Source organism: uncultured Aquimarina sp. (genome assembly GCF_947492965.1).
Taxonomy (GTDB): domain Bacteria; phylum Bacteroidota; class Bacteroidia; order Flavobacteriales; family Flavobacteriaceae; genus Aquimarina.
The window spans coordinates 1-57,671 of sequence record NZ_CANLOZ010000006.1; the positions used below are offsets into that span (position 1 = coordinate 1).

General features: G+C 33.2%; 41 protein-coding genes and 1 tRNA gene. 14 read left to right on the forward strand and 28 right to left on the reverse strand.

Features of this window, described 5'->3' with window-relative positions:
* Positions 1–211: 211 nt before the first annotated feature.
* The 4 genes from Q1B37_RS15945 to Q1B37_RS15960 form a co-directional block, all read right to left on the reverse strand.
* The gene (locus tag Q1B37_RS15945) at positions 212–979 is read right to left on the reverse strand and encodes an enoyl-CoA hydratase/isomerase family protein (protein ID WP_299900073.1); all 768 of its coding nucleotides are present in this window, start codon (positions 977–979) and stop codon (positions 212–214) included.
* Positions 980–1,147: 168 nt separating this feature from the next.
* Positions 1,148–1,567 (reverse strand): hypothetical protein, encoded by a 420-nt coding sequence (locus Q1B37_RS15950; protein WP_299900075.1) that lies wholly within the window; start codon positions 1,565–1,567, stop codon positions 1,148–1,150.
* Between the two features lie 313 nt (positions 1,568–1,880).
* Positions 1,881–3,212 (reverse strand): MATE family efflux transporter, encoded by a 1,332-nt coding sequence (locus Q1B37_RS15955; RefSeq protein ID WP_299900078.1) that lies wholly within the window; start codon positions 3,210–3,212, stop codon positions 1,881–1,883.
* Positions 3,209–3,706, reverse strand: a complete 498-nt coding sequence (locus tag Q1B37_RS15960) for a GNAT family N-acetyltransferase (protein WP_299900080.1) — start codon at positions 3,704–3,706, stop codon at positions 3,209–3,211. The genes Q1B37_RS15955 and Q1B37_RS15960 overlap by 4 nt, the downstream gene beginning before the upstream one ends.
* Positions 3,707–3,893: 187 nt before the next feature.
* Here Q1B37_RS15960 and Q1B37_RS15965 point away from each other — a divergent pair, with 187 nt between their 5' ends.
* Both Q1B37_RS15965 and Q1B37_RS15970 read left to right on the forward strand, forming a co-directional pair.
* A complete protein-coding gene (locus Q1B37_RS15965) occupies positions 3,894–4,694 on the forward strand; it encodes a universal stress protein (protein ID WP_299900083.1) in 801 nt (266 codons plus the stop codon).
* 8 nt (positions 4,695–4,702) lie between these two features.
* Positions 4,703–4,776, forward strand: a tRNA-Ala gene (locus Q1B37_RS15970).
* 92 nt (positions 4,777–4,868) lie between these two features.
* Here the strand turns inward: Q1B37_RS15970 and Q1B37_RS15975 are convergent.
* From Q1B37_RS15975 to Q1B37_RS16000, 6 genes are all read right to left on the reverse strand, one after another.
* Positions 4,869–6,842: a DUF3857 domain-containing protein gene (locus Q1B37_RS15975; RefSeq protein ID WP_299900086.1), complete on the reverse strand. Its 1,974-nt coding sequence runs from the start codon at positions 6,840–6,842 to the stop codon at positions 4,869–4,871.
* Between the two features lie 36 nt (positions 6,843–6,878).
* The gene (locus Q1B37_RS15980; RefSeq protein WP_299900089.1) at positions 6,879–8,807 is read right to left on the reverse strand and encodes a DUF3857 domain-containing protein; all 1,929 of its coding nucleotides are present in this window, start codon (positions 8,805–8,807) and stop codon (positions 6,879–6,881) included.
* A 10-nt stretch (positions 8,808–8,817) separates the two neighbouring features.
* Positions 8,818–12,099: a tetratricopeptide repeat protein gene (locus Q1B37_RS15985; protein WP_299900092.1), complete on the reverse strand. Its 3,282-nt coding sequence runs from the start codon at positions 12,097–12,099 to the stop codon at positions 8,818–8,820.
* A 346-nt stretch (positions 12,100–12,445) separates the two neighbouring features.
* Positions 12,446–14,083, reverse strand: a complete 1,638-nt coding sequence (locus Q1B37_RS15990; RefSeq protein ID WP_299900095.1) for a S8 family serine peptidase — start codon at positions 14,081–14,083, stop codon at positions 12,446–12,448.
* A 137-nt stretch (positions 14,084–14,220) separates the two neighbouring features.
* Entirely contained in the window at positions 14,221–15,852 is a 1,632-nt protein-coding gene (locus Q1B37_RS15995) for a S8 family serine peptidase (protein ID WP_299900101.1), read from the reverse strand.
* A 120-nt stretch (positions 15,853–15,972) separates the two neighbouring features.
* Entirely contained in the window at positions 15,973–17,523 is a 1,551-nt protein-coding gene (locus Q1B37_RS16000) for a helix-turn-helix domain-containing protein (protein ID WP_299900104.1), read from the reverse strand.
* 459 nt (positions 17,524–17,982) lie between these two features.
* On the opposite strand from Q1B37_RS16000, the gene Q1B37_RS16005 reads away from it, so the two are divergent.
* From Q1B37_RS16005 to Q1B37_RS16055, 11 genes are all read left to right on the forward strand, one after another.
* A complete protein-coding gene (locus Q1B37_RS16005) occupies positions 17,983–18,468 on the forward strand; it encodes a hypothetical protein (protein WP_299900107.1) in 486 nt (161 codons plus the stop codon).
* 508 nt (positions 18,469–18,976) lie between these two features.
* Positions 18,977–19,549, forward strand: a complete 573-nt coding sequence (locus Q1B37_RS16010; RefSeq protein WP_299900110.1) for a sigma-70 family RNA polymerase sigma factor — start codon at positions 18,977–18,979, stop codon at positions 19,547–19,549.
* Positions 19,550–19,925: 376 nt separating this feature from the next.
* Positions 19,926–20,108, forward strand: coding sequence for a hypothetical protein (locus Q1B37_RS16015; RefSeq protein WP_299900112.1), 183 nt, complete (start codon positions 19,926–19,928; stop codon positions 20,106–20,108).
* Between the two features lie 26 nt (positions 20,109–20,134).
* Positions 20,135–20,332 carry a hypothetical protein gene (locus tag Q1B37_RS16020; RefSeq protein ID WP_299900115.1) on the forward strand — a complete coding sequence of 66 codons (198 nt, stop codon included), beginning with the start codon at positions 20,135–20,137 and terminating at the stop codon, positions 20,330–20,332.
* Between the two features lie 110 nt (positions 20,333–20,442).
* Positions 20,443–20,931 (forward strand): hypothetical protein, encoded by a 489-nt coding sequence (locus Q1B37_RS16025; RefSeq protein ID WP_299900118.1) that lies wholly within the window; start codon positions 20,443–20,445, stop codon positions 20,929–20,931.
* A 14-nt stretch (positions 20,932–20,945) separates the two neighbouring features.
* Entirely contained in the window at positions 20,946–21,443 is a 498-nt protein-coding gene (locus Q1B37_RS16030) for a hypothetical protein (RefSeq protein WP_299900121.1), read from the forward strand.
* Between the two features lie 15 nt (positions 21,444–21,458).
* Entirely contained in the window at positions 21,459–22,412 is a 954-nt protein-coding gene (locus tag Q1B37_RS16035; protein ID WP_299900124.1) for a hypothetical protein, read from the forward strand.
* Between the two features lie 189 nt (positions 22,413–22,601).
* Entirely contained in the window at positions 22,602–23,687 is a 1,086-nt protein-coding gene (gene gwsS, locus Q1B37_RS16040; protein ID WP_299900127.1) for a grasp-with-spasm system SPASM domain peptide maturase, read from the forward strand.
* 78 nt (positions 23,688–23,765) lie between these two features.
* On the forward strand, positions 23,766–24,923 hold the full coding sequence (locus Q1B37_RS16045; protein WP_299900129.1) for a hypothetical protein: 1,158 nt from the start codon (positions 23,766–23,768) through the stop codon (positions 24,921–24,923).
* Between the two features lie 75 nt (positions 24,924–24,998).
* Positions 24,999–25,547 carry a DUF3575 domain-containing protein gene (locus tag Q1B37_RS16050; protein WP_299900132.1) on the forward strand — a complete coding sequence of 183 codons (549 nt, stop codon included), beginning with the start codon at positions 24,999–25,001 and terminating at the stop codon, positions 25,545–25,547.
* A 7-nt stretch (positions 25,548–25,554) separates the two neighbouring features.
* Positions 25,555–26,034, forward strand: coding sequence for a hypothetical protein (locus tag Q1B37_RS16055; protein WP_299900134.1), 480 nt, complete (start codon positions 25,555–25,557; stop codon positions 26,032–26,034).
* 138 nt (positions 26,035–26,172) lie between these two features.
* Here Q1B37_RS16055 and Q1B37_RS16060 read toward each other — a convergent pair whose 3' ends face one another.
* The 15 genes from Q1B37_RS16060 to Q1B37_RS16130 all read right to left on the reverse strand — a co-directional run bounded on the left by Q1B37_RS16060 (position 26,173) and on the right by Q1B37_RS16130 (position 52,193).
* On the reverse strand, positions 26,173–27,135 hold the full coding sequence (locus Q1B37_RS16060) for a sodium-dependent bicarbonate transport family permease (RefSeq protein ID WP_299900136.1): 963 nt from the start codon (positions 27,133–27,135) through the stop codon (positions 26,173–26,175).
* Positions 27,136–27,156: 21 nt separating this feature from the next.
* A complete protein-coding gene (locus Q1B37_RS16065) occupies positions 27,157–27,447 on the reverse strand; it encodes a hypothetical protein (protein ID WP_299609931.1) in 291 nt (96 codons plus the stop codon).
* 2 nt (positions 27,448–27,449) lie between these two features.
* Positions 27,450–27,722 carry a hypothetical protein gene (locus Q1B37_RS16070; protein ID WP_299900139.1) on the reverse strand — a complete coding sequence of 91 codons (273 nt, stop codon included), beginning with the start codon at positions 27,720–27,722 and terminating at the stop codon, positions 27,450–27,452.
* A 355-nt stretch (positions 27,723–28,077) separates the two neighbouring features.
* Positions 28,078–29,358 (reverse strand): FAD-dependent oxidoreductase, encoded by a 1,281-nt coding sequence (locus Q1B37_RS16075; RefSeq protein WP_299900142.1) that lies wholly within the window; start codon positions 29,356–29,358, stop codon positions 28,078–28,080.
* A gap of 67 nt (positions 29,359–29,425) precedes the next feature.
* Positions 29,426–29,677: a hypothetical protein gene (locus Q1B37_RS16080; RefSeq protein WP_299900145.1), complete on the reverse strand. Its 252-nt coding sequence runs from the start codon at positions 29,675–29,677 to the stop codon at positions 29,426–29,428.
* A 314-nt stretch (positions 29,678–29,991) separates the two neighbouring features.
* A complete protein-coding gene (locus Q1B37_RS16085) occupies positions 29,992–33,060 on the reverse strand; it encodes a glycosyl hydrolase family 8 (protein WP_299900148.1) in 3,069 nt (1,022 codons plus the stop codon).
* Positions 33,061–33,445: 385 nt separating this feature from the next.
* Positions 33,446–34,825 carry an endo-1,4-beta-xylanase gene (locus Q1B37_RS16090; protein WP_299900151.1) on the reverse strand — a complete coding sequence of 460 codons (1,380 nt, stop codon included), beginning with the start codon at positions 34,823–34,825 and terminating at the stop codon, positions 33,446–33,448.
* Positions 34,826–34,927: 102 nt separating this feature from the next.
* Positions 34,928–36,133, reverse strand: a complete 1,206-nt coding sequence (locus Q1B37_RS16095) for a hypothetical protein (protein WP_299900153.1) — start codon at positions 36,131–36,133, stop codon at positions 34,928–34,930.
* Between the two features lie 10 nt (positions 36,134–36,143).
* Positions 36,144–37,694, reverse strand: coding sequence for a RagB/SusD family nutrient uptake outer membrane protein (locus Q1B37_RS16100; protein WP_299900156.1), 1,551 nt, complete (start codon positions 37,692–37,694; stop codon positions 36,144–36,146).
* Between the two features lie 27 nt (positions 37,695–37,721).
* Complete coding sequence (locus tag Q1B37_RS16105; RefSeq protein WP_299609915.1) at positions 37,722–40,874, reverse strand: TonB-dependent receptor; 3,153 nt, start codon at positions 40,872–40,874, stop codon at positions 37,722–37,724.
* A 95-nt stretch (positions 40,875–40,969) separates the two neighbouring features.
* The gene (locus tag Q1B37_RS16110) at positions 40,970–43,645 is read right to left on the reverse strand and encodes a glycoside hydrolase family 3 protein (RefSeq protein ID WP_299900159.1); all 2,676 of its coding nucleotides are present in this window, start codon (positions 43,643–43,645) and stop codon (positions 40,970–40,972) included.
* Positions 43,646–44,088: 443 nt separating this feature from the next.
* Positions 44,089–48,357, reverse strand: coding sequence for a hybrid sensor histidine kinase/response regulator transcription factor (locus Q1B37_RS16115; protein WP_299900162.1), 4,269 nt, complete (start codon positions 48,355–48,357; stop codon positions 44,089–44,091).
* Between the two features lie 139 nt (positions 48,358–48,496).
* Positions 48,497–50,113 (reverse strand): sodium:solute symporter, encoded by a 1,617-nt coding sequence (locus Q1B37_RS16120; protein ID WP_299900164.1) that lies wholly within the window; start codon positions 50,111–50,113, stop codon positions 48,497–48,499.
* A gap of 395 nt (positions 50,114–50,508) precedes the next feature.
* The gene (locus Q1B37_RS16125; RefSeq protein ID WP_299900167.1) at positions 50,509–51,357 is read right to left on the reverse strand and encodes a formylglycine-generating enzyme family protein; all 849 of its coding nucleotides are present in this window, start codon (positions 51,355–51,357) and stop codon (positions 50,509–50,511) included.
* 119 nt (positions 51,358–51,476) lie between these two features.
* The gene (locus tag Q1B37_RS16130) at positions 51,477–52,193 is read right to left on the reverse strand and encodes a glycoside hydrolase family 11 protein (protein ID WP_299900170.1); all 717 of its coding nucleotides are present in this window, start codon (positions 52,191–52,193) and stop codon (positions 51,477–51,479) included.
* Between the two features lie 489 nt (positions 52,194–52,682).
* Here Q1B37_RS16130 and Q1B37_RS16135 point away from each other — a divergent pair, with 489 nt between their 5' ends.
* Positions 52,683–53,711 (forward strand): LacI family DNA-binding transcriptional regulator, encoded by a 1,029-nt coding sequence (locus tag Q1B37_RS16135; RefSeq protein WP_299900173.1) that lies wholly within the window; start codon positions 52,683–52,685, stop codon positions 53,709–53,711.
* Positions 53,712–53,744: 33 nt separating this feature from the next.
* Here Q1B37_RS16135 and Q1B37_RS16140 read toward each other — a convergent pair whose 3' ends face one another.
* From Q1B37_RS16140 to Q1B37_RS16150, 3 genes are read right to left on the reverse strand one after another with little or no spacing between them, the layout of a single operon-like run.
* Positions 53,745–54,773 carry an aldose epimerase family protein gene (locus Q1B37_RS16140; RefSeq protein WP_299900176.1) on the reverse strand — a complete coding sequence of 343 codons (1,029 nt, stop codon included), beginning with the start codon at positions 54,771–54,773 and terminating at the stop codon, positions 53,745–53,747.
* Between the two features lie 32 nt (positions 54,774–54,805).
* Positions 54,806–56,131, reverse strand: coding sequence for a xylose isomerase (xylA, locus tag Q1B37_RS16145; protein WP_299900179.1), 1,326 nt, complete (start codon positions 56,129–56,131; stop codon positions 54,806–54,808).
* Positions 56,128–57,621 (reverse strand): FGGY family carbohydrate kinase, encoded by a 1,494-nt coding sequence (locus Q1B37_RS16150; protein WP_299900182.1) that lies wholly within the window; start codon positions 57,619–57,621, stop codon positions 56,128–56,130. Before Q1B37_RS16150 ends, xylA begins: the two co-directional genes overlap by 4 nt.
* Positions 57,622–57,671 lie beyond the last annotated feature (50 nt).

Genomic DNA, 57,671 nt, shown 5'->3' on the forward strand with positions numbered 1-57,671 from the left:
AATTATTCATAGAATCTTTGCTATAATAAAAAACCAAACTGCTTATAAAAACAATTTGGTTTTGTCATAGAAATCAGATTGAAATTATAAAGTTACTTTTTAGACAGCCTTATCTTCTCTTTCTTTTATTGTAGAAATAAACGATGACTAAAATAATTCCCAGAATTATAAATAGCCCGTTCCCTCCTAAAAAATTCAGTATTTCCATATCTTATTTTTTAAACTTGTGTAAAGCGTTTTTGGTAAACTCGGATAATACCAATTCTCCAGAAACAGCTGCTCTTTCGATCAACAGATCACTCCAATGATCTGTTCCTAGCCATGTTACTTTTTTCATTTGCTGTGTAGCTTGTGGATTATAACTTGCTAATTTTTCGGCAAATAGTTGTATTTCTTTATCTAGTTCTCCAATCGTTTCGAAGACTCTGGTAAACAATCCACGTTCTTTGGCCCAATAGGCATTTTTCCATTGAGATGAGTCCCAAGCCAAAGCTTCAAAAGCTGCCAATCCTATTTTTCTGGATACCGCAGGTTCAATCACAAAAGGACCAATACCTATGGTTAGTTCGCTTAATTTAATAGCAGCTGCTTCTGTAGCCATGCAGTAATCGCAAGCCGCTGCCAATCCTACTCCTCCTCCAACTGTTTTGCCTTGTATTCTACCTATGATCGGTTGCTTGCACCTTCTCATCGCATTAATTACATTGGCAAATCCAGAAAAAAACTGTTTCCCTTCTTCTAGATTGGTAATGGCAATCAACTCATCAAAAGAAGCCCCTGCACAAAAGGCACGCTCTCCTTCTGATTTTAGAATAATCACATGTACAGATGTATCATTGGATAAGATATCAAATGCTTTGGTTAATCGCTCTAATAATTCTGATGGAAACGAATTGCTGGATGGATGTCCAAACTCTATGGTAGCAATATGGTTTTCGGTATGTGTATACAAACTTCCATTAGTTCGTGTAGTAGTCATTTGGTTTTGATTTTTGATAAAAATAGGTAATATTCAGCGGTTATAAAAAGAATGCCATCGATAGATCGAAGTGACTTTTACAATTACTATTTGTTCTTTATTAAAAGAAATGATCACTAAACATACTGCTGCTCATAATCTTTTATACTTGATATAAATGTCTACTTTCTAACTAGAGGTTTTTAGAATAACAAATGTCAATGTCGACCAAATTAACAAAACAATGACACCCAATATCATATTTCTAAAACGTATTGTGTCTGACTTTAGACTACACTGTTCAGGATCACTACTAAATACTCTTAACTGAATTTTTTCACCTAATGCTATTTGACTAGAATCTTTTGTTATTCTATCTATTTTTGAAAAAATTTTGCCCTCTATTTCATATTCCAAAGTAACTTTTATTGCTAATTTTTCACCTTGAAAGCTTTTGGATGTAAAGGTCTGAAACACTTCATACTCTTTAATTTCTTTTACCGTTGCTTCCACCAGTTTAGAACGATATTTAAAAATTAAATATTGATAACTCTTGTGGATTACAAAAACCAATAATGCTATTTCTATTAGTGTTAGGTATGCTGACATTATTTTATAATCAACTAATGTTCTTCTGTTTTAATAAATATACGAACTTACGCGTTAGGGATTGTAATGTAAATCCCACAGCCCGAGGATGACGAGGTGCGAGGAATTGTAGTGAAAAGCCCGACCCGATAGGGTAACGCCCAATCACAACACAAGATTAGTCTAACAAAACCAGTAGTTCTACTTATTTATGTTTTATACATCATGTAGTACTTTTAATCCATGGAAAAAAAGTATTTGGTAAAGTTTAGATGGGTTGCTATACTAATCTGTTTGTATGTGATTATTGTAATGGCTATTTTAAAATTCGCTTTTAGCTAGTGGCCAAAGGGTAGTACTTTCGTCTAAACTTAATCAATAATGCCAATCCTCGTATAAACATCCATACCGTAATGGCAATCCATACACCATGGAGTTTCCAATCCATATATCGGGCAATCATAAGAGTAGGAATAAATCCTAAAAAAGTAGACCCTAATAATACATTTCTTAAGAAACCCGTTTCACCCATTCCTTTAAATATTCCGTCACCGACAAAGGCTACTGCATTAATTGGCAGGGCGATAACTACAAGGTAGAAGAAACCTTTAAAAATAGTGATTACTTCTGGATCTTTGGTAAAAATCAGCCCTAACTGCTCTGGAATGAGTAAGGCTGCGCCTCCTAATATACTAGCAACGATAATCCCATACAGATTGACTTTTTTGGACATAGCGATCAGGTTTTTGTAATCCTTAGCACCTAATAATCTTCCGCCCAATATATTACCTGCACCGCCATATCCATCAATGAAAAAAGCGAAAAATAACCACAATTGTATAGCGATACTATGTGCTGCAATATAATTGGTCCCAATACTGGTTGCTTCTCTTGCTGCCAGAATTATGGTGGTGTTTAGTGCAAAAGAACGAATGAACAAGTTAAAACTCATGATCATAAATCGTTTCATCTCGGGATGCCACAGTTTTTCTAATCGTAAGGAAACGTCAGTTTTCTTAAGCAACAAAATCAGAGATAAAATGGCCATAAGTACCTGAGAACACAAACTGGCCCATGCTGCTCCTTCTAGATACATAGGTTCTAAAAACCCTTCGATTCCATAGACCAAAACGATATCAAATATGATATTGGCAACCACTCCGATTAAGGCAATGATCATAGGCCAAAATGTATTTTGCAATCCTCTGAATATCCCAAAAATTGCAAAAACAAATAAGGTAAGTGGAAATCCCCAAACCCTAATTCTGTAATACGAAATACAATAATCGAGCACAACGCCTTCTGCTTTGAGCAGTATAAAAATCTCCTTGATAAAAGGAACTGTAGCTAATAATATTGCGATACTCAATCCTATATTGAAAAGGATTGCTTGCGCTGGTAACGTTTTAACTTCATCCAATTTTCCTGCTCCCAAATATTGAGAAATGATGGCTGATATCACCGCTCTGGTTTGTGCCAATATCCAAATAAGTGCCGATAAAAATGATCCTACAATTCCCACCGCAGCTAGTGATTCTGTGCCGTGTACTGGAATATTACCCACAATAGCAGTATCCGTAGCGGATAATACAGGCTCTGCGATTCCTGCAATGATTGCTGGAACGGCAAGTTTATTGATATTTTTAAAACTTATGATACTACTCACAATACCAATTCATAACAATAAAAAGGATGCTCGCTTTGCTTAGGAAAAAATATATTCCCTAATCTCTGATATCCTCTGGTTTCATAAAACATATGATTTCTTTTGTTTTGGCTAAATGTATCTAACCGTACCGATGCGTACTTCTTTTCTTTTGCCTGAGTTTCTGCCCAATTCATTAACTGCTGAGCATATCCATTACCCCAATAATCCGGATGTACAGCTAATCTATGTACATATAAGCTATTCCCATTTTCTGTTAACCACTGTATAGGAATATACTCATCGTCCATCAATTCTGTAAGTACAATGACACCTTTGATATGACCTTCTTCAAGAACATACAACTCTTCTAACTCAATATCTTTTTCGAAACGTAATCGGGTAGGATAGTATTGGTTCCATTGATAAATTCCTTTGGCAATCATTGCTTTAGCACAAGCTTGTGTTAACTTGTGAATTGCATTTAGGTCTGAAGGTGTCGCTTTACGAATCATAATTTTAATCAAGTGGCAAAAATACAAACTATTATCTCGAAGAGGAGGTTTTAGAAGAAGGCATAATTATTTTTAAAGAAACTTTAAGAAAAGAAATAGCGATTAGTGGTGCATCTGTGGACAAAAAAGCCTTTTAACTCATCAAAAGTTGTAATTTTGCTCCTTAGAACACAAATCAGGCTTAGTAATGAAAAACATCCTAGTCCCATTAGGGTTATCCAAAAATTCTGTAAGTATCGCACGATTGCAATATGCAATTGATTTTGCTAAAGAGTTAGGCGGAACGGTATATGCAGTGCAAGTATTTAAGGAGTTACCCCGATCTGGTAGTCTTCCTTCGGTAAATGAAACGCTAAAAGATATTTCGGCAACTACAATTGAAGAAAAACTCGCTCAGGTAGACAAAAAAGGTGTTACTGTTACAGCACTTCCGCTAGAAGGAGATTTATTAGAAGCCATTCCAGAATTTAATCTAAAACATTCTATTGATTTGATTGTGTTAGGTGCGGAGAGTGATGATATTAAAATGCCTTATTTTTTGGGCGAGACTTCCGGGAGTTTGGTTAAGAAAACAGAAATTCCGGTATTGATCATTCCTGAAAATTATGAGTTCAAGCCCATTTCTAAAATATTAATGGCTATTAAGTCTGGTGTTATCAAAAAAGAAACAACTTTAAATCCTATTAAAGAGATTCTAAGTACGTTTAATGCTGACATCAAATTGTTACAGGTTAAAACGGCAGAGTATTTACCAGAAGATTCGGAGTTTCAGAAAGATTTAGCAACGCTGATCAGTTCTTACAAATCATCGGAAAATGGTACTTTATTCCAAGGGGTTTTAGAACACCTTAATGAAAACAATCCAGATTTACTTTGTGTTTTACGACGTAATAGAGGATTTTTTGGGAAGCTTTGGGAAGATAACAAAGTCCTGAAAAAAGATTTTGAAAGTAGAATTCCGTTGTTGGTACTTAAAGGGGCCTACTAGAAAGATTTGGGGATGTAGCTCAGCTGGCTAGAGTGCTTGACTGGCAGTCAAGAGGTCGTGGGTTCGAGTCCCATCTTCTCCACTGATGAATAGAAGCCTGCACAATGTGTGCAGGCTTTTTTATTTTCCAATCAAGTGAGGTTATACCTGTAATAGCTTTATCTTGTCTAGTATTTAAATCTTTTCTAATACCAATGTTACTTTATTAAAATTAGCAGCGCTGTTAATGACCTTTCTGTAGTCTTCATATAACGCAACATCGATAATGTTTTGATTATAAAATTCTTTAATCGATACTATCAGTTGATTGTCTTTTATCTCGTAAGAGGATGAAAACATAAACAACTCTTTATCGTCCTTGTTATAAGATTCATTGATATTAATCTTATCCAGATTTTTGAATTGATATCCTGTAGGGATGTCTACGACAATCTTTCGATCGTAACTTCTTTCGAATTCATTTTCTGCGGGAAGCTGTCGAACTTTTTCCTGATACATCTCTTGCTGCGGACCGATGATAGACCCAATCTTAAACAGGTATTTATTGCCTGCTTTGTCTACATAATCTTCAGATTTTAGGTCTGCAATAATTCGTAGTGGTTTGGTTCCAAAGTCTTTAGAAGATGCGTTGATTGCTTTCTTTTCTACAATTTCGACATTAGGATTGATAGATTTAATCACACTTTCGATCATTTCATCTTTGTTTTCCTCTTTGGCGATATCCATAAATGGTTGTATGTACACTGCATAATATCCATCCATAACCCGATCCATTTTTAGGTCTGTTACAGTAAGATCTTCTGGATCAAAACTTACATTCATTACTAAATTATAATTGGTCTTATCATAATTTACTGGTTTGATATATTTGATACTACCCACTCCCGACGTAAAGCCTCCTAAGGTTACAGGTTTAATAAACAGTCCATAATTGTCTGTAAAATAACCTGGTGGAAACCCTAATCTAGACTCTATTTTGGTAGGAGCCATATACAATTTAAGCTTAGGAAAGTAGATCAGTGTTTCTAACAAAAAGTTGTAGGCCTCAAACCCTTTATCAAACTTCATTTCTCTCCTGTCGGTCGTATATACGAGTTGATGTTTAATGTTCAGAACTTTACTTAGAGCAAGGTATAGTTTTACAATACCTCTTTCATTAGCCACTTTATTGTCTAATATACTCGAAACATCTTCCAGGTCTTTTCGATTTACATCGGCTACATATATATTCGCTTTGATATAATTCTCTAGCGCTCTAATTTTTGTAGCAGTATCTTCATGATCTGCATCTTCGATAGATTTTACAAACTTTGTTATTTTTTTATTGAGCTTTTCATCTACTTCTGGAAATAAGTTTTTATAAATATTCTGAGATCCTATTCGATACGAAACGATATCATTAGCTGGATTATTGGTGTTTTTCTCTAGCTTATAGATCAGGTATTTTTTCATGGAACCATAAGGAGCTTGCTCCTCATTATCAATCGCTTCTAAGGTATCAAGCTCTAGTTTCCAATGATTTTTATCTGTATTGGTAGTATCCTGAATCACATCAGGAAGCCCATTATAGCTTTTGGTTTTAAAAATCAGATTGGTAGGTGCTAACAATTCGAAACTTACATTCTCTTTTTCGAAATCTGATTGTAATGTTACTCTTTTTCCTGTATATCCTGGATATCTCTTTACAACAAAAAAGTACTCTATAAATCCTCCTTTTTCTACTCCTTCTAAGGCGTAATATTTTAAGGTACGTTTTGTTTCTTCATCTTCGGAAGTTAGAATCTTAGAATCATCTAATTCTATAATTTTACCTGATTTGGTAATAACACGAGCTTTATTGGTTACCACCTCAGAGTTGGGACTCGAAGGAAGGTATACCTTGTTATATTTCTCGATATTATCATTAGAATTAAGCCAATATAGTTTATGAATCAATGCATATTCTACAAAGCTATCATCGTCCAAAAAATAGAACTCATTAACTACCTTGTCTTTAAAAGCCACGATGTCTTTATCCTCATATTTTTTTAGATCGATAGTAGCCACTGGATCATCATCCCAATCGTAGGTTGTATAGTAAGGTTCTTTTTGACTCCACAAATTGCTGGTCAAAAGAATTATAATTGCTAAGTATTTTAGTTCTTTCATTTATAATTTTTTAGTTGTCAAACGTGCTGGATTTGTTTACTTTTTATCTTTTAGAATTACCACTTCTTTAAAATTTTTCTCAATCTTTTTAATCAAATTATTGAACTCTTTTTGCTGAGAAACATCTAATAAAATAAAATCCTGATTCATTTCTAATTCATATAGAATAGAAGATCCTTGTTTGGTATAAGTAATCGAACACTGAAAAAAATCATTCTCAATAGAAAAACTTTCAGGAATGTAGGATACTTCTTTATCCTTTGGAATTTCTAGTACTGTTACATTTTTGGTATAGGATTTATATCTATATTCTCTTGCGCTTTTTCGGTCTTTCTTAAGTTTAAAACGACTAATCTCTTTATTGAGATTTAGGTTAATATAGGTTTCATTATCCAAGGTAGTCATGTAATCCTTTATGTTGAATGCATAGTTGATGGTAAAATCCTTATCGTAATCGTACTTATTAATTTCTTCAAAGCTTTCGATCAAAAACTTATTGCTTCCTTTTCTAAGTTCTCTGGTATAAATTGACTTTAGATTTTCTTCTTTTTTCTCTCTTTCGAAGGCATTAAAGAAATCTATTTTAGAATATCCAGATAGTTTAAAACTTCCTTTCCCTTTTATTGTTTGGTCTTCAATTTTTAAATAGGTAGAATCGATAAGCGTATTTCTTTTAGCATCTATAACCGGAACTTCTTTGATCTCAAATTCATTTTCGTTTACAGCTACTAATGCTTCTTTTCCCTGTATAAAAGAAGTTGGTAAATCGATAGGAATGTATCTTCCCGTAGCATCTAGATAATAGATGTCATCGCCATCTTTGTAGGTAAGAATCATATGATTATCCACAGAAGGAGTAGGAACTTCTTCATACTTATAAGGTATGCTACGCGTACCTATCCAGGTTAAGTTTCCTTGCAGGCCTGCAATCTCGAGCATTTCTTGTAGTATACTTGAATTATCCTTGCAGTCTCCATATTTTTTATTGAACACATCATTTGCTTGCCTAGGAACAAAACCTCCTAAAGCATATTCGAAAGCGATGTATTTTATATTTTCCTGAACCCAATAGTAAATAGCTTTTACCTTTTCGAGATCCGTTTTTTTATCCTGTGTAAGTTGTGCTACGATCTTTTCTAATTCCTGATCTGGTTCTGATTTATTGATATCTTTTACTAGAGAATAGTACCAATCGTATAGGTCTGATACTTCGCCAAGCACTTTTACTTTCTTTCCTTTGGATTCATATTCGGTGATCATCGGAATTAAATGCGGTAGTGTATTTCTAAAGTTGGGAGCACCAGGTTCTATCTCAAATTTGTCCATTTGGTTTACTTCCCAGGTATACACTTTCTTTCCTCTTTTTTCGGATTCTGAAAAATTTATCGGAAGTTCTCCTATATTAAAATCCTTAAATTTCATGGAGATATTCTTATCCACAGTAATTGTTAGTTTACTCTTTACTGTGGGATTAAAATCTGCAAAAAAGAAAGTTCCCAGAAATCGAGGATTCTTAATCTTTTCTACATACTTAAGTTTGGATTTAGAGCCTGGTTGTAAATTTGGATAAATAAAATTAATCGACTTAGAATCATCGTAGAAACTTTGGTCCATCTCATCTTTGGTCACAAAATCTTCTACTTTGATCGTGTTATACTTTCCATTTTCATATACCATAGAAGCTGCTTCTATCTCTTCTACTTCTAAAAAAGTAGAATAGTTGATGGATTGTTTTGATTGATATGTTGCTGCGGCATCTAGGTATAGATTCTCCTCCATTACCTCTTGCGTAATCAAAATCTCTCCATTCTTCAGGCGAATATCTATGTTTCTCTCTTCTAACAATTTTACCGAATATTCTTCGGGATATTTTGCTTTGTATTCTTTAAATAAAGGTGAGGCACTTTGCGCATGTCCTATAAAAGACAGCAGTAGTACCAACACTACTAATTGATTTCTAAGCATATTTTTTATCTTATTTTGTGGCTACGTCATTGTAATATACTTTTTCTTTGGTTAGTTTTCCAGCTTTATCATAATATAATGCTTTTCCGCTGCGTTCATTTTGGCGATATAGTACCTCTTCTTTGATCTTTCCATTTGGGTGATACTTTTTGTATGGTCCGTTTAATAGTCCATGATCATAGATCATTTCTTCTTTTACTTTTCCATCGGCATAATATTTAGTGTATTTCCCATCAATATTTCCATATTTGTTATCACTAATTCGTTCTAACTGACCAGAGTAATAATAGGCTTTAAACTGATTCACAAGCACTCCATTTTTAAACTCTCCTTCCATAGAAGGCTTTCCGTTATCGAAATATGCTTGCAGCTTTCCGCTATAATTATCAATAGGTATCATCGGTAGTAGCTTACCCTCTTTATCATGATAGCTATAGCCTATAATATTATCCAAATGATAATAGCGAACTACCTGTAATTTTCCTTCTGGACTATAAAACTCTCGCTCTCCATGCATTTTATCATCGATATACGGAATCTTACGAATTAGAATACCTTCTTCATTATACGATTCATACACTCCGTTTAATTTTCCTGATTCGTAAGAAAATTTCTCATTAATTGTACCATTTTCATGATAGGTAGTCCATGTTTGATCATATTCTCCCTGAAAATACTGTCCTTTTCTACTTACTTCTCCGCTATCATAATACCAGATCCATGAACCGTGTAGATTATCATTGAGAAAACTACCTTCAATCACTATTTTACCTTCGGTATTATACTTGGTATACTTTCCATTTTTTACACCATACATATATTCGGTAGTGGATTGAGTTTTTCCGTTGTATCCTTTTATGGTAACGGTATAGGATTCTTTGGTAGGATCATAGAGTACTTCTTGTATTAGACTACCATCCGGATGATACTTTTTTTCTGCAACTATATCGCCATACGCATACATACTGGTGGATAGTAATTTTCCTTCTACTCCATAAAGCTTTTGTGTTCCATGTTGTTTCCCTTTGTGATAGAAACTTTCTCTTTTCAGGGTTCCGTCTGGATAATAGGATTTCCAATCGCCATGAATCAGATTTTTTTGATACCAACCATGTTCTGCCAGCGCACCATTTTCATGATATCTGCGGTAATATCCATGAATAGAATCATTTTTATAAGGTGTAATTGATTCTTCTTTCCCAGATCTATAATAGTTATAGTTATCTCCTTGTACCTTATTATCTTCATAAGGTACTTTGTTTGTCATATACTCTTCAGAATAGTATTTCCATTCTCCTACTTTTCCTCCTTTGATATCGTATAAGCCTTCGGTAATTAAGCTTCCTAAAGGATCATATCCTTTATAATAAAACTCGCCTTTCTTTTTTCTTCCTTCGCCGATGATCTCCTTGTTTTTATTGTAATATTTAAAAGCGATAAACTCATCATTTCTATAGGTAAAATCGTAATGTAGCTTTCCATCTACATCATACTCCAAATAGGCTTCATTAAGTTCTCCTTTTTTATACGTAATAGCATTCATTAAGGCTCCATTTCTATGATATAACTTCCAGTTACCATCATAATATCCTTGTGCGGTAACACCTTCTTCAGATTTCTGCCCATTGCGATAGTAGGAGACATAAGGTCCATTATACAATCCTTCTTTATACTCGTATTCGCCCATTAATTCTCCTGTATGGTAATACAATTTTTCTGTTCCGTTTACTTTTCCATCTAGGAAAGAACGTTTTTTAAATAAAGAACCATCTACATAATATTGTCTAAGCTCTCCTACAGGTTTCCCATCTTTATACATCAGCTCATAATCCTTTGCGCGCTCACCAATTTTGTGATATGATAGGTACTGGCCATCAAGCACTCCGTTTTTAAACTGTTTGTGTTCTACGAGTGCTCCTTTTTTATTATACTTTTTGTAGTCTCCGTTTAATTTTCCGGCTACGTAATTACATTCTATTTCCTTATTTCCATTTTTATAAAAATAGGTATACTGTCCTTCTAGTTTTCCGTCTTTATAATGCTCTTCTTCAGAAATGTTTCCCGAAGCATCATACCATTGCCAATCTCCCGTGCGCACCCCATCTTCATTAAATTTTCCGTTTCCTATGCGTCTTCCTTTATCATCATATACTTCCCAATTTCCTATCTTTTTACCTTCATTCATGATCCCTACAGCTTGTAAAAAGTTATAATTTTCATAAGCATAGGTCACCTTTTGTTTTTTTCCTTCGAATACCTCTTCATTATCAGCCTCCATAATGGCTTGCCATTTATCATACGCCACATCAATAAAGGACTTTATCTCATCTACATTCTTATCTACGATTTTCTTAAAATCTTTATTCTGAATACTATAAGAAATGGTGTAGGTAAAAGCATCGAAATGATTATTCTCTGTAATCCAATTAAAAAATGGTACATATTTGCGATCCCAAAATCCACCATTGCCTTCATAATCCTGTAATTGCTCTAATAGCGCTTGATTCTGGCGCGTTAATCCAATATTGATTTTATTATTTAGTTTAAAATCCTTGTTCATCGCCATTCTACTATCCAATACCAAATCAATATCTTCGAAAGTTTCATCATCCTCAGAAATGGTAATGTCTAAGGCTTCTATGTCACTTTTCTGCGAGACTAGATTATTGATCAGGTTAAGCGCATTAAACGAATTTTCTCCATCAGGATTTATAATCAGATACATATTAAAAGCCATTAATGCTTGTGCCGTCTGACCTTCTTTATAAGATAGTTTCCCGATCTCTAGGTGGCTTTTCTCATAGAAGGGATTGAGCATTACGGATTGTTTATAGTTTTGTAATGCTTTTTCCCACTGTTCCATTTTCTGGTATATATATCCCAGATTGTGATACAGTACATTGTTTTTAGGATAGTGTTTAAGGGCATTGGTATATACTTCTATCGCTTGTGGATACTTTTCTGCCTGTATCAATGCCAATCCTTTGTTTAGGTAAAAGGAATACTCCTCGGTAGTATCCTCGGCTTGTAGTCCCTGATCACAGATGGCCACTACCTCATCATATTTCTCTAACTGTAGTAAGTAATAGGATTTGGTCACCAAATTAGCGGTATAAATAGAATCATTTACACTAATCTTATCGAGCTCGGTAAGAATGCCCTCATAGTCTTCTTTTTCTTCTAATTCATATAAGCTTTCTAATATCTGATTATACTCTACTAATGGAATTTCTTCCTGACCATAAAAAATACTCGTGGTTATGATGGTCATGATCACTATTATTCTCTTCACACGTTTACATTTTAGTTGTTACTTGGCTATATATGGTATCCTATATAAGAATACAGAAAAGAGTTATACGATATACTTGGTATATCCGCATACTTTTGGTAATTATTTCCCCTTTATAATAAGAAAAAGTTTCCCTTTTCTAAAATATAAGGCCCAAAATATTTGCTTATCCCTTTATAATAAGTATCAAAAACTGGGATAATGTTACCTTACTTTTGGTTGATTTTTTTGGTGAGAGTTATCGTATACTTAATATCCTTTTGGATTAAAACTCGAACAATTTATATTTATAAGTATTGGTCATAAAAAGAAAATGAGCAAAAGCATCCTCCTATTTTGTTATGTTTTACTTCTTATTTTTAGACATCTTTTCAGCGAGCACTAATGCATTATAAGCATTAACTACTTTTCCAGATTTAGATAGTTCGGAGAAAGGTACTTGTTTTACAGAACCATCTTCCTGTTTCATTGCCACAGTAACATCATATGAAATTCCCGACTCTAATAAAATTTGTTTTACTTCTTTGGCAGAAAGATTTGGATAATAGGAACGTATTAATCCAGCGATGCCGGATACTACAGGAGAAGCCAAAGAGGTTCCACGCGAACTAGTATATTTATCTGTTCCGTACTCTGTGGTATACATATCTACTCCAGGAGCAAAAACATCTACATGTTTTTTCCCATAATTAGAAAAACTTGCTCTTAGGCTTTGTATATCCCAAGTACTCGCACCCACGACGATAAAGTTATCTACAAATTCCTTTTCATCACTGTTATAATCATTTAGATAATATTTTACCTGATCATTATTTGTATTTTCATTTCCTCCTGCGGTGATCAACAATACATCTTTATCTGCAGCATATTTAATTGCATCGTTTACCCATTTTTCATTTTGTGACAGTGTTTTACCCCAGCTCATATTAATTACTTTGGCACCATTATCAACGGCATATTGTATAGCTAAAGCTACATCTTTATCGCGTTCATCACCACTAGCCACCATAACAACTGGCATTATTTTTATATTATCGGAAAAACCTTTCATACCCACATTATTAGATCGAATAGCACCTAAAGTTCCTGCTACTACCGTTGCATGCTGAAATGGTACGTCTCCATATACGATAGGACTACCGTAGTTATTATCATTGATGTCATCTGCATTATCACCAGGTATTGTACGCTCATCGAAATCTAAATTGAGCATTGTTTGGGTCCTATTTTGGTAACTATTAATATATTTGTTAAGTCTTTCTTCTGTAAGGTTATATTGTATCCCTACTTTAAATTCTGATAAGGCATTTGTGATAATAGAATCGTTTTCATGAACTTTTATTAAACTATCCAATTCAGTGATCTTATATTCCTTTTTGGGGTATACACTGTCTAAAAAAGCCTTCCCTTGGATAATAGCTTCTCTAGTTTGTTTAATCTTTTTTAGTGTTTCCTTGTTTTTAATAACATCGTTTTCCCATTTTTCGAACGCTTTGGTATACAATGCATAGGCTTCTTTATCGTTATCAGCTATATCTGCTAGTTTTTTATCTTTAAAAACGCTGTTATACTTTCTTACGATTCTGGTACTTTCCAGATGCTCATACTTTACAAATTCTCCTTCGGTATTACTAAGAAAATCCCATCCATGGACATCATCGATATATCCGTTTTTATCATCATCAATACCATTATTAGCTATCTCGTCTGTATTGATCCATATCTGATCTTTTAAATCCTCATGATAAATATCCATTTTTGTATCCAACACCGCTACGATGATCTCTTGCCCTTTTTTATTAGCTAGTATTTCTTTATACGCCTTTTCTAAGCTCACTCCAGGAATAGTATCTGTATCAAAATCCTTATGATACCAGGTTTTTAGTTCCTCTTTAGATAATTGTTTAGTATTATTAGTCTGAGCTGATACTTGATATTGATACACGAGTACGATGAGTACAAATAGCTTAGTGATTTTTGTCATGATATTACTTTTATTGGTATTGAAGTCCCTTGATATTATTCTGTTATATAAACTTTGTCTACTAGTAAGTATGCTAAGATAGGATTATGTTACCTTTAGGAGTTAGATTTTTAGTAGTTGAATTCGAATACGCAAAATTAGTCCTTGTTTTTAGACATCTTTTCAGCCAACACTAATGCATTATAAGCATTAACTACTTTTCCAGATTTGGAGAGTTCTGAAAAAGGAATAGTATTTTTCTGATCATCTAACGTAATATTAACTTGATAAACATTTCCAGAATTTAGGATGATCTTCTTCATTTCGCTAGCCTTCAATTTTGGATAATATGACCAAATTAATGCAGCCAAACCCGAAACAATTGGAGCAGCAAAAGATGTTCCTCCGTTTGTTTCATATTTGTTATTCGGACTAGCCACATATATATCATCACCTGGGGCAAAAACATCAACATTTTTTTTACCATAATTAGAAAACGAAGCCAAAATTTTATCATTTATATGATAAGTATTTGCCCCAACATTTATATAACAATCGGAAATTTCTTTGTTATTTTCAATATCGTTTGGAAAATAGTAATTCTTATCAACATTCATGTTATCATTACCACTAGCAGTGACTAATAAAACATTATTCTTCGTAGCATATTGAATAGCTTGAGTTACTACTTTCTTATTCATAGAAAACTCTTTACCAAAACTCATATTTATCACCTTAGCACCATTATCTACCGCATATCTAATTCCATTAGCCACATCATTATCATATTCATCTCCTTGAGGAACAACTCGAATAGGCATTATTTTTACCATATTCGTGATTCCTTTTAACCTAGAATTATTATTCCTGTTTGAAGCTATAATACTTGCTACGTTTGTACCGTGTGACTCTACTTTTAAATCACCACTTACATCGTTATTACCATAAAAATGGTTATTATCGACATTTTCCCTTCCTTCATAATTCAAATTAAGTTTGTAATTTTTTACAACTTTGTTATCTTCTTGATAATAAGCAATCCATTGATCATCCATGTTATAATACAAGGAAGTAATTCTGTTCATCAAATGTTGCTTTAATACTTCATCACCCTTAGGGTCAATTTTATAAATATCATCTATAGTATAGTTTTCGTCAGGAAAATATTTTTTCAAAACTTCTTTTGCTTTTTCTTGATCACTAGCAAATTTTTCTATATATTCTATATCTTCTTCTAGTGTTGATAAACTTAATTTATAACTTTCTTTTGCTCTTTTATATTCCTTAAAATATTGTTGATCTTGTAAATCTAGATTTATAGTATCTTTCTCCTTAAAGTATCTTTTATATTTTTTTAAAATTCTAACAAGTTCCCAATTCTCATAAACGATATTTTCATTCTTACTATTGGTTAAAAAATTCCACCCATTAATATCATCTACATAACCATTTTTATCATCATCTAGACCGTTATTGGGAATTTCATTTTTGTTTACCCAGATAAAATCTTTAATCTCAATATGGTTGATGTCTATTCCTGTATCTATAACAGCTACAATCACAGTATCTCCTTTTTTGTAATTAATTAGCTCATTGTATGCTTTATCCAAACTAATACCTGGTATTGTATCATTAATAATATCCTTATGTTGCCAGTGTATGAGTTCCTGTTTTGTTATTGACTTTTTATTATGAACAATAACAAAAGAATTTGTGTTAGACTCGATATTTACAGATCTACAACTTATGATTAGTAATAAAAAAATGAATTTGATAGCCCTTGAAAGCATAAGGTTTTGGTTTTCTCCAAATCTATTCGATTTCTTCGTGTGACAAGGAGCAAATACTGTTATGACTATCTAAATTCCTTGAATTTAGATTACATTAAATAGAATCAAAATCTTTCGATTCTAATCTAATATCCTCTTGTTTAATTCTTTTATAAAAAATGAAGGATATATGCCTTTATTTTTATAAAAGGCCTGAGAAAACGACTCGGGGTTTTTAAACCCCATTTCAGCACTAATAGCTTTTACGGTATATTTTCTAAATACCTTATCTGTTTTTAGCTTTTCAATTGTATAATCAATCCTTAAAGAGTTTATATAATTAATAAAGGTTTTTTTATGATAATGATTTATAACTTTTGAAAGATATTTAGTATTGGTACTCAACTTTTTTGCTAATGCACTTATAGTAATATCATTCTCAACAAAACCTCTATGGCTTTCGAACATATCTAATTCAGACAATATTTGATCTACAATTCCTTCAGGAACACCTAAGTCAATATCTTCTTTTTTTGGTTTAATAACTGATACTTGCTCTCGGTTTGACTTTATAATCTCTTTAAATTTTTTTCGATACTTCTTCTTTTTTTGAATATTAATAAAAATAACCACTACAAGTATTAATGCAATCAAGATTAATACAAATACTAAATATGTAAGTTTTCGGTTATCCTTATTTACTACTTTCAAAAGTCTTTCCTTCGAAGCTAGAAGTTCTGGAGTATCAAACTTTCTAATCAAATTTTTACTGAGATATTTATAGTCATCAACTAGTATTTTATCAACCCTAATAAGCTTTTCTGTAAAAGTTAGCTGATTATTTTTATCATCATTTTTTTTATAATAACTTATTAAAGACTCATAAGCACCCCTCAAATCAGGATGAACAGCACCAATTTCATCACATAGAGAATCAACTCTTCTATAAAATTCAACAGCCCGTTTTTCTTTTTGTTTTTCTTGATTTATCTTTCCCAGATAAAAATAGGCAAAAGCAAGGTTTGATTTGTCTTCAATACTTTTTAAAAAGGAAATCGATTTCTCGATACTGTCTTGAGATATTTTATAATTACCTCTTTCAAAATGATTAATACCTTCACTAAAAATGAAGTATCCAGAATAATCCTTGTATTCCCAAAGTGTTGATAGGTTTATTCCCTCTTTATTATGAATAGAGGATGAGTCAATTTTATTATTCCTATAATATTCATCCGATAATGCTTGGAGTATAACCAAAAAATTTTCTTTATCTCTGTTATTGTTCAAATTAATTTTTGCGTAGTAATAACAATCTTTAAAAATTTTTAATGCTTCTTCATGTTCACCAACACGACTCTTTAAAGTAGCAATAGAATACTTTGTATCATATAATAAACTTAAGTTTTGATTATTTTTGGAAAATCTATGAGCTTCAATAAAACTATCCAAACTATTCTTAAAATCCTTTCTGTCATATAATGTTAGTCCCTTTATATAATATGCAAAAGAAGGGTAATTCCAAACATTCTTATTTCTTGTAAAATTTATAATACTATCTAAATAAGCTATTTCTAAGAATTCATCATTTTTTAATGACGCTAAATAACTTTGATTACGAAATGCTTCCGCTATTCTTCTTATTTTATTTTCTTCAATTTTTGTCTTATTTTCAATTGCTTTTTTCTGAAACAAATTAACACAGTATTCCTTAATACTAAGATCTACATCATCCGAGTAAATAACCTGAATTAACTCGTCGTAGTTCTTTGTTTTTAAAGAATCTAAACCTTCCTGAAAAATATTCAAAGAATAACAGAGCTGGGTACTAAAAAACCCATAAAAAAGAATTATTAACAGTATTGTTTTTCTCATTTCCCGTTCTCACTAGCAAACTTATAAAAGAAGAATTTGTTTTTCAAAACATTACTTCACTTTCCCTCTTTACTATTCACTAAATTATTTGTAAAAAAACCTTAATACAAAGTCTAAATTCCGTGAATCTAAAGTCGAATTTCAAGGAATCACGACCATCTCCTCTTGCACTAACGTAATTCTCACACATATATTTGTCATGACAAAAACGTAGTTCCAAAAATCTGATCAGTTACAAAACTACAGTAAAAACCAATAGTAACTTTATAGAATTCCGTAATGGCATTAGAAAATTTAATAAGCATTAGCTTTACAGAAGAAGAATTAACACAGTTAGATGGACATTTACTGGGCATTCGCCAGATACTTACTGGTAAAACAGTAAACCTTACTCCTGATCAGCGTAGACAATACGGACGTATTGCCAATCAGAACAAACTAATTGTAGACAAAGCCAAAAATTATATGGAGCAACATCCTAACTGGATTCCTAGTTTTATCGACAAAGAAGAGTTTGACAAAGATTATCTGGCACGTACACAAGTAGAAAACAGAGTACAACTCCTAGAAAATCTAACCCAACAACTGGTAGATACCAAAACCCTCTTAGATCACGATAATTATACCAATGCGCTAAGCTTTTATCGCATGAGTCGTTATCTAGCCGGTGAAAATGAACCGGGTGCCAAATCAGTATATGAAGATATGAAGGTGTTGTTTAATAAGACGACATCCAGTATTGATAACACGGATACAACCTCTTAACACCATACATAGCGCTGGTGAGTTAGCCAATAAATCACTTGCCTTACTACTCATAAGGAAGATATTAATAGTTGTTACCCCTCCTATGAGCACTTCGAAGGATCAACATACTATTTCGAAGGATTAGATTACTAGTACGAACCCCAAGAAATAGGGTTGATAACCCGTACATCGAGACTTATAAGCCATCGAATACCGCTTATAAGTATCAAATCGATCCTTAGAAGTGCTTGCTACAAGGGTGATACTCAGTAAAACGATTCTTATAAATAGTAATTCAATCCTTAAAAACAGTTAGCCATGGGGTACACCCCTTAGGCAGATGGGGTATATAAAAATGTAACAGTATAAATGAAAAAGTGAATAGTACCTAGGAAAGTAACATAGAAATAGGATGCATTCGCATATGGTACAACATACAATTACATAAACACAACAACATAATGTCACTCGGAGTATGAAAAAACACTCTGAAAGAATTGGTGTGACAAACAACGTATAGGAAAACATGAACTCAACAACAAACAAACACATCATAGCAGGGATTATCTCAGGGGATCATCTGGTGCTAAAATCATTTTATAAAAAAGACTTACCAGCGGTAAAAAAGTATATCCTACGGTATCAAGGTACTATCGAAGATGTAGAAGATATTTTTCAGGAAGCCATGGTATTATTATATCACAAAGCCCGCTCTGGTAGCTTAGCATCCTTAGAGTCTTCTATACACACCTATTTTATTGGGATTTGCAAAAACAAATGGAGAAATCAATGGCGTAGACAGCACATATTAGCATTTCAGGAACTTCATGAAAACTATACATTAGATCCTTCGGAATCTGTTATAGAACAAATAACAAGAGCCGATGAACAGGACCTGTTTTATAAACATTTTACACGATTAAGTAGCCAAAGTAAACAACTACTGCAATTATTTTTTGAAGGAAAAAGTATGAAGGAAATCGCTAGTCGCTTCGGACTATCAGAAGGCTACACTCGCAAAAAAAAACATATTCATAAAGAACGATTAACCCAAATGATACAAAATGATCCTGTATATGTAGAGTTGGTGGTGGGTTAGGTACTAGGTATGAGGTTTTAGAAGTTGGATGTCGGGTGTGAGGTGTGAGGTGTGAGGTGAAAGTGGTGAGTATTGAGAAGTGAGTACAGAGTAGTGAGTAGTGAGAAAAATGATACCTGAAAACCCAAATAATAAATGAAAAATGAGTGGTAAGGATGTTAGGGGTTAGGTGCTGGGAGACAGAGGACGGATGGCGGAAGTTAAGGAGTTAAGAATTAGAAATGATGAGTGATTACTATTGAAAAGCTAATAATCTAATCATCCAAAGATCGAACAATCTAAAAATCTAAAATAAACCGTTGCGCAACGGACAAGGCGGAAACCGAAAAGCCTTTAATCATAGAGTAGGTACAAATTATTTTAATTTAAAAACAACATGGAAAAATTTGAAAGTTTAAAAATCGAACAAAACGGATTGAGCAGTATCTATGGCGGTGTCAGATATATTGACACTTCTTTTGGAAGCGGAGATACAGCACAATGCGACTGCTTAGAAGACTCTAATGATAATGGAAAACCAGATCCAGGAGAGTGTATGGAAATAATCCCTTGTGAATAATGTATTAACTATTAAATCAAATATGTATGAAACGAATTAAAGATTTTCAAAATTCTGAAATGAATAGTGTTTCCTTGAACCAAATTAGAGGAGGCAATGAAACTTCACACACTGGTTTAAACTCCAATGGTCAATATACAGACGTATGGGAAGATAGTAATGGAGATGGAAAATTTGGTGTAGGAGATATGTTCTGCTTTGTAGAACCATATAATGCTCGCTAAAAACTGTTGAGATGTGTAATAAAAAAGAGGTAAGTATATTCTAGATATTTGCTTATCTCTTTTTATAAAAAACTACTTTTACAAGAACCTATTTTGTTAAAACCTAAAATATGAAACTAACATATCTTCTACTACTTTTAATGATAACAATCATCTCTTGTAAAAAACCACAACCAAGCAATGAAGAAATTGAAAAAGCGTTTCGGGAAGTCAATAATGAAAAACTTTGGAAAGAGTTAGAAGAAATGGTCGACAATGACCAATACTATAGAAACCAAAAAAATAGTCTCAACAAAGATGCTAAAGACTATAAGATAAAAAGGGATTCATTAGAAAATATAAGATACCTAAATGATCAAGCAAACACTAAGCGAATTCTAGAGATTACCGAGAAATATGGGTTCCCTAATTCAAATCGAACTGGAAAATCTATAGCTCCTTGGATATTATTTCATCATTCGCCTGTTGAATATCATGAAAAAATTAAACCCTTAATTGAGCGTGAATTTAATGCTAAAAGAATGGATAGTAATACTTATAGATTGCTTAAGTGGCATGTATACGGTAGAATAGGACATCCAGATGAAACAGAATTATAAATTATAGATAATACATGAAAACATATATAATATTTAATCTTTGTTTGCTAATCCTAATTTCTTGTAAGCCAAGTATCAAAACAAATAAAGAAATTGAGCAAGCTTTTTTGGCTTTGGATAAAGAGCTACTACAAAAGGAACTGAAACAAATGACCGATAATGACCAATTTTATCGATCCCTTTTAGATTCTCTATATCAGACAGGAAAACAACCGCCTCAAAAAGAATGGGACTCCTTATGGAACTTACAGAAACAAATCGATAACCAAAATACCCAGAGGTTACTAGAGCTTACCGAAAAATATGGTTTTCCCGATCCTCAAAGAAGTGGAAAACCAATTCCCATATGGCTCATATTCCAACATGCGGATGATAAATATTGTGATCAACTGATGCCACTATTAGATCGTGAGTTGGAAGCAAAACGATTGACCGCAGCAGAGCATCATATGATCCAATGGAATCTGGAAGGTCGACAGGGAATGCCTCTCAAAATTATAACTCAAAACTAATATATTTTACATACTATGATCCTCGTAATTGGTGATACTAACGATATCACCACTAATATTGCTATGGAGTGGATTCGCCATTATACTAAAAATGTAAAACGAATTAACTTCTCTGACTATACTCCTTTAGATAGTCTTAAAATCACAAATCAAAATTGCACTACAAAAATTGCAAGTATTGATACAAGCGAAGTTGAAAAAATATGGCATCGTCGTGGAAGTATTCGTTTTTTACCAATTACACTTAGAAATGCTAACTCATCTTTATACACCTATCTAAAAAAGGAGGAAGATAGTTTATTAAAATCGTTAGAAGATATTCTTGGTGATACTAAAGAATATATTGGTAGTTATCATAAGGAGGTTGAAAATTATAAAATTGATTATTTGTTAAAAGCCAAAGATTGTGGCATTCGAATCCCGGATACATTAATAACAACTTCTAAAAAAGAATTACAATCATTTTTTAATACTTATGATCAAATTATTACCAAAGACATTCGTTATGGTATAAAGATAAAAGCTCAGGATTCTGGGATATATTCAGGAGGTACCTTTGTCGTATCCGAAGATATGATTACCTCTATGAAAAAACATTTTGCTCCCACATTGGTACAAGAAAAGATTGAAAAAAAGTATGAAATCCGAGTTTTCTTTTTCAAAACCACCTTGTATCCTATGGCTATCTTATCACAAAACGACTCCAAAACTTCAGTCGATTACCGTAATTACAATAGAGAAAAACCTAATAGAAATGTTCCTGTTCTTTTCCCAAAACACATTGAACAACAAATACTAAATTTTATAAAAAGATCTGGACTTTCTACAGGATCTATAGATCTTATCGTAGACAAGGCGGATGATTATATATTCTTGGAAGTAAATCCACAGGGACAATTAGACTGGGTTTCAAAACATTGCAATTATTATATCGAAAAGAATATCGCAGAATATCTAGTTTTTAAATAATCAGTACTAAAATAATATGGACCAAATAAAGAAAATACAACCCATCTTGCCACTTACGTTTCAAAAAGCAGAAATTAAAAAAAATAGAAGTTTCAAACTACAAAATAATACAATTGCAATTGATTACATAGATACAGATGCAATGACTCCTTATAGTTTTTACAGACCAATTTCAAAAACTTTTACCCTATGAATGTTCAACAAGAAACACCTTTTAAACTTATTGCAAATTGTATTCCTGTAAAAGGAGCTAAAAGAAGTTCTATTTGTGATCTTCATAGAGGATCCATACAACTAATTCCTAATGATTTATATGAATTAATAAAAAATCGTGAAGGTAGTTCTATTATAGAAATTAAAAAGAAATATGACCATAAATATGATACCATTATAGATGAATATTTTGAGTTTTTAATTGATCATGAGTTTATTTTCTTTACTGCTACTCCAGAATTATTCCCAAAAATGTCAATGAATTGGTATCAGCCAAATACAATTACTAATGCAATTATAGATGTGGGAAAACAAAGTGATTATAATATATATCACGCTTTAGAAAATCTAAACGAACTTCGTTGTAAACATGTTGAGTTTCGTTTTTTTAAAAAGATTTCGCTAGAAGAAATTAAAACAATTGTAGAATTTTTAGTTGATATAAAATCATCTATCATCTCGATAGATTTTACAATCCCTTTTGACAATGATTTTGAGATAGAAACAATTCAAAATTTTATGTCTACTAATGGTAGAGTTTCTTCTTTTAGGTATTACGGAGGTCATGAAAACAAATTCATCTCCCCAATTGATAATAGAAGAGGATATATTATAATTACAGATACTATTATAAGTAACGAAAAATGTTGTGGTATCATCGACTCAAGTTTGTTTTCTGTTAATATTAGTACATTTACAGAATCCCAGAAATTTAATTCCTGCCTAAACAGAAAAATTTCCATTGATGCCAATGGTCATATCAAAAACTGTCCTTCTATGATGAAAAGTTATGGGAACATAACAGCTATAAATCTAAATGAAGTAGTTGAACAGAAAGAGTTTAAAAAGTACTGGAATATCTCTAAAGATAAAATAAATGTATGTAAAGATTGTGAGTTTAGACATGTCTGCACAGATTGCAGAGCATATATCGAAAATCCAGCAAATATTTATAGTAAACCTCTTAAATGTGGTTATGACCCTTACACCAATACATGGGAAGATTGGTCAAAAAACCCTTTAAAATCAAAAGCTATTGAATATTATGGTTTACAAGAGTAATGAATAAAAAACTAAACTTATATAGTAACACTTTCTACATTTTTGACACTAAAAGGATAACTAACTGAATCAACTACGATGAATAAATATAACTTTCTCCTTATAAGTATCCTTTTCACTCAACTCGCTATCGCACAACAAGGGTTTGATCCTTGTTTTCGGTTTGTGGCCAAAGACAGTATAAAAATACACCTGGATAATGCAGAAAGACCTGTTACGCAAGATTGTGCTTTCTTTTACAGATTGGCTAAAGTAAATCCAGAAAACCTAACCATCGAAGGTGCTTTTAAAGATTATTATATAGCTAATGATGCTATTGCCACCAAGGCCACTATCATAGATGGGTTACTAGAAGGAAAAGCTATCGTGTATTATGAAAATGGTAACAAATTGATGGAAGGCGTTTATAAAAATGGGAAGAAAGTAGGGATTTGGAAACACTGGTATGAAAATGGAAAACCTTATTTAACTTATAGCTACGAGGATAATACCGCTAAAATCTTGGAATACTATACAAAAAGAGGTAAGAAAAAAGTAGAAAATGGAAATAGTAACGGAAAAACTATAACTATTAAAAATCATAGACATGCTAACATAAAGGGAAAATTGAAAAATGGACTTCCAGATGGTCAATGGACATTGTCTCGAATTACTACAAATACAATTGTTTTTAAAGAAGAATATAAAAATGGTAGATTTATTAAAGGAGAAGGATACCCATTTGGATCACCCACTTTAAAAAAATATACTGATACACCTTATATTAAACTAGATGATGGTATCGAAGCTGCCAAAATGATAAACATAAAAGAATGTAATTCTTGTACCAAACATATGGCACGATATACAAAACTAGGATATCAATCTCCCGAAAAGGATAATAATTTTTATGAGTATCTCTCTAAACATTTTACTACCGATAATACCAAGGGATACACTCTATGTAGTTTTGTTGTTAGTACAGAAGGAATACTAACAGATATTACTGTAGATCAAAGCAGTGCAGTTATCCATGATGATAGAGCTACTTTAAAAATGCTAATTCAACAATCTGGTTTATGGAAAGCTAGAATTATTAAAGATGCAATGCCTAAAAGAGGTCTAAACGGAATTTCTCGTAAAGATATTAATGAACCTATCCCAACGGTCATCAATTTTGTGATTCATTATACGAATAAAGGATACCTACTATATCCAGAAACTATCGTCACAAAAGCCATACAAACAAAAAAATAGAAAATAATTCCCCAAAAATGGGTAACAAATTGGCTTAAAACTACACTAAAGTAATAGAAACTATATGTATCTTTTATGAAACACAAACTCATCGTCATAGTACTCTTATGTACTACTCTAATGCATGCTCAAAACACTAATACCGGAACGAGCAAACATTTACTAAAAGGAAATTTGCTCATTACTCCTAGCTTGGAATATGAAAAAAGAGTAACGAATGCTACTACCCTAAGTCTACAATTAGGAGTAGAACTGGGAGCGATAGAAAACGAAATTCTGGATGAAACTCGAGTCGTATTATATCCTACGCTAGACATCGATTACCGATATTATTACAACTTTAGAAGGCGGCAAGGAAAAGGAAAAAATACTACTCGTAACTCGGCAAATTACTTTGGATTGGCCAATTCTTTTTCGAATGCTAATACTGTTTTTAGTGATTTTAATCCTAGAGATGCTTATTTCATTACCATTGCTGGAGTATATGGTTTACAGCGAACGTATTGGAAAAAACTAAATCTTAGATTCGAGTTTGGAGCTGGGTATGGATTTAGTGATATTCAGGAATCGGTAGTTCCTGTGGTTAATTTTTCTCTGGGATGGGTATTATGGAATCAATCATAGTAAGAAGATGAAACAAGAACAACAACTCCTATATAAAGTCATGCGTCATTTTGAAGGAATGCAAAAAATGGAAGTATTTGATTTTCTGCATAGAATGGAAGTATTATTGCATTATGCCAAAAACCCTTTGCGCCTAGAGCATCTTAAAAAGGTCATTTCTTCCAATATCGATCAGGAAGCAGATATACACCCTTTTGGATTTACTATTTTACCTAATGGTAATTTCTGTGAACTCGAAGGTGCTAATGATTGGATTCATATCTATAAAGAAAATAAAAGAGGTTGGAGTAGGTGTATTCCATTTAACACTTACTACTTTAAAACCAAATATGCACCCCTAGAATTGGTAAAACTTACTAAGAAACATCTGCAAGAAAATGTGCGAAATACAAAACATGAGCACGAAGTAGGAACATTTTTATCGGTTTATACTATTACTAAAAAAGATCATGCCAGTGGTAAAATGTCATTGCTGGAGATTGTTTGATTTTTGACATCGAGCAAGGAAAAAAGCTTCAGGTAAATTTCAATCTTATAGTAAGAGAAAACTGAATTTTAGTTTCTTATTGTAGGATACTAAAATTCAGTCCTCACTTCTCACTTATTGTCTCTTCCAGTATGTATACTAAAAACTTTGAATGACATACATATAAATCGGCATGCCTAAGGTAATATTAAATGGAAATGTAATTGCTAATGCCATTGGCAGATACAAACTAGGATTGGCTTTGGGTGCTGCAATCCGCATCGCTGCTGGTACAGCAATATACGAAGCACTTGCTGCCAAAATAGCTAGTAAAAATCGATCCCCATCATTAGATAAAAATACTTCAGAAATCTTTGCTACGAATAGACCATTAATCAACGGAATAACGATAGAAAACAAGAAAGCAAACCATCCTTTTTTAAGTAATGCCCCGATTTTCTGACCGCTGGTAATTCCCATATCTAATAAGAATACGGCCAAAAATCCTTTGAAAATATCTGTGGTAAATGGTTTGATTCCTTCTGCTTGTGCATCACTGGCTATAAAACCGATCACTAAACTCCCTAGAATCAAAAGAACACTTCCGTTGGTAATGGCATGCTTCACCAACTGAAATAATTCGTTAGCAGATTTTTTTCCATCAGAATATAATCGTAGTAATAATACTCCAATGATAATAGAAGGTGCTTCCATAAGCGCCATCACCGCCACCATATGTCCTCCAAAATCAATTCCTTCCATCTCTAGAAAACTCACTGCCGTTACAAAAGTAACCGCACTTACAGAACCATAGGCCGCAGCAATTGCACCTGCATTTTCTACCGTAAATTTTAATCTTAAAATAAAAAATGTGTACACAGGAACTAAAAGCGCCATGACAATTCCGGCAACTATCGCATAAGTGATATCTACATTGTACGAACTGTGAGCTAACTCTTGCCCTCCTTTGAAACCTATGGAGAGCAAGAGATATAATGAAATAAACTTAGAAGAGTTTTGAGGAATTTTAAGATCACTTTTTACTTGCGAAGCGATAATTCCTAATACAAAGAAGAGTAGTGCTGGATTGGTTAAATTATCAACCAAAAGATGTAAATTCATCTCTAAATATTAAATAAGGAGTTAGTCAATAATTTCAATGTTTAAAACACCACTTATTTTCACTCTCTTACCACCTAACATTGCTTCTTTATAAATAGGTTTGAAATTTTCTTTCTCCTGTAATAGCTGAGATACTCTGCTGTCATCAAACTTCGTATCGCTATGCATATCTCCTTCGCAAATGGATAGCCTGTGTAATTTATGAAAATTTACTTTTTCTCTTATTAAACTATTAATCACATCTGATGCTTCTGATGGTGTAAATACTCCATCTACCAATTGTACCTTGTGTGTAACTTCTGTAGATACCATAATTATTCTGATTTTGATTTAAAATTATTCTTTGATTTAAATGCCACGAAAGCAACAAGTCCTAGTATTGCTCCAACTTTTAGAAGCTCTGAAAACAATGCACTATTTGCCAAATAACTCATTACAGCGACAACTGCATACAGCAAAACGAATGCAACCAGCGCAATGATTTTGGAAAAAGTAAAGAGTTTGGATTTGTTGATTTGAAGTGTGAGTATCGATTTTTCGTTATGAACTTGTATCGCACTCGAAGACCATTTTATATCTGTTTCCATACTAATAGCTTTTTGATATTATTACTATGTTCTGGGTGTAAAATTACCAAGTCTAATTCATATGTTTTTATTTATATTTATAATAAGAAGCATAAAAATTATTTATGTTCATTTAAAAATCACAAAAATATGCTTAGTAACAATGTATTTCCAACTAATTAAAAAACAGGTATTTAACACGCAATAAAGACCGCCGATAAATTATAAAATACTGTCTACGATTTCCTGAAAAAATTAAAGTAATACGTCGCTAAAAAAATTGAAATTGTATGAAAATCTATCCATTTTCATCTAAATTTTTCAAATTCATACAGATAAAAACGAGCATTAAAGATATTTTTATGAAATACCAGATTTATATGGAATCTGAGGTAAGTTCTTCTATTACGATTCCATTTTCTAAAGCATCAATAACTCCCATCGCGGCTCTTTCTCCAGATATCATTGCAGCGTTTAAAGAACCATTAAGTTGCTGGTCTCCTGCTATAAAAATAGTGGGTGTTAATCGAGTTTCTGAAGGTAACATTTCGTACTGTAGATTCGTGATATCAGGTAGTGCATGAGAAATATCATAACGCTTTATAAACCGATCTACTTGGATAGAACAATGTTCTGCCAATTCTGCTGTAACCTTTGCTATCAAATCGGTTTCTGATAAATTATGTGATCTAACAACCGTTACCGACAATAGCTCTTTGCCAGAAGTGGTATTGGGTTGTAAAACCGTTGGGTAACAGATATTATTAATTAGCGTTTCTTTATGAGGGATAAGACCAATTAATGGTTTATGGATTGCTCGATCTTTTGTTTCGAAATACAGTGTATCACAACTTTTCCAAGTGATTTGCTGATTTTTCAGGTTCGGAATTATAAAACTAGGTTCTGTAGCTATGATGGTAAAATGGCTCTCCATTTCTTTCCCTTCTGTAGTTACAATTAAACCCTCAGCTACTTTTTCAACTTTCGTATTATATATAAACGAAGTATGGTCTAGTGCAGAGACCAATTGTTTCGTTATTTCTCCAATACCCAATTTAGGGATAGCCGCATTACCATCTCCGAACATTTTATAAACAAACTTGAACATTCTAGAAGAAGTCTGAAGGTTCTCTTCTAAGAAAATCCCGGTAAAAAAAGGTTTAAAAAACTGATGGATGATCTTACTAGAAAATCCAAAATCTTCTAAAAATGATACCGTGGTTTGTTCTCTTTCTTCGAAGATATCATGAATGGTTGTTTTTTTTAGAATCTGATTGAGTTTTAAAATCTTTCTCTTATCAGAAAAGCTACCAATATTTGCAGTAATCGTAGGCCATAATAATGATAGATCTCTTAGAGGATCTCCAATAATTTTCTGTTTACCATCTTCAAATATTGCAGCTCCTGGTAAAAACTCCTGAAGCGCTAGTCCATTAAAATCTAAATATTGTTTTGCTGCTGGATATGAGGTAAGTAATACTTGAAAACCGTGATCTATAGCGTATCCTTCTATCTGATCTGTTTTTACTCTACCACCACAACTATCTTCTGATTCGATAATAACTGGATGATACCCAGATTTTTCTAGAACTTGCGCTGCAATTAAACCACTAATCCCAGCTCCAACAATATGAACTTTATACTCAGATTTTTTCAAACTTTTTATTTTTAATTGGTTTTAGATCTACAAATAAGCAACAGGAAACATTATCCCTCTCAGAATACTAGTTCATTCTAAGATTGAAATCTAAAATTCTACGGATATTCCTTTTGTACTTATTTCTGCAGTTTTTGATGATCCTTCTTTTTATGATATTGTTTATCTCTCCAGGCTGCACCCATTCCATAAGACCGTAATTGAAAATATTTTTATCATAACTATGTCGTATCATCCCGTTTTTGTAAAACGTGTAACTATCCTCTAGTCCTTTTTTTCCTATTACAACAGTACATAATTCTTCTAATCCTTCTTTCATTTTGTTTAATATTTTTCATTTTACATTAAACAAAAATACAATAATTGCATTAGATTAAAAAATAAGAAGCATCGAGAAATGCTACATATAAATTTGTTTAACAAATATTTACCATTCGTTTTATCACTGAAATATGCAAAAAGAGATCAACTAAAAAGGAGTATTCTTTGAAGTAAAAAATGATACACTCATATCAAATACCAATTCTCATATAAAATGGTATTAGTTTTTATTCGCTATAAGACTCCTAAAAAACAAACAGTCATAAAAATAAATTTATGACTGTTTGAATCCGTGCTATAATAGCTTCTTTATTAATGAACAATGACCTTCTTAACAATAGGCTTTTGCTTATTATTTACCTTAATGATATAGACACCTTTGCTAAGATTATTGAAACTGTATTCAGTTTGTTGAATATCAGATATACTTCGTATGGTTCTGCCTGAAATATCAAATAGTGTAATATTTCTGATACTATTATATTCGGATAACTTAAGATTTACGGTTCCCTTGCTTGGGTTAGGATACACTTGTACTGTGACTGCTTCATCTTTTACAATCGTTTCATCTGCTGCTCGCTGATCACATCCTGAAGCGAAACTGATCCAATCTAATTGAATATTCCTACTTGCATTATGAAAATACAGATATACTACATGATTCCCTGAAGCAGAGACATCAACAGTCTTCTCTATATAAGTATTCCAACTTCCGGTACTTTCTGGGTAGATTTCTGCAATGGTATTGCTCTCCTGATTGTTATCGAGTCTAATTTTCATATATCCATTTTCGTTATTCCCTTTGGAATATCTGAAGGTAAACTTACCGCCTGATACATTTACATTATCAAACTTTAACCAATGCGAATAACCAATATTGGTCATTACTCCATTCGTATTGGTCAGCTGATAAAAATTCTCTACATGATCCTCTGCTTCTATTTTGTCACATGTAGTACCACCTCCAGAATTATTAGATACTTGAAATTTTATCCAATTCACATTGTACAATCCTCCGGATATATCTAATCGCAAAACCTGATTTGCATTTCCATTGGTGATTTCTACATTAGGTATGATAACATCTTGCCAAGATTGCCATCCGTTGGTATTTGGGATTTGGGCAGATCCTAAAACAGATGTTCCTAATTTTAGCGCTATTGATTTCGTATTACTTTGGGTACTGGCTACTCTTAAAACAATATCATAAGTTCCCGTACTAATACTACCAATAGTATACTCTAACCATTCTCCATTAGCAGTCCAGCCTACATTAGTACCTCCATTGGTATCGCTGGTATTTTGTATATCTACTCCTTCATTCGTTCTTCCTTGTCCTCCATTATTACTGGCATCGGCATCATTATAAGCAATTCCCTGTCCTCCGTTATCATAATCTTCTGCCTCAATGATTCCAGGAATGCTATGGCTTGTAAAAGGTGTCTGTATTGGATCTACCGGATCCCCTTCGGCAATCACTACACTTCCTAAATTAGTAGGACAATCATTGTTACCCCAACGCACCCATACGTTATAATTACCTGGAGAAAGATCATTAAATGTTGCAGATCCTGCATTGTCGTTTACTTGTAATGGATACGTTGTCCCTCCATCGTTACTAAATTCTATGGCACTTCTCCCAGAAACATCCGAGAATGTAAAGGTAATTTTTCCGTCATTTTCGCCTAGCGTTGTTTCATTTGTAGCACTTACGGTAGCCGTGGGAAACGGAGTACCGTTACAATCGGGAATATCAATACCATCAGAAAAAGCTTTAAAGTTTCCTGATAAGTGCATAAAACTCATCATATATAATAACCCATCATAATAACGATATTGACCTGCCGGAATAGGGGTATCAAAAAACTCATCGATAAAAGGCCATACTTTTGCATCTTCTAATGCCAACGCTCCTACAGCATTACATGCCACTAATCCAGGAGAATGATCGCTATTTCTACTAAAAGATCCATCCAAAGTCCATAAGGAGCTATATCCTGGTTTATCTTTAAAGAAATCAATCTGATTATCAATCAACGGCTGAATACTATTTTTACTTTTCTGAAACCAGGCAAAGTCAAATCCCATATTCATAATATTTCTCCAGGCATCGAACTCAAAATTACCATGGTTTCCTTGGTTTACTGGTGTACCATCAAACTCTGAATAATCAGGCATTAATCCTGTTTGCGGATGTGCCGCTCTAGGCAGTAAATATGTCCTACTTACATTGGCCATCTCTGCCCATAATTGATTGTTATTGTCTGCTTCTAACGCCCATATTTCATAAAAAGCTGGAAGGTGATACGATGGATCTGTAAAACTGGCCGAATTACCACAAATTCCAAATACTATTTGCCGCTCGTCTAAATCTACCAGACCTGTTGGGCAAGATCCTGTACTTGGTGCTGGTTTGTTTAGCATACTATCTAAAATGTAATTTGCTTCTGCTCGATAATTAATACCTCCTGTACTACCCCAAAGTCTATCGGCAAAAAACAAAGCAGTTACAAAATACTCCTCACCATCTGGTGCAGAATTCTGGTCAATCATAGAAAAATTAGTTCTGTTTAATTGCCAGGAAAATAAACCTTCTCTTTGAGTACCTTCGGGATGCTGACTATATCTTTTGGCAAAACGCCATAGGTTATCAAACTCAGTTTTTTTACCTAATTGTACACAGATCATCATTCCATAAGACATTCCTTCAGAACGAATATCATTATTTCCTGTGTCTAATATATAGGCCATATCATTTCCTACTTCGTAATAAAGTCGTTCATTGTTACTATCGCCATTAACAAAATATTGATCCCAAATAGCATTCATTTTCTGTGCTACAGCAGCTTCAGTTTTTCCGGATTCTACAAACATATTTCTATAGACCCCAGATTCAAACGATGGTACTGATGGAATTACAGGAGCTGATCTTGGTGGTGGTGGAGATCCTAAAAAAGTAAAAGTGATCTGATCCAAAAAGGTATCGTTAGATCCATTATCTGTGGTTAATTCTAATGTCAATGCAACAGGATTTGTACCTGATATAGTGATCTCTTTTGTGCTGGTGGACGTTGAGGTTCCCGAAAAACCAAATGAGCCTAAACTATTTCCGGCAAGCATTAGATCGATCCTAGCTTCATTGTTATTGGAAGAAGCTCCTGTAATTTCTACACGATACAAACCGGGAAGTGTGGAAAGATTTACGATACCTTCTGCTTTATCTCCATTGCCATAAAAAGCAACTCCATTAAATGGTGTATCGATAGCTCCAGCATAAGGACCACCAACATTTAGATCTTCGATCTGAACTGTGACTTGCCCTGATACCACCATGGCACAGAGCAATAATAATGTGAATAGATTAGTTGTAATTGTTTTCATAAGAAGTTTGTGTTTTAGATAATTAGTTGACCTAAAACTATTATATTTTCTTTCAAACAATTAGTTGATAATTAAATCCTAATAAAAAGCGTTAAAAAATTGAGGAAGTAACAAGAGGTTCTTATCTATTAATCTTGCTGACAGACAACGCAAATATCTGATATTCAAATATTTATTATGTTGTTTTTTGATGGGAAATTTAGTGTTTTTTAACGAAAACGTTTTCGTTAAAATTTTACTATTGTTCATCTGTATCTTAATAATGCATATACCTTTTTATTTCGTTCTAAGCTATTATTTTGTTTTAGATTATTTAAAAAAAAGAAACCCTGTAAACTATATTAATTTACAGGGTTTCCTCGGTTTTAAGGATATTATGTGCGTGTTATAGTCCTTCTAAAAATCCTAAATAAGCAGGTTTTCTTTCAAAGGATTCATCGAATAAAAGAGGCCATTCTGGTCTTCCATTATTCTCTGGAATTAACCAGGTATCATCATCCTTTAATCCCCAAACAGTAATGGCATATTTTTTATTCTGCGGAATCGCATTAAAAATCTCCACTACTTCTCGTACTCTCTGTCTTTGCGCCTGAGATCGTTCTTCAGTAAGATCTGTTAGATCATTCGCTGCATTAAGTTTTACATCTAACTCCGCAAAATGTACCAATACATCTTTTGCTACTAATTCATCCGTAGCTTGTTGTATTTCCTCTTTTGTTGGGAAGTTATAATCTATATGCATTTGATATCCAACACCATCGATAAGATCGCTTGCTAATAAATCATCTACCATATCAAGTACTTTTCCTCTTTTTGTACCATCGAAGGTCATATTGTAATCGTTGTAAAACAATTTTACATTCGGATCTGCCGCTCTAGCAAAAGCAAAACACTTCTCTACATAATTATCACCCATTCGCTGCAAGAACAATGTATTTCTCCATTGAATACTCGCATCATCATCGATTGCTTCATTTACAACATCCCAAGAATTAATTCTACCTTGATATCTTGTAAACACATCTGTAATATACTGCTCAATTAGGTCCTCGAACTCTTGATCTGTTCCTGTAAAATTCTCTAAAGCTGCAGGAATACTTCTATGCCATATTAAGGTATGTCCATGTACATTTAGATTATTAGCTTCTGCATAATCGATTAACGCATCAATTTTACTCCAATCGTAAATAATATTCCCTGAGCCATCTATTCCAGTAAAAATAGAGGCCATTTTCATATCATTTTCAGCAGTAATACTACTAAATTCTGTGGTGTAAAGCTCATCGTAAGCAGTGATGTTTGTTCTGGCTTCTGATACTGCTACACCGACAAAGAAATTATTTTCGGTAGCTGATTTTAGCGTTACATCCTCTGGAAACTCTTCATTAGTTTCTACACTTATGGTATTAGAATTTTCTGAAACTTCACCATTTACAATTGCTCTTACTCTGTAGTAATATTGGGTATTTAAGGATAAACCTGATATATCCTGAAATAACTGATTTACTGCTAAACTCTCGTATCCCTGAACAAAAGATCCAAAATTAGGATCTGTAGCTACATCCAGCTCATACCCACTAGCCAAAAACACATTGCTCCAATTAGCTGTAAAACTCGTAAAATTGATTTCAGAAGCTTCTTCTGCTACTGGCGGGATTGCTGAAAAACTTAACGTATTATCATCATCAGAACAAGCTACAAAGTTCATCAGTGCGATAAAAATTAAGGCATAGAAAACCTTAGTATATACTTTTTCTATTCTCATAGTAATTATTTTATAGAACACATATCCAGAGGAGTAAGACCTATTAAATTATATATGATTCCTCCGGACATGCGTTACTGTTATATTATTTTGAAAAGGGCTTTAGTCTAGCTCCAATACCTCTAGTCTAAGATTATCGTATCTATACCCTGATGGTACTACTCCTGTATCTCCCTCATGACTAATTTGCATTCTTATAGCCACTAGAGTAGCGGGATTTGGATCTCCCATACTTTGATTATTGACATCGAAGCCAAAACCAAAATCGGATAGTCTTAATCTTAGTGTTTGCCATCCTGATCCTGTTAGAGGAACTTTAAAAATCCAGTTGTCTGTAGTTGCATCTTTTAAAATAAATTCCATAACAGTTCCTGGATAATCATCTCCATTAATATCGAGAACAACAAAAGCATTTTCAGAATCTGTTGAGGTAGTAACCGGTGCTACTTCTTGATGACCACTTCCTGTAAAACCGTCTGTGCCTGTATCATCCCAAACAAGTTCTGCTCCACCGCTTCCATCTACTCCTAAGCCATTGCTAATCTCGAATCTATGATCACCATAACTAAACCAATCTGCATTATAATCATTATTAATGTTTGGTACTCCGTTTCCATCAAAATCACTGAATAAGATCTGAACAACTCCACCAACGATTGGTAAATCTTTAGAAACCATTCCTCCCGCTGTAACTACTGTAAATTCTGTAGTTTCTGTTTTTCCTTCAGGAAAGGTAAATAAGATTTCCTGTGGAGAAACCACGGTAAAATCACCTACCGATTCTCCATCAATAAGTACATCTTCTACATTAAAAAACCAATTTCCAAATGCTCTCATTTCTACACCTGCTTCTCCTTTTGATGGTGAAAATGTGTCCGCTACCGTTAAGGTAGGAGCTGGTTGCTTAATAGTAAACTCTGTAGAAACAGATTCTCCATAAAGGTTTGTAAAGGTTACGGTTTGATTTCCAAAACGACTCCCCTGATCAGCATCAAACGGAACATTAAAAAATAATGCTACGCTAGAATTTAATGTAGAGTTAAAAAAGGTGTTCACTGTTCCATCGAAGATAATTTCCTTCATATCATTCAATCCAGTACCTTCTACTCTTACTAGTTCTGCAGGAAATCCTTCATTGATGGCGGGCTCATCTCCCAGTGATACTATATTTACTATTTGTGGATCTCCGAATTGAAGTCCATCTCCGTTATCATCTCCACAGGATGATATACATACCAATAAGCTAACTGCTGAGCACAAAACAAGTAACTTCTTGATATACATCATTTCTTTATTTTTTTTCATCATTACTTATTTATTAGTCATTAATTACATAGTCTACTGCAGGACTCGCTGTATCTATAAACGATAACTCTGCAGATGGAATTGGTAGTAAAAAGTCATCATCATCGATACTGTCTATAAACAATGACTCTACATTAAACGGAACTAAGGTATTCACTGTTCCTCTATCCTGACTACTAATAATTGATCTTGCAGTCGATCTATCCATTCTTACTAAATCCAACCAGAATTTACCTGCTTCAAAAGCAAATTCGATTCTTCTTTCATCCATAAGTGATTCTCTTGTAATCATTCCTTTTTCGGATAATCCAGCTCTTCTTCTTATTTGATTAAAAGCATCGACTGCAGCAGCATCTCCAGTGGAATCAGCATTACCCATAATTGCTTCTGCATATATTAATAACACATCCGCATATCTCATTAATTGAGTACTCATATTAGTTCTCATAAAAAACACGTCTGGATGCTCATCTAGTGATCCTACAACATATTTTCTATAGCGTAATCTTGTCGCAGAATCATCTCCGTTTTCTGGGAATGTCCATCCTCCTTGACTCGTTAATAATTCAGGATAGAATCTTCCTGGTTCGCAAATAATCCATTGTCTACGGAGATCTTCTTCTCCAGCATCAGTAACTTTATCAAAGGATTGAAACAAATCGATACTTGGAGATACCGAACCAAAAGATCCATCATTTCCAATGACATCATCACTAGCGATAAGATATGCTTGATTGGTATTCTGAATACCCCATAATCCATTGATAGATGTCCAAACCCATCGATAAATCCCTTCTCCATTTACACTTGCAGATGGATTTATAAATTGATCTTGATAATTAGGTTGTAGACTATGTATTCCACTATCTATAACCATCTGAGCATAGTCTCTAGCCTTATCATAATCTTTTAGGGTTAAATACATCTCTGCCAAATAAGACCACGCCGCCGTTTTTCCTACTCTTATTGATCCTGCTGAACTTGTAGGTAATAATTCGGCAGCTTTTTGTAAATCATTTTCTATAAAAGCGTAAATACTAGAAACTGTGTTTAAAGGATACAACGAAGAAGTATCTGAAGTTACCTCATCGATCACCGGAATTTCTCCCCATAAACGCACTAAGTAGAAATAAGAAAAAGCTCGCACAAATCGCGCTTCACCTTCTACCTGATTTCTGACATCATCAGAAATTTCTTCGCTTAATGGCTGACTTACTACTTTTAATAATTGATTGGCATCAGCAATTCCTTTATAGAAACCTTCCCAACCTTCTAATAACACTCCGTTATTTACTCCCACAGAGAACAATCTCCATGGAGCATCTGATTCAAAACCAATCGAGTTACCCGCTAACATATCCAACGAATACATAAACTTATCATTTGTTGTAAAAAAGGATTGTCCATACAGGGAATTAGCTCCTGCTAATAATTGCTCATCTGTTTGATAAAAATTATCCTCGGTAATAGAATCAACAACATCTATTTCTAAAAAATCATCACCACAAGATGAGAGAAAGGTCAATACAATAGCATATGTAAAAATTCTCTTTATACTTTTCATACTAAACATATTATTTTCTTTTTCTTATTAAAATTGTACATTAAGTCCAAGCGTCATTGTTCTTGGAACGGGATATCTTCCGAAATCTATACCCTTGAATAAAGCACTTTGATTTAGTGATCCTACTTCAGGATCGTATCCTGAGTAATTCGTAAATGTGTATAAATTTTGGATTGTTGTATATACTCTTATCTGATCGAAAAACTTAATTTTTTCTCCAAAGGTGTCTTTAGGTAATGTACATCCCAAAGTGATACTCTGGATTCTTAGATAAGAACCGTCTTCTATAAATCTATCTGATACTCTATTATTTCCGTTTTTATCTCCATCAGAGTATCTTGGTAAACTTCCATCCGTATTGGTTGCACTATATCTATCAATTACTGAAGTTGCCTGATTTGCATTGAATCGGTTAACTCCTTCGATATATGTTCTAGTATAGTTATAAATGTCGTTACCATAGGTTCCCTGTAAGAATACTGATAAATCAAACATTCCATATCGGAAATTATTGGTCATACTAAAGGTAAAATCTGGATGTGGATTTCCTATAAATGTTCTATCATTATCATCAATCACTCCATCACCATTTAAATCTTTAAATCGTACATCTCCTAACCAGGTACCATTCGCTTCGTCTACCGAACTTTCTGCAGGAATAGCCGCAGGATCCGTTCCCGTCAAATCATCAATATCTCTAAATAATCCATCGGTTACAAAACCATAGAACATTCCGATAGGCTGTCCTACTTCTGATCTTGTTAGATTCGCAATTATTTCTTCATCTTGTAATGTTCCAATAATCGCATCATTTTCTCCTGATAGTTCTGTAATCTCATTACGATATAAACTGAATACAATGTTTGTATCCCAACTAAATTTTTCATTCGTAATATTCTTTGTGTTCAAAGTAACATCAATACCATCATTGATCATCTCACCAAAGTTCTCTACTGGTGCATTCACTCCTATAAAGGATAAGGTATTTAAACTCCCTAAGAAACCTGGTATAGGTCTGGTAGCTAAGAAATCTTTAGATGTTTTTCGATACACGTCTACATCCAATCTAATATTATTATCCAAGAAACCAAGTTCTACTCCTAAGTTAGGAGAGATTAAGGATTCCCATGCAACATTAGGATTATTAAAATTAGCTAAACTAAATCCACTTCCAAGTGCAGTATTTTGGTTTCTGAGAAAACTTAGATATAGAAAGTTATTTATATCCTGGTTTCCACTGGTTCCATATCCAGCTCTAATCTTGAAATAACTCCAAGCGCTAGAAATACTCTCCATAAAAGGTTCATCGCTTACTACCCATGCAGCTGACACTGATGGAAATAATCCCCATCTGTTATTAGGTCCAAATTTTGAAGAACCATCATATCGTAAGGAAGCTGAAAGTAAATACTTTGAATTATAATCATAATTAATTCTACCAAAATAAGATAGGAGAGAAGCTGCACCTTCGAATGATTCTGATAAGGATGTTTCAGCATCTCCAGTATTTAAACCAGGAACATCATTACTAGGAAAATTAGATCTTTGTCCTGATAATCCTTGGAATTGCGTTTTCTGAGCTTCTGTTCCTAGTAGAATATCAAAGTTATGATTTCCAATACTAGGAGTATAGGTTAAGTAATTTTTGAATAGATAGTATAAGCCTTCATTGGCTGCTCTAAAAGAAGAGTTCAACCCATTAGAAAGCGATCCAAAATCAAAAGTAGGGAAGAAACTTTGTGTTTTAGCAGTATTGTAGTCATACCCTAAATCTGTTCTGAACTTAAGATTGTTAGCTAATTTAAGATCTAAATAAATATTTCCATTCATTTTAAATCTTTCTAGCGTACTATTTCTGATTTCAGAGGCAGCTACTGGATTTAATGCTCCTGTATTACCTAAACCATTTTCTGGAGAACCGAAGCTTCCATCAGGATTTCTAACAGGCACATCAGGAGTTTGTCTTAATGCATTGATAATAGTACCATTTCGCGAGTCATTCAATCCAATTTGCTCTAATGAACTACTTAGGTTGATGTTATGTCCAAACTTGATCCAATCATTGTACTTATAATCTAAGTTTAGTCGTAATCCAAATCTTCTAAGACCTGAGTTAATTACAATACCTTCCTGATCAAAATAATTCGCTGAAGCATAGAATTTTGTTTTTTCTTTTCCTCCAGAGATCGATAACTGATGATTAATTATTGGTGCTGCTCTAAAAATAGCTCTTTGCCAATTTGTTCCATCTCCTAAAATACTTGGATCTTCAAATTGTGGTGCTGGTGGCAAATTCGTTGATGGTGATTGTCTAACCTCGTTCGAATATGCTGCGAATTCTCTAAGATTCATCATATCCAATAATTTAGGAGCCGTCTGAATCCCTCCGTAGGTTTCATAGCTTATTTTGGCTTTCCCTGTTTTTCCTCTTTTGGTAGTAATCAGAACCACACCATTTGAAGACTGTGCACCATAGATTGCAGCAGCAGAAGCATCTTTTAATACTGTAATCGATTCGATATCATTCGGGTTCAATGCTGATAAAGGGCTCAAAGCGGTTTGCCCTCCTGTTCCTCCAAAACGGGAAAAATTAAAGGAATTATCTTCAGAATTCTGAACGTTTACTCCATCAATTATATATAATGGCTCGTTAGATCCTGTAACCGAAGTTGTACCACGTATTCTTACGGATACAGCTCCTCCTGGTCTTCCTGTACTTCTTGTTACTGTTACTCCTGATACTAAACCTTGAATTCCCTGGTCTATATTCGTAACAGTTTGTTTTTCTAAAACATCTGCACTAATTGTAGCTACTGCAGAAGTAAGGTCTTTTTTTCTACTCTGTCCATAACCAATAACTACGACCTGTTCTAAATCGGTAGTTTCTTGAATCATTACGACATCAATTTTCTCTTGTTGCACAACAATTTTTTCTATTGTTTGCATCCCAACATAGGAAAACACCAAAATATCTCCTATTGATATTCCTGTGATTTCATAATTACCGTCAAAGTCTGTTAATACACCTTTATTGGTGTTTTTGACCGAAACGTTAACTCCTGGCAGGGGCAAACCAGATTGATCAGTGATTGTACCACTAATCACACTTTTTTCTTGCGAAAAAACATGCTGTGTCCCAATTATAAACAATGCAATAATTGCGAGTTTAAGTTTTATCATATATAATTTATTAAGGTTATACTTACTTTTAAAACCAGAACACACTTAAAATTAGTAAGAATATTCTGATAATTACGTTAAATTTTAAGTTTTCTTTAACTTTTAATTTTTAATGTTTTCGTTAAGATTTGTGTTGTACTTGTTTTTGTTTTACCAAGATCACTTGGTTGTTTTCCTCCAATATGTAATTGAATATCTCCTGATTTAATTTGTTCTTGTCCGTCGGTAGTAATCCAAGCATACTGTTTAGGAGTAACCGTAAAACTTACTTTTTTGGTTTCTCCGGCTTTAAGATTGATTCGTTGAAATCCAATTAAAGAGTGCGATGCTCCTTTATACTCTTTATCATTATGTGAGATATATAATTGAACCACCTCATCTCCCATCATCTCTCCTGCATTTGTAACCTGTACAGTTACATTAATATCTTCATTTGCTTTGATTGTTTCTGGAATTCCCACGTTAGCATATGTAAAGTTGGTATAAGACAAACCGTGCCCGAATGGGTATAAAGACTCTCCTTTAAAATACTTATATGTTCTATTGGTCATATCATAAGATTTGAAATCTGGAAGATCTTCGACAGATTTGTAAAAGGTTACAGGAAGTCTTCCTGCAGGATTATAATCTCCGAACAAGACATCTGCTATAGCTTTACCTCCAAACTCTCCAGGATACCATGCTTCAAGAATGGCTGGGATGTTTTCATCTGCCCAATTAATAGCAAGTGCACTACCATTCATCAGTACTAACACCGTTGGCTTTCCTAATGCATGGATCTCTTTCATTAAATTTATCTGAGATTTTGGAAGTGAAATTTCTGATCTGTCACCTTTATCAAAACCTTCTAAGACTACTGGCATTTCTTCTCCTTCGATATCTGGAGATAGTCCAAGGCATAACACAACAACTTCTGATTTTTTTGCTGCTGCTATTGCCGGAGCCAAAAGGTCTTGATCTAATTTGGCCCAAACTAGCTGTGCCTGTGGATCTGTATGATAATTATAATAGTCGATTTTTATATCATAAGATTCTCCTGCTACCATGTTCATATCCAAATACTTCATTTTAGGTTCGTGATCATCTTTAAAATCAACTTTCAATGAATCGTTTACATACAATTTACCAGCACTGCTAGCTCTTAATCCTACTCTATAGTTTCCACTTTCTTCTGGAACAATTTTTCCTGTCCATCTTACAGAGAAATTATCAGATGTAGCATTTTCGAATGGTTTTGTGGACACCCATATAAAGTTGACAATACTGTCATTTCGAGTTACCTTAGGGCTTCCTTTCCATTCCTTGTTATCAAAATATTCTCCTTTTAATCCATTAGTGTCACCATTCTTAAGTACCGATGATGGTATCGGTTGTAATAAAGGCCAACCTTTTGCTATATGACTTCCACTAGCATAGTTTATTTGTGCATTTGGAAGTTTATCTTGAATCGCTTTTAAGGGTGTAATATTATTTAAAGGAGTTCCATGATAATTTCCTAGTAGAACTTGTTTTGCATTTGCATTAGGTCCTATTACTGCAATTGATTTAATATCTTTCTTTAAGGGAAGGGTGTTGTTGTCATTTTTTAATAACACCATAGATTCTCTTGCCGTTTTTTCAGATAACTGATAGTGCTTTTGGCTACACACAACATCATACGATATTTTTGACCAAGGCACTATTTCTTCTGGATCAAACATTCCTAGTTTAAATCTTGCTTCCATTAACCTGGCTAATGCTCGATCTACTTTATCTTCATCTACTAAACCCTGAAGTACAGCATCGTTTAGGTTAGGGTCGAATACATCTCCACAATTAAGATCAGTTCCTCTATTTACTGCCAGAGCAGAAGCCTCAGCAGGGGTTTCGACTAATTCATGCTTATTTGGCTCCCAAAAATCGTTGATTGCCCAACAATCCGAAACCACATAACCATCAAACCCCCACTCTTTTCGAAGTATATCATTTAATAATAAATTACTTCCACAACAAGCTTCATCTCTATACCTATTATATGCACACATTACCGATTGTACATTTGCTTCTTTAATTGCAGCTTCAAAAGCAGGCAAATACGTTTCTTTTAGATCTCGATCAGATGTATGGTAATTGTCTTCGTGTCTTGATTTTTCTGGACCGCTATGCACTGCAAAATGTTTTGCTGTTGCTACCACTTTAAGGTAATTTGGGTCATCGCCTTGTAAGCCTTTTATGAAATTAACTCCCATTCTACTGGTGAGATAAGGATCTTCTCCATAGGTCTCCTGACCTCTTCCCCATCTAGGATCTCTAAAAATATTGATGTTAGGAGTCCAAAAAGTCAATCCTTGGTAAATCCCCCTTCTATCTTCTTTAATAAATCGATGATGTTTAGCCCTTGCCTCATCAGAAATCACCGTACCCACATCAAATAATAATGGTGCATCCCAAGTTGCTCCCATCCCAATTGCCTGTGGAAAAACAGTTGCTTTTCCTGCTCTAGCTACTCCATGCAAACATTCGTTCCACCAATTATAAGCAGGAACCCCTAAACGTTCTATAGCAGGAGCGTCATATCGCATCTGTGATACTTTCTCTGAAAGTGTCATATGACTGATTAAATCATTTACTCTTTCGCTTGTAGATAATTTAGGATCCTTATATTTATACTCCTTTTCATCCTCTTTCTTTGTATTACAACTTATACTTAATTGAAGAAGTATACATACTATAAGGAGCTTATTAATTTTATAAAGTTTTTTAAATATTTTTCTGGAATTCGTGTTTGTCATTATTACCTATTAAACAGATTGTTTTTCATGAGATTAAATCAAGGATAAAAACAAACAATCCCAACACCACTACTATCAAGAATATCTCGGCTAGAATTTTAATGTTAGAGTATTTCTTTCTCATCCTGATTAAACAATTAATAAATTTTTAACAATTTATGTACAGTATCAAAAAAACAGTAGTACATATAAAGCATATACTAAAACATTTGTTGCATTTTGCTTCTAAAACGCCTGTTTTACAACATTCTAAGCAATTTTTGCCTCAATCGTTATAGTGTAAGGCTTCTATGATGAAGGAAATTATTAAGAAAGGAAGTTTTGATTCTCTTTTTTGATGTATTGATAAATAGCGAGTAGTTGTATTAAAAATATCTCAACAAAAATGAAATCCGGGAAATAGTAAAGATATAGGATAATGTTAGCGGTATTTTGAAGTAAGATTACTCTTCATTCACACTAACTTCTGTTGGCAATATCCCAAACTGTGCTTTGAAACATTTTGTAAAATAGGAGGGAGAGGAGAAACCTACTTTATAGCAAACTTCGCTAACATTAGTAGAACCACTTTCTAAAATCTCCTTTGACTTTTGTAGTCTTATGTTTCTTAAAAACTGATTCGCCGTCTGCCCAGTAAGTGTTTTTATTTTTCTATAAAACTGACTTCTACTAAGATGTAATTCCGATGATAAGGACTCTACGCTTAAATTAGGATCACTCAGATTTTCATAAATATGATTTAAGACTTTCTGAATAAACTCCTTATCTAATGATGTATTATGCTCATTAATTTCTGCATCGCTGATATCTCCAAAATATTTATTAAAAAGTATTTGTCGAATGGTAAGCATTTGTGTTAGATATGATTTCAACACCCTCATATCAAATGGTTTGTTTAGATAAACATCTGCACCAGATTCTATACCTTTTAATTTATCATCTTCCATAGTTTTAGCAGTAAGCATAAGTATAGGAATATGACTCGTTTTTATATCTTTTTTTATCCTGGAACAAAATTCAAACCCATCCATTTCGGGCATAATTACATCTGTAATGATAATATCTGGCGCCTCTTTCTTAGCTATTTCCAGACCTTCATTTCCGTTTTTAGCTTCATAAACTTTATAGTGATTACTCAATTCGGTTTTAAGATAATTTCTTAATTCTGTATTGTCTTCTACAATAAGTAATCTATTGGATTTTTGTTCCTCTTCTATTTGCTCTTCTAAGTTCTGATTATGAACATGACTTATGAACTTAGTTTTTAGCAATACTTCCGAATCTTCTTCTTCAGATACCACTTCACTTTCCTTAAAATGTGATTTACCTAGTGGTAAGGTTACCGCGAAAGTAGTTCCTTCATTTACTACACTATCTACATCGATCTTACCTTTGTGTAATTCTACAAAACTTCTTACTACCTCTAAACCAATTCCTGTACCTCCATAATACCACTTGTTTAAGTTATCAACCTGATAAAATCGCTCAAATATTTTATCTACTTGTTCCTTTTTAAGTCCTGGTCCAGTATCGGAAATACTGATCTGAAAACTTTCGTTAGAGATGTTATTATCAAGATTATCCAAAAGCAGTTGCCCCGATTTTTTGATTCCAACTGTAATCTTACCTCCTTCTGGAGTTACCTTAAATGCATTAGACAACAGGTTAAAAACAATTTTTTCGAGCATGCCAACATCTACCCATGCAGTAAGCTCATTAACTTCTTTTTGAACATCGAGCGTTATTTCTTTATGTGAAGCTTCAATTACAAAATAGCTTACTATATCTCTAATGAACGCTATGATATCAACTTTCCTTGCCTTAACATTTAGTTTATTAACCTCTAATTTTCTATAATCCATTAATTCATTTATTAATCGATATAATCGATCTGTATTTTTATGGATTACCAAATGTTTTTCGGTGACTTCTTTAGGAAGATTTAGTTTTTCGTTTTTAAGTATATCTTCTATCGGATTAATGATAAGCGTTAAAGGAGTTCTAAACTCATGAGATATGTTGGTGAAAAACTGTAGCTTCTTATTATTTAATTCCTCTTCTTTAGCTCTTTTTTCTCTTTCGTATTTTATTTGCTGTTTTTCTTTAATCCTATTTTGGGTAACTTTATTAAGTATGTAAATCCCTAGTAAGAACAGCAAAATATATGATAATAAAGCAATATTAGTTTTCCACCAAGGAGGTAAGATTTTTATATACAGTTGTAAAGGTTTTTCACTCCACTGCCCATCATTATTAGCAACTTTTAAATTAAAAGTATAATCACCTGGATCTAGGTTTGTATAAGTAGCACTTCTCATATTACCCACATAATTCCAAGAATCATCTGCTAATCCTTCTAGATAATAAGCGTAAGTATTTTTTTCTGGACGTGTATAATTAATTCCTGTATATTCTATGGTAAAAACTGACTGCTCATTACTTAAGGATATACTATCTGTTTCGGAAATTACCTTAGTCAATGGCGATTCAGGATCATTAAGATTTACCTTTTTATTAAATAACTTAAAATCGGTAAGATGTAATTCTGTAGAACTATTATTGGTCTCTATACGTTCTGGGTTGAAATAATCGATACCATCATAATTTCCAAAATAAATAGTTCCTTGTTTGTCTATAAATGCTGCATTAAAATTAAAATCATTCGATAATAATCCATCGTTAATATTATAATCCGTAATGTTTCCATTATTAAGATCTAATTTATGAATTCCTGTATTCCCACTTGTCCAGATATTATTATTCTGATCTTCTATAATAGCAGAAACATTTTCATCTTCTAATCCATATAATTCGTCATACCAAGTAAAACTATACTTTGTTGGATCGTATCTACATAATCCTCCACCTCTTGTTCCAAACCAAACGGAACCATCTGAAGCTTCGTAAATAGATAAGATATGGTTAATGTTGGTTGCATTTTGGTTAGCATTCTTCATATTACCACCTAAGAATCGTACAGATAAATGACCATCATCTTTTTTATTAGCTATATACAAACCGTTGGTTGCCCCGATCCAAAGATTGTTATTGGAGTCAACCAACACTTTACGAATGTCACTAGTATGAATTCCATAGGTTGTAAATCCAACCGAATTATGATGCATAAACTTGGAAGTAGATGGATCATACGACATCAAACCGCCAAAAAAAGTACCTATCCATATAATACCATCTTTATCTTCTGCAAAACTTATAATACTATTAGATGAGAGATCTCCATTTGTATTTTCTATGGTATAATTAATAAATCTAGTTGTTCCTTTTTTGAGTAAAAAAAGACCACCACTCCAACTACCTGCCCATACATTTTCTTTACTATCAATAAAAATAGTCTGAATATCATAGGAAGTTAGATTCGAATAGTCTTTGGTATTGATCTTATTAATATGAATAAACTTCTGTGTCTTGGGGTTATAAACATCTATTCCGCCACCATCGGTACCAATCCAAAATAGACCTGATGCATCCTGAACAATTCCTGTTACAGATCCTGACTCTAAAGAGTTAGGATTACTGGTAAGACTTTCGATATTTTTAAACTTATCGTACAATTTATCATAAACTGCTATACCCTTATTATAATATCCCAACCATATCCTTTGATTACGATCCAAATACAGAGACCATATAGAATTTGATCGAATACTATTTTCATTGTTCTTGTCAAAAAGATAATTTTTAATGATGACACCTTTGTCAGTTATATGAAATAATCCGTCATTTTCGGTACCGATAAGAATAGTACCATCGGAATTGGTAATCATCGATAAGATTTTCTTTTTTGAAAAAAGAAAATTCTGAATTGTAAATCGATTTGAGTTAACAGTATAGATATTATAGACACCATCTGATATAGATCCTAGCCAAATATCATCAGCAGCAAAAAGAAGTTTTTGCAAAGGTGTTTCAATAGATGCTTTCCCATTTTCTGTTTCAAAAGTAGCTAGACCTAAGGTATTTGAAACGGGATCATACTTTCTTAAACCGTAATTAGTTGCCGCATATAAATTTCCTTTCTGGTCTACTTTCAGGTCATTAATATCTAATAGACTTCCTTTGTCGAGGTTTACGTTCTTAATTCGTTCTACTGTTTTCGTTTCAGGATCTAACTTAATCAAGCCTGTTTCGAAAGTTCCAACAAATAAATTTCCTTCTACATCCTCAACAATACTGCTGATTGCAATACTAGCTTGCTGTAATTCTCTTAACTGCTTTAGTATTTTGATTCTGATAAAATGATCCCGTTCTCGATCATAAAGGTCTAAACCATTTTCAGATCCAACCCAAAGTCTATTCTTTTTATCTACATAAGAACAATAAATAAAACTACCTCTTAAGGATGTGGTGTCTTTTAGATTGTGTTTGTAGGATACATAATCAATTCCATCATATCTCTTGATTCCAGCTCCTGCGGTTCCGATCCAGATAAAACCATTCTGATCCTGATTAATTACTGGAACTGCTATTTTAGATACACCATCTTTGACACTTACGAAATTAAAATGCTCAGATTTTTCTTGTGCTGTAAGACAGTTTACACAAGAATAGAATAATAGTACACTGAAGATGATCCAGTTGATATGTTCAAACTGGTATAATTTTAAAAAATTATATGTAGCATCTTCCTCGTAAAAACCCATTGACATTTTTGTTTGTTTTCCTAAATCTAATAAAAAATGCTCTCTTTTCATTTGTAATTGAAAACAACTTGATCTTTATTTCTAGCCGATATATCAAAAAAGTTCTATTCTGAAAATATAACATTTTTCACTTTTTTAAAAAAGCTTGGAAAGAAGCTATCTTCAATTGATACCGAAATAGTCTTTGTTATCACCCTGTAAAATAAGTTAATATAGAAACAACTACCACTACTAGTAGTACGGATAAAGCAATGTCAGTTCCAGTATAACTATTTTTTGTTTCATTCTTTTGTTCTGATGACAAGGTTCCAAAAGCAAGACCTCGAATGGTAGCATAATCAGGTGCTGTAGTTACCAAACTAGTGCCGATACATACAATTACTGAAAAAATAAACATAAAGATTGCCATGTGAGCAAAATTTATGGTTGCAAACTCATAAGCGAAACCTGACAAATCATCCTTCACAATCTCTGCAGTTATTCTTAGTGCTGCAACCAAGAGCCCAGAAAATAAAGTTACTATTGCCGCTTTCGAATTTACCCTTTTCCATATAATCCCCAGAATAAATACCGCTGTTATTGGAGGAGCTATATAAGACTGTACACTTTGTAAATATTGATATAAAACTCCTCCTCCTATTTTATTCATGATCGGAATCCATATAATTCCCAATACTACAACCAAAGCAGTAGCAACTCTTCCGATATTCAACAAATCCTTTTCTGGGGTTTGAGGTTTTAGTTTTTTATAAATATCAATAGTAAATATCGTAGAACAAGAGTTAAAAACAGATGCTAAAGAACTCATTAGTGCCGCCATCAAACCTCCTGCTACGAGCCCTTTTAAACCGGTCGGCAATAACGTTTTTACTAATACAGGAAATACCTCATCTGCTTTATCATAAGACAATACTCCTTGTTTAGCCAGAGCGAAAGCTATGATACCTGGTATTAGAAAAATAAAAATTGGTAATATCTTAAGATACGCTCCGAAAATTGCTCCACGTCTCCCAATTTTTATATTATTTGCAGCTAAAGTACGCTGCACTATATACTGATCAGTACACCAATACCAAATACCCACTATTGTTCCTCCAAACAACAATCCTGTCCATGGAAACTCTGGATCAGACATCGGTCTCCACATATTAAAATGATCAGATCCTGCTGTTGCTTTTAGGTTTTCCCATCCACCTACTTCTTGTAAACCTAAATAGGTTATAATGATAGAACCAGCTATCAATACGACTGTTTGTAATGTTTCTGTATAAATTACTGCCTTCATCCCTCCGACAATGGTGTATGCTCCCGTAAAAACTACGATACCAATAGCTCCATACCAAAATGGAATCCCTAATAACTCAGATACTACGATACCACCTGCATAAATGGTCACGGAAACCTTAGTTATTACATATCCGGCTAATGAAAAAACAGATAGAAACCAACGTGATCTGCTATCAAACCTTTTCTCCAAAAATTCGGGCATTGTAAATACTTTGCTTCTCATGTAGAAAGGCAAAAACAACCATCCTAGCAATAATACAATCCATGCATGCAATTCGTAATGTGCCATAGGCATACCAGATTCGGCTCCAGTACCTGCTAATCCCACAACGTGCTCAGAACCTATATTAGATGCAAAAATAGAAGCTCCAATTACAAACCAACCTACATTTCGACCTGCAAGAAAATAATCTGCAGTATCCTTATTTCTTTGTAATATCACCCATACAGCTACTCCAATAAGTGCTAAAAAGTATACTCCTAATACCACCCAATCCAATTGTTCTAAAACTGATTCCATAAATTGTTTTTGGTTATTATATAATTTAATGTTGATTGCTAATTTCAGTAATTTACAAGTAGACAAATGCTTCATATTTCCTTTTCAACAAAAAGGAAACATCACACAGCTGTTGCACTATCTTTAATTTCGAAAAGAATAGTTTAACAATTCATCTAATTTTTACTTAAAATTTTATTAAAGTCAAAACTATCTGTTGGGGTAGCAAACAGATAGAAAATTTGAAGCGAATGTTGTAAATTATGAAGCATTCAGTACATATAAGTTAGTTTGAAAAACTATTTATAAAGTTTTTATAAGGAGTAAGTTTCCAGAATCTTTAATTAGAATGCTTTTTATGGTCAATCAATCTTTTTAATTAGTTATTTACAATCAAATTTTATCATTTTTAAAATCTAACTTTTGTTTCTGCAAATACGAAAACCTTGATCAGGTCCGATGCCACTCGCTTCGAAGTAATCTCGATCACTGTTTTTAAAATAAACCTCGAGACCAATCCATCCACCGCCTCTTTGAGTACGAAATAACCCTCTTGGTATCCGCTCATCTTCATACCAATCATCACACCATTCTCTTACATTTCCAGTCATATCATAAACACCTAATTCGTTTGGTTTTTTATTATTTATAATATGTGTCCTACATTTATTTTTTTCTATAATTATATAATTCCATTGTTGGTCTAAGATAGTATCACCACTATTTCTCCAATACCAAGCGATATCATCGATCTTATTGCTACCGCTATAGATATAATTTTTACTCTGTTGTCCGCCACTCGCTACATATTCCCATTCGATTTCGCTTGGTAAACGATAACCATTTGCTTTTGGGTTTCTTTTCACTAACCACTTGATACTGTCAAATTGGGAAGTATTAAAAGAATCTGTAGAATCTTTGTAGATTTTATAATATGGTACTAAACCTTTTTGCTCACTTTTTTTGATACAAAACTCAACACAATCATACCAACTTACCATTTCTACAGGCAAACTATCACCTTTAAATTTGGATGGATTAGTTCCCATAATTGCTTTCCATTCTTTTTGCGTCACTTCATGTGCTCCTATATAAAAGTCTTTTACAGATACATTTTTATTATAAAGATTTGACTTGTTATTCTTAACAGAGCCACCCTTTATGAATACCAAATTATCTATATCATTTTTATTAAAATCTTCTTGGTTACAGGAAAGAAATACGATGATTATTCCAAGAAAAAAATAACTAAAACCCTTTTGCATATTCTGAATTAAAAACGAATTCTTATTGTTATTTTACTTAATGTGTTTAAAACAAAAAACATAAGATCTATACTCTACAGAATATGGATCCTATGTTTTTAAATCTAATTATATATAATCTACCATATACTGGCGTTGATTCTTCCCCAACCTCCTGTATACGATTCGATTCCAAACACTTGATAGTCAAAATTTCTTAGATTACCCTGATGACCACCATGCTGATTCCAATGGTTAATATGTGCTTGCATATTTACTTTCTGATTAGACCCTGTTGGAGCATTTCCGTGTTCACTAATATATTGGTAGAATGTTTTTGTTCCCAATATAGATGGAGCATTCGATCTTAATTGTTTTTTGAATTTGTAATTCTTACCGTTAACTCTATAATTTCTATTCTGATTTTGTCCAGGAATGCTCCCTTTTTCAACCACGTAGTATTCCATCAATGGCGTTTGTGTCCACCCATATACACCCACGAAATTGTATGATCCTTGTAGGGTTCCTATATTATAATTTATAGTTCTACCATTACCGGTACGCCACCCTTTACCTCCAACAATATCTTGATTATCCTTATATTCAATTTCGAAATTACCACTATACTGATTTGCATACGGAAAACGCAATCTACCCCAACCACCTTCTTTATAAATTGTCCAGAAATAACCTTTGTTATATCCATCTGTTCGGTTATCACTAATATATCCGTTACTATCTATTGACTTTTGTTCTAGTTCTGCAGTTTCTGGAAGATTGTCTGCATTTAAATCATCTGAACAACCAGAAAATAAAAACAAACAAAACAAGGAAGAAATACATAAATAAGTTTTCATAATTATATACGTTTTAGTTAAAATAATCCACATCTAATTATCTGCGCAGAATGATTATAAATATGAATGAATTTGTGTTAAAAATTTAGTTAATGCTCAAAATTATAACTCTATAATCGAATAGTTGTTAATTCGTATAGTTTAATAACAAATTCTACGAAAACTTTTCGTAAACATATAAACCCTTGTAAATCAAATAAATATTTCTTATAATTTGGAATTACCCCTATCTTTCTCTTGTAACAATAATCCTTTCCATTTGTTAATTGCTAAAAAACAAAATACTAACAAGTATTTAACTCTTTATCAAAAGACTTCTGAAATATTTGAAGCAATATGTGCAAATTTTGTTGCAATCCGAATATAGCATCATTGTAGATCGAATTTTTAAGATTATTTTACAAAAAGGGAAGTTTACATGAATTTTTATCAGCCATTTGTCCCTATTGGTTTTTAAAAAATTAGAAGTAAAAAGTATTCACTATCGTCATGAAAAAAAAGAGAATTACATTAAAAGATATTGCTAAAGAATTCAATGTTTCTATTGCTACAGTCTCAAAAGCTCTCAATGATAGCTATGAGATTAGCACCAGAACAAAATCTATGATTCAGGAATATGCAAAAGAATTAGAATATAAATCAAATAACAGCTTTTATAACAACGATAAACAAAGAAATACCAAAACAATAGGAGTGATTATTCCTAATATGCTCAATCATTTCTTTACCAAAGTATTTGTTGGTATCGAAAAAATTGCCACTCAGAAAGGATATAACCTCATAACTTGTATTTCTAATGAATCCCTAGAAAAAGAAATGACTGTAATGGAGCTTCTAAAAAACTCTGATCTAGATGGATTCATTTTATCTATTGCAGAAGAAACTCAAATCAAACAAGATTTTAAGCATTTTCAGAATGCCATAAATCAAGGTATTCCTATTGTAATGATTGATCGAATTACTGATGAGATAGAATGTGATAAAGTGATTGTTAATGATGAAGAAGGTTCTTATAATGCTGTAAATTATTTTATCAAAACCGGTTGTAAAAACATTGCAATTGTTTCTAACATTCATAAACTTAGTGTTGGAAAACTTAGGCTTAGTGGTTACAAAAGAGCCTTATTAGAAGCAGATATTCCTATTGATGATGACTATATTCTAAAAGTTGATGAGTTTAATGATGTAGATACATTGCTAAAAATACTATTAGACTCGAAAAAAGTAGATGCAATCTTATGCCTAGAAGAAGATTCTGCTATCAGTACTCTTAAAATGGTACTATACAAAGGATATAAAGTACCCGAAGATATTTCTATTATTGGATTTACCAACGGTGTGTTACCTCGCCATGTCACACCTTCTATTACTACAGTTAGTCAACATAGTACGTATCTTGGAGAAGCTGCAGCCAAAATATTAATTGATAAAATAGAAAACGAAAATATAGAAACTTCGCATACTACTAAGGTCATTAAAACAAATCTTATAGAAAGAGAATCTACCAGAAGAATGTAATTATAGCATTGATCAATAAAAACTCTCCTAAATTTATATTGCTAAAAACTTAAAAATAGTTCTATTCTCATATTTGTCATTTGCTTTTACCAAAGCAGATGGAAAATGATAGTGGTTTGGAGCATCGGGATAATTCTGGCACTCAAAACAAATCGCAGGGAAGCGACCATATATCGATTGATTTTTGAAATTCCAATCAGGAAAACTTTCAGGAGTATAGATAACTACTGCAGGTTGATTCGTCCTTACTTCCATTTTTAACCCACTTTTATCAGATACTAAACTAATTTTTGGAACTTGATTATCCACTTCTTTATTAGTTGAACTAAAAACAAAAGTGTCATCAATGAGTCCATAATTTTCCAAGCTTTGTAAACTCTTAGGTTCCAAAAAATCATACGGAGTTCCCATTACTGATTTTAATTGTCCTGTTGGTAATTGAAGTGCATCAACTTCTAAATAATCCAAACAACTTAGTTGCAAAGAATGGTCTAAAATACTTCCTGATCCATCTAAATTAAAATATGCATGATTTGTTAAATTAACAAAAGTATCTCTATCTGTAGTAGCATGATAGGTAATAATGAGTTCATTATCATTAGATAATTGGTACATCACTTTTACCCTTAGATTTCCTGGATATCCTTCTTCTAGATGTTTACTATCATAAGAAAAGGTAATAGTATTATCTCTTGTACTTTCTAACTTCCAAAACTTTTTATCAAACCCTTTTAAACCGCCATGCAGATGAACTTCATTTTGATGATATAATGCATACTGTTCATCGCCTATTTTAATCCTACCTTCTCTAATTCTACCAGCATATCTCCCTATCGAGGCGCCCAGAAACTTTGCACTTGGATGATAAGAAACCTCTTCATAATCTGCTACATTATCTAATCCTGCAATTACGTTGATCAAATCACCCTTTTTATTCGGAATCTCCAGACTTACTACAGATGCTCCATAATTAGTTACTGACAATTTAGCTCCATTTGCATTACCAAGCACTAGCGAAACGCAATCTGGATCATCCGACGTATATAAGGTATTTTGTATCATCTACATCTATTATAGAAATCGATTGTTTTTGATTAAATATATTGATTGATAATATTCTCGAATAATTCTTGTTTTCCGCTTGTTAAGGAAATTTCACCATTATCCAAAGCAATATTATAAAGATCATTTAATTGCAATGCTCCTCTTTCGAATTCTTTCCCTTTTCCTCCATCAAAAGAGCTATATCTATCTTTTCTTAATTTATCATAAGACGATGATGTAATGATTTTATCGGCTGTTATTAGAGCTCTTGCAAAGATATCTGCTCCTCCAATATGCGCTAAGAAAACATCTTCCATATCTGTTGAGTTTCTTCTGATTTTAGCATCAAAATTAACTCCTCCACCTTGCAATCCACCTGCTTTTAAGAAAACTAACATTGCTTCGGTAACTTCCAAAATATTATTCGGGAACTGATCTGTATCCCATCCATTCTGATAATCTCCTCTATTGGCATCGATACTTCCTAACATACCAGCACCTGCAGCTACTTCTATCTCATGCTGAAATGTATGCTGCGCTAACGTTGCATGATTTACTTCGATATTGATTTTAAAATCCTTATCCAATCCATGTTCTTTTAAAAACCCTATAGATGTTGCTGTATCAAAATCATATTGGTGTTTTGTAGGTTCCATTGGTTTCGGTTCTATAAAAAATGTTCCTTTGAAACCTTGAGATCTTGCATAATCCTTAGCCATTGTTAAAAACTGTGCCAAATGATCTAATTCTCGTTTCATGTCTGTATTTAGCAAAGACATATAACCTTCTCTACCACCCCAAAAAACGTAATTTTCTCCATCTAGGGCTATGGTTGCATCCAAGGCAAGTTTTACTTGTGCACCAGCTCGTGCTAACACGTTAAAATCTGGATTGGTAGCCGCACCGTTCATATATCTTGGATTCGAAAAGCAATTTGCCGTACCCCAAAGTAGTTTTATTCCAGATTCTTTCTTTTTCTCTTTTATATATTCTACAATCGTAGATAATCTCTTTTCTGATTCTAATAATGTGGGTGCTTCCTGTACAAGATCAAAATCATGAAAACAAAAGTAATCAAAACCCATTTTGCTAATGAATTCGAAAGCAGCATCTGCTTTATCTTTTGCAGCTTGAATCGGATCTGAAGACACATCCCATCCAAAATTTTGAGTTCCCCAGCCAAATGGATCCGATCCCTGTCCGCAGAAGGTATGCCAATAAGCAATCGCAAATTTAAAATGTTCTCTTAATGTTTTTCCAGCTACAACTTTTTCTGGATCATAATATTTAAATGCTAAAGGATTATCAGATTCTTTTCCTTCGTATTTAATTTGATCAATCCCTTTAAAATATTCTTGGTTTCCTAGTAGTATCATTTTTTATGAATTAAAATTCTATTAAGTTCGTTTTTCCATTTTTCATATGCTAATTGATAATCTTCACTATTTTTAAGTGGGTGAAAAGTCATTACCTTATCATTTTTAGCAATTGTTTTCTCAAAGCTATTACTCGTATTATGGGTTCTCCCAACAGCTCTTGCTGCTCCAATAGCACCAGTAGTATTATAAATTTCTATTTCTTGATTGATTAAAGTAGCTATGGTATTAGAAAATATCTCTGATCTAAATAAGTTATCATTTCCTGCTCTTAGCACTCGTATGTCTGCTCCATCATTCTTTAGGATCTCCATACCATATACAAAGGAAAATGCTATCCCTTCTAATGCTGCTCTACATATATGTGCCTTGGTATGTTTATTAAGGTTTATATTACACAATTGAGTCCCAATAGTGTTATTTTCAAACATTCGCTCGGCACCATTACCAAAAGGTATCAACTGCAAGCCATCGGCTCCCACGGGAGCTTCTGCAGCCAGTGCATTCATGGTTTGATAGGAATCTGATTCTAAGTGCAGGTTATTCTTAAGCCATCTATATTGAATTCCTGCACCATTGATGCATAATAATTTTCCTATTACTGGTTTATCAGTTTTATAATTTACATGCGCAAAATTATTATACTTAACCGGCTCGTTTCCTTGTAGCTTATCTGCAACAGCATAAATAACGCCTGATGTTCCTCCAGTAAGGGCAACTTCTCCTGGATTAAAAACATTTAAGGATAATGCATTATTGGGTTGGTCACCTGCTCTATAAAAAATAGGTATGCCTTCTTCAAGTCCACTTTCTTTAGCTCCTTTGGCACTGACCCTACCTTGATTAGAGAACGTATCTACAATATCCGGAATAAGAGCTGAATCAATATCATAATACTCTAAAAGCCATTCGGCTGGTTTTTGAGATATATAATCCCAAAGTATTCCTTCTGATAAGCCTGATATTGTGGTACAAATAGTATCCGAAAACTTATACGCTATATAATCTCCTGGCAACATAAACTTGTAGACTCTTTTATATATGTCGGGTTCATTATCTCGTACCCATTTTAATTTAGAAGCCGTAAAATTTGCTGGAGAATTTAGTAAATGCTCTTTGCATTTCTGAGCTCCTAAGTCTTCAAAAGCTTTATTACCAATAGTAACTGCTCTACTATCACACCAAATAATAGAATTTCTTAATAACTTACCATCATGATCCACTAATACAAGTCCATGCATCTGATAGGAAATTCCAATACCCAAAACAGATTCTGAAGAAATTGAATTTTCTTTTAATAATCGTTTGCTTGCAATACATACCTGTTCCCACCAATAATCAGGATCTTGCTCTGCCCAATTACTATTGACAGAGATAATGCTCATTTCCTGTTTTGGTTCATGAATAGAGGCTATGTTTTCGCCTGTAGTAGAATGAACTAAAGCAGCTTTTATCGATGAACTCCCAATATCGAATCCTATATAATACATATGCAGGTAAACTTGTTGTTTGTAAAAATCTAAAATCCTTAAAGTATTAC

Excerpts from the sequence above, each read along its gene's own strand:
- Q1B37_RS15965 (WP_299900083.1), top strand. The coding sequence starts at position 3,894 with ATGAAAAACATCCTAGTCCCATTAGGGTTATCCAAAAATTCTGTAAGT.
- Q1B37_RS16015 (WP_299900112.1), top strand. The coding sequence starts at position 19,926 with ATGGAAAAATTTGAAAGTTTAAAAATCGAACAAAACGGATTGAGCAGT.
- Q1B37_RS15995 (WP_299900101.1), bottom strand. The coding sequence starts at position 15,852 with ATGCTTTCAAGGGCTATCAAATTCATTTTTTTATTACTAATCATAAGT.
- Q1B37_RS16140 (WP_299900176.1), bottom strand. The coding sequence starts at position 54,773 with ATGATACAAAATACCTTATATACGTCGGATGATCCAGATTGCGTTTCG.
- Q1B37_RS16055 (WP_299900134.1), top strand. The coding sequence starts at position 25,555 with ATGAAACAAGAACAACAACTCCTATATAAAGTCATGCGTCATTTTGAA.
- Q1B37_RS16050 (WP_299900132.1), top strand. The coding sequence starts at position 24,999 with ATGAAACACAAACTCATCGTCATAGTACTCTTATGTACTACTCTAATG.
- Q1B37_RS15990 (WP_299900095.1), bottom strand. The coding sequence starts at position 14,083 with ATGACAAAAATCACTAAGCTATTTGTACTCATCGTACTCGTGTATCAA.
- Q1B37_RS16130 (WP_299900170.1), bottom strand. The coding sequence starts at position 52,193 with ATGAAAACTTATTTATGTATTTCTTCCTTGTTTTGTTTGTTTTTATTT.
- Q1B37_RS16150 (WP_299900182.1), bottom strand. The coding sequence starts at position 57,621 with ATGTATTATATAGGATTCGATATTGGGAGTTCATCGATAAAAGCTGCT.
- Q1B37_RS15980 (WP_299900089.1), bottom strand. The coding sequence starts at position 8,807 with ATGCTTAGAAATCAATTAGTAGTGTTGGTACTACTGCTGTCTTTTATA.
- Q1B37_RS16080 (WP_299900145.1), bottom strand. The coding sequence starts at position 29,677 with ATGAAAGAAGGATTAGAAGAATTATGTACTGTTGTAATAGGAAAAAAA.
- Q1B37_RS16125 (WP_299900167.1), bottom strand. The coding sequence starts at position 51,357 with ATGCAAAAGGGTTTTAGTTATTTTTTTCTTGGAATAATCATCGTATTT.
- Q1B37_RS16025 (WP_299900118.1), top strand. The coding sequence starts at position 20,443 with ATGAAACTAACATATCTTCTACTACTTTTAATGATAACAATCATCTCT.
- xylA (WP_299900179.1), bottom strand. The coding sequence starts at position 56,131 with ATGATACTACTAGGAAACCAAGAATATTTTAAAGGGATTGATCAAATT.
- Q1B37_RS16100 (WP_299900156.1), bottom strand. The coding sequence starts at position 37,694 with ATGAAAAGTATAAAGAGAATTTTTACATATGCTATTGTATTGACCTTT.
- Q1B37_RS16110 (WP_299900159.1), bottom strand. The coding sequence starts at position 43,645 with ATGACAAACACGAATTCCAGAAAAATATTTAAAAAACTTTATAAAATT.
- Q1B37_RS16045 (WP_299900129.1), top strand. The coding sequence starts at position 23,766 with ATGAATAAATATAACTTTCTCCTTATAAGTATCCTTTTCACTCAACTC.
- Q1B37_RS16135 (WP_299900173.1), top strand. The coding sequence starts at position 52,683 with ATGAAAAAAAAGAGAATTACATTAAAAGATATTGCTAAAGAATTCAAT.
- Q1B37_RS15960 (WP_299900080.1), bottom strand. The coding sequence starts at position 3,706 with ATGATTCGTAAAGCGACACCTTCAGACCTAAATGCAATTCACAAGTTA.
- Q1B37_RS16065 (WP_299609931.1), bottom strand. The coding sequence starts at position 27,447 with ATGGTATCTACAGAAGTTACACACAAGGTACAATTGGTAGATGGAGTA.
- Q1B37_RS16005 (WP_299900107.1), top strand. The coding sequence starts at position 17,983 with ATGGCATTAGAAAATTTAATAAGCATTAGCTTTACAGAAGAAGAATTA.
- Q1B37_RS16105 (WP_299609915.1), bottom strand. The coding sequence starts at position 40,874 with ATGATAAAACTTAAACTCGCAATTATTGCATTGTTTATAATTGGGACA.
- Q1B37_RS16095 (WP_299900153.1), bottom strand. The coding sequence starts at position 36,133 with ATGATGAAAAAAAATAAAGAAATGATGTATATCAAGAAGTTACTTGTT.
- Q1B37_RS15945 (WP_299900073.1), bottom strand. The coding sequence starts at position 979 with ATGACTACTACACGAACTAATGGAAGTTTGTATACACATACCGAAAAC.
- Q1B37_RS15975 (WP_299900086.1), bottom strand. The coding sequence starts at position 6,842 with ATGAAAGAACTAAAATACTTAGCAATTATAATTCTTTTGACCAGCAAT.
- Q1B37_RS16010 (WP_299900110.1), top strand. The coding sequence starts at position 18,977 with ATGAACTCAACAACAAACAAACACATCATAGCAGGGATTATCTCAGGG.
- gwsS (WP_299900127.1), top strand. The coding sequence starts at position 22,602 with ATGAATGTTCAACAAGAAACACCTTTTAAACTTATTGCAAATTGTATT.
- Q1B37_RS16090 (WP_299900151.1), bottom strand. The coding sequence starts at position 34,825 with ATGAGAATAGAAAAAGTATATACTAAGGTTTTCTATGCCTTAATTTTT.
- Q1B37_RS16115 (WP_299900162.1), bottom strand. The coding sequence starts at position 48,357 with ATGAAAAGAGAGCATTTTTTATTAGATTTAGGAAAACAAACAAAAATG.
- Q1B37_RS16085 (WP_299900148.1), bottom strand. The coding sequence starts at position 33,060 with ATGAAAACAATTACAACTAATCTATTCACATTATTATTGCTCTGTGCC.
- Q1B37_RS16020 (WP_299900115.1), top strand. The coding sequence starts at position 20,135 with ATGAAACGAATTAAAGATTTTCAAAATTCTGAAATGAATAGTGTTTCC.
- Q1B37_RS16035 (WP_299900124.1), top strand. The coding sequence starts at position 21,459 with ATGATCCTCGTAATTGGTGATACTAACGATATCACCACTAATATTGCT.
- Q1B37_RS16060 (WP_299900136.1), bottom strand. The coding sequence starts at position 27,135 with ATGAATTTACATCTTTTGGTTGATAATTTAACCAATCCAGCACTACTC.
- Q1B37_RS15950 (WP_299900075.1), bottom strand. The coding sequence starts at position 1,567 with ATGTCAGCATACCTAACACTAATAGAAATAGCATTATTGGTTTTTGTA.
- Q1B37_RS16120 (WP_299900164.1), bottom strand. The coding sequence starts at position 50,113 with ATGGAATCAGTTTTAGAACAATTGGATTGGGTGGTATTAGGAGTATAC.
- Q1B37_RS16070 (WP_299900139.1), bottom strand. The coding sequence starts at position 27,722 with ATGGAAACAGATATAAAATGGTCTTCGAGTGCGATACAAGTTCATAAC.
- Q1B37_RS16030 (WP_299900121.1), top strand. The coding sequence starts at position 20,946 with ATGAAAACATATATAATATTTAATCTTTGTTTGCTAATCCTAATTTCT.